Annotated in this window: 28 protein-coding genes and 3 riboswitches; of the genes, 13 read left to right on the top strand and 15 right to left on the bottom strand. The window is 71.8% G+C overall.

What is annotated here, in order from left to right; genetic code table 11:
- Positions 1–558: 558 nt before the first annotated feature.
- From VFE05_18520 to VFE05_18480, 9 genes are all read right to left on the bottom strand, one after another.
- Positions 559–1,722, bottom strand: coding sequence for a glycosyltransferase (locus VFE05_18520; GenBank protein HET6232075.1), 1,164 nt, complete (start codon positions 1,720–1,722; stop codon positions 559–561).
- On the bottom strand, positions 1,719–2,840 hold the full coding sequence (locus tag VFE05_18515) for a glycosyltransferase (GenBank protein ID HET6232074.1): 1,122 nt from the start codon (positions 2,838–2,840) through the stop codon (positions 1,719–1,721). Before VFE05_18515 ends, VFE05_18520 begins: the two co-directional genes overlap by 4 nt.
- A gap of 7 nt (positions 2,841–2,847) precedes the next feature.
- Positions 2,848–4,104 (bottom strand): hypothetical protein, encoded by a 1,257-nt coding sequence (locus tag VFE05_18510; protein ID HET6232073.1) that lies wholly within the window; start codon positions 4,102–4,104, stop codon positions 2,848–2,850.
- Positions 4,101–5,141 carry a GNAT family N-acetyltransferase gene (locus tag VFE05_18505; GenBank protein HET6232072.1) on the bottom strand — a complete coding sequence of 347 codons (1,041 nt, stop codon included), beginning with the start codon at positions 5,139–5,141 and terminating at the stop codon, positions 4,101–4,103. Before VFE05_18505 ends, VFE05_18510 begins: the two co-directional genes overlap by 4 nt.
- Complete coding sequence (locus VFE05_18500) at positions 5,138–6,874, bottom strand: glycosyltransferase family 4 protein (GenBank protein ID HET6232071.1); 1,737 nt, start codon at positions 6,872–6,874, stop codon at positions 5,138–5,140. The genes VFE05_18505 and VFE05_18500 overlap by 4 nt, the downstream gene beginning before the upstream one ends.
- Positions 6,871–8,127 carry an ABC transporter ATP-binding protein gene (locus VFE05_18495; protein ID HET6232070.1) on the bottom strand — a complete coding sequence of 419 codons (1,257 nt, stop codon included), beginning with the start codon at positions 8,125–8,127 and terminating at the stop codon, positions 6,871–6,873. The genes VFE05_18500 and VFE05_18495 overlap by 4 nt, the downstream gene beginning before the upstream one ends.
- A complete protein-coding gene (locus tag VFE05_18490) occupies positions 8,124–9,032 on the bottom strand; it encodes an ABC transporter permease (GenBank protein HET6232069.1) in 909 nt (302 codons plus the stop codon). The genes VFE05_18495 and VFE05_18490 overlap by 4 nt, the downstream gene beginning before the upstream one ends.
- Before the next feature lie 315 nt (positions 9,033–9,347).
- Positions 9,348–10,811 carry an O-antigen ligase family protein gene (locus VFE05_18485; GenBank protein ID HET6232068.1) on the bottom strand — a complete coding sequence of 488 codons (1,464 nt, stop codon included), beginning with the start codon at positions 10,809–10,811 and terminating at the stop codon, positions 9,348–9,350.
- The gene (locus tag VFE05_18480) at positions 10,808–11,617 is read right to left on the bottom strand and encodes a dolichyl-phosphate beta-glucosyltransferase (GenBank protein HET6232067.1); all 810 of its coding nucleotides are present in this window, start codon (positions 11,615–11,617) and stop codon (positions 10,808–10,810) included. Before VFE05_18480 ends, VFE05_18485 begins: the two co-directional genes overlap by 4 nt.
- A 276-nt stretch (positions 11,618–11,893) precedes the next feature.
- On the opposite strand from VFE05_18480, the gene VFE05_18475 reads away from it, so the two are divergent.
- Positions 11,894–13,162 (top strand): AAA family ATPase, encoded by a 1,269-nt coding sequence (locus tag VFE05_18475; protein ID HET6232066.1) that lies wholly within the window; start codon positions 11,894–11,896, stop codon positions 13,160–13,162.
- Between the two features lie 86 nt (positions 13,163–13,248).
- Here VFE05_18475 and VFE05_18470 read toward each other — a convergent pair whose 3' ends face one another.
- Together VFE05_18470 and VFE05_18465 are read right to left on the bottom strand one after the other, a co-directional pair.
- On the bottom strand, positions 13,249–14,805 hold the full coding sequence (locus tag VFE05_18470; protein ID HET6232065.1) for a glycosyltransferase family 39 protein: 1,557 nt from the start codon (positions 14,803–14,805) through the stop codon (positions 13,249–13,251).
- Between the two features lie 154 nt (positions 14,806–14,959).
- The gene (locus tag VFE05_18465) at positions 14,960–15,877 is read right to left on the bottom strand and encodes a hypothetical protein (GenBank protein HET6232064.1); all 918 of its coding nucleotides are present in this window, start codon (positions 15,875–15,877) and stop codon (positions 14,960–14,962) included.
- A 571-nt stretch (positions 15,878–16,448) separates the two neighbouring features.
- On the opposite strand from VFE05_18465, the gene VFE05_18460 reads away from it, so the two are divergent.
- A complete protein-coding gene (locus tag VFE05_18460) occupies positions 16,449–17,234 on the top strand; it encodes a class I SAM-dependent methyltransferase (GenBank protein ID HET6232063.1) in 786 nt (261 codons plus the stop codon).
- 336 nt (positions 17,235–17,570) lie between these two features.
- Here VFE05_18460 and VFE05_18455 read toward each other — a convergent pair whose 3' ends face one another.
- Positions 17,571–20,324, bottom strand: coding sequence for a hypothetical protein (locus VFE05_18455; GenBank protein HET6232062.1), 2,754 nt, complete (start codon positions 20,322–20,324; stop codon positions 17,571–17,573).
- A gap of 97 nt (positions 20,325–20,421) precedes the next feature.
- Positions 20,422–20,514: riboswitch (cyclic di-GMP riboswitch) on the bottom strand.
- 441 nt (positions 20,515–20,955) lie between these two features.
- A riboswitch (cyclic di-GMP riboswitch) is annotated at positions 20,956–21,049 on the bottom strand.
- 628 nt (positions 21,050–21,677) lie between these two features.
- Positions 21,678–23,153, bottom strand: coding sequence for a hypothetical protein (locus tag VFE05_18450; protein HET6232061.1), 1,476 nt, complete (start codon positions 23,151–23,153; stop codon positions 21,678–21,680).
- 86 nt (positions 23,154–23,239) lie between these two features.
- Positions 23,240–23,326, bottom strand: a riboswitch (cyclic di-GMP riboswitch).
- Between the two features lie 232 nt (positions 23,327–23,558).
- Between VFE05_18450 and VFE05_18445 the strand changes: the two genes are divergently transcribed.
- The 5 genes from VFE05_18445 to VFE05_18425 all read left to right on the top strand — a co-directional run bounded on the left by VFE05_18445 (position 23,559) and on the right by VFE05_18425 (position 31,261).
- A complete protein-coding gene (locus tag VFE05_18445; protein HET6232060.1) occupies positions 23,559–24,419 on the top strand; it encodes a polysaccharide deacetylase family protein in 861 nt (286 codons plus the stop codon).
- Between the two features lies 1 nt (position 24,420).
- The gene (locus VFE05_18440; GenBank protein ID HET6232059.1) at positions 24,421–25,608 is read left to right on the top strand and encodes an ATP-grasp domain-containing protein; all 1,188 of its coding nucleotides are present in this window, start codon (positions 24,421–24,423) and stop codon (positions 25,606–25,608) included.
- A gap of 321 nt (positions 25,609–25,929) precedes the next feature.
- The gene (locus VFE05_18435) at positions 25,930–27,102 is read left to right on the top strand and encodes a glycosyltransferase (GenBank protein ID HET6232058.1); all 1,173 of its coding nucleotides are present in this window, start codon (positions 25,930–25,932) and stop codon (positions 27,100–27,102) included.
- Positions 27,099–27,986 carry a class I SAM-dependent methyltransferase gene (locus VFE05_18430; protein ID HET6232057.1) on the top strand — a complete coding sequence of 296 codons (888 nt, stop codon included), beginning with the start codon at positions 27,099–27,101 and terminating at the stop codon, positions 27,984–27,986. Before VFE05_18435 ends, VFE05_18430 begins: the two co-directional genes overlap by 4 nt.
- A 149-nt stretch (positions 27,987–28,135) precedes the next feature.
- Positions 28,136–31,261, top strand: a complete 3,126-nt coding sequence (locus VFE05_18425) for a hypothetical protein (GenBank protein ID HET6232056.1) — start codon at positions 28,136–28,138, stop codon at positions 31,259–31,261.
- 432 nt (positions 31,262–31,693) lie between these two features.
- Here VFE05_18425 and VFE05_18420 read toward each other — a convergent pair whose 3' ends face one another.
- Complete coding sequence (locus VFE05_18420) at positions 31,694–34,570, bottom strand: PAS domain-containing protein (GenBank protein ID HET6232055.1); 2,877 nt, start codon at positions 34,568–34,570, stop codon at positions 31,694–31,696.
- A gap of 430 nt (positions 34,571–35,000) precedes the next feature.
- Between VFE05_18420 and VFE05_18415 the strand changes: the two genes are divergently transcribed.
- From VFE05_18415 to VFE05_18400, 4 genes are all read left to right on the top strand, one after another.
- Complete coding sequence (locus tag VFE05_18415) at positions 35,001–35,993, top strand: cytochrome b/b6 domain-containing protein (GenBank protein ID HET6232054.1); 993 nt, start codon at positions 35,001–35,003, stop codon at positions 35,991–35,993.
- Entirely contained in the window at positions 35,990–36,697 is a 708-nt protein-coding gene (locus VFE05_18410; protein HET6232053.1) for a molybdopterin-dependent oxidoreductase, read from the top strand. Before VFE05_18415 ends, VFE05_18410 begins: the two co-directional genes overlap by 4 nt.
- 277 nt (positions 36,698–36,974) lie before the next feature.
- On the top strand, positions 36,975–37,535 hold the full coding sequence (locus VFE05_18405; protein ID HET6232052.1) for a dihydrofolate reductase family protein: 561 nt from the start codon (positions 36,975–36,977) through the stop codon (positions 37,533–37,535).
- A gap of 92 nt (positions 37,536–37,627) precedes the next feature.
- Complete coding sequence (locus VFE05_18400; GenBank protein HET6232051.1) at positions 37,628–38,224, top strand: dihydrofolate reductase family protein; 597 nt, start codon at positions 37,628–37,630, stop codon at positions 38,222–38,224.
- 258 nt (positions 38,225–38,482) lie between these two features.
- On the opposite strand, the gene rph is transcribed toward VFE05_18400, so the two are convergent.
- Positions 38,483–41,074 (bottom strand): rifamycin-inactivating phosphotransferase, encoded by a 2,592-nt coding sequence (rph, locus tag VFE05_18395; GenBank protein HET6232050.1) that lies wholly within the window; start codon positions 41,072–41,074, stop codon positions 38,483–38,485.
- A gap of 739 nt (positions 41,075–41,813) precedes the next feature.
- On the opposite strand from rph, the gene VFE05_18390 reads away from it, so the two are divergent.
- Together VFE05_18390 and VFE05_18385 are read left to right on the top strand one after the other, a co-directional pair.
- The gene (locus VFE05_18390; protein HET6232049.1) at positions 41,814–42,482 is read left to right on the top strand and encodes a hypothetical protein; all 669 of its coding nucleotides are present in this window, start codon (positions 41,814–41,816) and stop codon (positions 42,480–42,482) included.
- Positions 42,482–42,692: hypothetical protein (locus VFE05_18385; protein ID HET6232048.1), on the top strand; the 211-nt coding region annotated here is incomplete at its 3' end. The genes VFE05_18390 and VFE05_18385, both read left to right, overlap by 1 nt.

The following is a 42,692-nucleotide window of genomic DNA, read 5'->3' as shown; positions in this document are numbered from 1 at the left end:
ACGTAACCCACTGCGGCAACGGAACTCCGGCACCTGCTCAAAGGCTTCGAGCAACGTTATGAGAACCTCCCGGTGCGAGTGTGAGCGCACTTCGCTGGACGCTCCGCACCATCGTCTCTGATTGCACTCGCAGCGTTACAGTTCTGTATCGGTATGAGAACGAAACAGCCCTGCCCCCGCAAGCGGGAGAGGGGAGAACTGCTTGCGGAGATGTGAGTTATGCAGGTGGCGATGAGTTTCCGACACCGGAAGCTGGATAAGCTACCGCGCGTCGCTCCGCAGCTCGCGGCGTGCACATGCTAACCGCGAATCTCCAAATGCCGACGCGGTAGATCGTCCGCAGCTGTCGGCCAATCCCCCTCGTCCGAGCCTTTCCAGGCAGCGCGGAAGCTGCTCGCCCCGCCCACACGCAGCGCGCAGCGCGAGTTCGCCACCGGGCCGGCCGTGAGGAGGCGTTTCGCAGAGCGCGGAGCCCCCGGCATGCTCCACCGCCGTGCCTTCCCCCGCTTGCGGGGGAGGGCAGGCGAGTTTTACGAGCCGGGTGAGGCCCTCCCCGCCTCACGCCACCGCCTCCCGCCGCGTGGGCTCCCACACGGCGTACCCGCGCCCCGCCACCGCCCGGATGCCCGCGTCGATCGCGGCGAGGTTGCCGAGGACGACGTAGGCCGGGATCGCCATCGCCCGCGGCAGACGTTCGGACGGGAGGGCGAGCGCGAGACCCGCGTTCGCGAGCAGCACGCCTCCCGCGGCGGCGATCCACATCGCCCACGGCTGGTCCGGCGCCTGGGCGACGACGGCGGAGAAGGCGAGGGCGAGGGCCCACGGCACCAGCCATCGCGCGACCTTGTGGCTGGCGAGCATCCACGCGAAGGCGCCGTGGCGGATGGGGTTCAGCAGCTCGCGCAGGTGGGCGAGCGTGCGCATGCCGCGGCTCATCGTGCGCACCTTGCGGCGGTACTCGGCGCGGAGGGAACCGGCGCGGGGGACGGTGCAGACCGCGGCCTCCACCGAGACGGCGCGGAAGCCGGCGCGGCGCGCAAGGAGCACGGCGGCGAAGTCGCGGCTCAGCCCCTCCGGCAGCGGCAAGCGGTGCAGGCGCGCGCGGATGGCGTACAGGCACCCGCTGGCGCCCACGATCCCGCCCATGCGCGACTCCAGCCGCCGCACGTCCATCTCGTATCCCACGTAGCCGGACTCGCCCGCGTTGGCGTTCGCGGCGGGGGCGGCCACGCTTACGTCGCGCCCGCTCGCCACGCCCACGGCGGGGTCCGCCAGCGCCTGCACCAGGGCCATCAGCGCGCCCGGCGCCACCCGCACCGAAGCGTCGGTGTTGACCACGATCTCGCCGGTGAGGAAGGGCGCCGCCGCGTTCTCCGCCGCCGTCTTGCCGCCGCGCTCGGGCATGCGCACCAGCACAACGCCCTGGTCCGCATAGCCGCGCACGATCGCGTCCGTCCCGTCCGTCGACGCGTCGGAGACGACGACGACCTGCCGCAGGCCGGGCGGATAGTCGGTGGCGAGGATGGCGTCGAGGGCGGCGGCGATCTGGCGCTCCTCGTTGTACGCGGGCACGCTCACGCTGATGCGCGGCCACTCGTGCAGCACGTGCGCGCGCCGCCGCGGCCGCGCGCGGGCGAGCAGCGCCAGCAGCAGCGGATAGCCGGCGTAGGCGTACACGGCGACGGCGGCTGCGGCCAGGACGGCCAGGGGGACGGCGTTCATCGCGTTACGGGAGATGGGGTGAGGTGGGGACGTCCGGCGTAGGCGGCCTCGTACGCGTCCAGCCACGCATCCACCGAAAGCTCGCGCGCCACCCGCTCGCGTGCAGAGGCGGCGCGGGCCGAAGCGGATGCGCGGTCGGCGTGGAGCGAGCGGAGGGCGGCGGCAAGCGCGGCGGGATCTGCGGGCGGGACGAGCAGGGCTTCGGAGGGGCGGAGGAGGTCGGGCACGCCGCCCACGGCCGCGGCGGCGACGGGGACTCCGGCGGCGACGGCTTCAAGCAGCGCGACGGGGCTTCCCTCGGTGCGCGAGCTGAGCGCGAACGCGTCGAACGCGGGCATCAGCGCGGCCGCATCGTCCATCGCCCCGGCGAAGCGGACGCGCGCGGAGAGGCCGAGCGCCGCCGCCTGCGCCTCCAGCGCGCCTCGCTCCGGCCCATCGCCCACGAGGACGCATCGCAGATCGAGGTCGATGCGGGCCAGCGCCTCCAGCAGCACGTCCGCGCCCTTCTCGCGGCTCAGCCGCCCCACCCAGCCGACGGTGAACGCGTCGCCGGAGATGCCCAGCCGCCGGCGCGCCTCCGCTCGCCCCAGCATGGGCGCGGACATCTCCACCGCGTTGGGGATCACGCGGATGCGCGACGGGGAGATGCCGGATGCGGCGAGGGCCCGCGCGAGAGGGCGGGAGACGGCGGCGACGGTGTCCACGCCACGCAGGGCGATGCACTGCATCCACTCGAACGTCTTCATCCGCCGCCCGCCGCCGGTGAAGCCGTGCACGGTGGAGATCGCGGTCCTGCCCAGCCCGCGCGACGCACGCCCGTGCAGCACGTCCGCCCGGTAGCCATGCGTGTGCACCACGATCGGACGGATGCGCTCGCGCAGCCGCGCGACCGCGGCGCGTTCCGCCGCGTACGCGCGCGCCCCGACCTCGATGCGATGGACGGTCACGCCCGCGTCCGCCAGCGCGGCGAGGAAGGGATGCCCGTCCGCTTCCGCCGCGTCGACGACGACGGCGGCGTGGACGTCGTGGCCGCGGCGCGCCATCCCCCCGGCGAGCGAGAGGACGACGCGCTCCAGCCCGCCGAAGCGCGCGGGGGCGAGGACGTGGAGGTGCGTCATCGCCCGGTCACGCCAGGCGGGAGACGGGGGCGCCGCCGGGACGGCCGCGCGCCGCGTGGTCGCGCATCAGCGCGTCGGCGAAGAACTTGGCGGCCCAGCTCAGCATCTCCCACCTGCCGTATTCGCCGCCGGGCGGGTCGCTGCCGGCCAGGCCGCCGCGCACCCCGCGCTCCGGCGTCTCGCGGTCCTGCGTGGTCTTCAGGAACGCGAGCGAGCGCCGCGCGGGCTCCAACCACCGGTCGCCGCCCTCCATCTCCCGAAGCCGCAGCCAGTTGTTCGCCATCTGCGCCTGGCCGGTCAAACAGCTCCAGCTCGCAGCGCCACGCCAGTCGGAGGAGAAGCGGCCGGGCATCCACCCGTCGGGACCGACGGCGGCGGCCAGGCGCTCGGCGGCGAGGCGGGCGGAGGCGACGAGCGCCGCATCTTCCAGCACGCGCCCGCCTTCCAGCAGGCCGCGGACGGTGTAGGCGAGCGTGTGCAGCAGCGGGCGCTCCGGGTCGTTCAGGCAGCAGCGCGGGAACCAGCCGTTCGCGTGCTGGCTCGCGGCGACGTCGCGGAGGACGCGCGCGGCGGCATCCACCATCTCCCCGTCGTTCAGCGCCACGCCGGCCTCGGCGAGCGCCCAGGCGGCGCGGGCGTTGTAGGCGGTCGCATCCCCACGGGCGAAGCGGGAGTTGCCTTTGACGAAGCGCCCGTCCTGCTCGCACGCGGCCAGGAAGCGCCCGGCGCGGGCCAGCGCGGCGGCGAACGCGTCGTCGCCCCGCTCCTCCCAGGAGGCGAGCCAGCCCAGCATCACCTGCCCGGTGTTGAAGATGGCGGGCGATTCGGGCTCGCCCATCACCCCGCCGCGCACGGCGCCGTCCGCCAGCTGCACGCGCACCTCCCACCGAGCCGCGAGCAACGCGCGCTCCGCCAGCTCCGGCCGGCCGAAGAACCGCGCGGCGGAGAGGAGCGTGGGGATGATGTAGCCCGTGGTCTCCGGATACGCCGGCTGCCACCCGCGCGAGCGGAAGTACGGGCTGTACGTGAGGCTGTAGCCCCGCGCGATGCCGCCTCCGCCGCACGCGTCCTGCGCCGCGCACAGCCAGTCGATCGCGCCTTCCGCGTGGGGGACATGCGAGGTCTCGGCGGGATGGCGGCCGGAGGCGAAGGTGCCGCGCACGGCCGCGGGGCTGAAGACGGGCAGCGCGCGCACCGCCAGGAAGCGCGCACGCAGCGCCCCGGCGATGCGGCCGGGCAGCGCGTCGGGAGGGGCGAGACTCATCGGAGTGCGCCGGAGAGGGACTGGATGCCGCGGAACACGCGGTGGATGCCCAGGTGCAGGCGCGCCGTCTCCCACCGCATGCCGCGACAGGGCACCACGCGCGCCCCGAACCCGAGCTTGAAGCGGTACAGGCCGTTGGAAGGATGCGCCGGGTCTGCCGCGGGCGCGGGCACGCCGCCCATGTCGTACTCCGTCATCCCTGCCGAACCCAGGCGGCGCATGACGGCGAGGTGCAGCCAGGGCGCGGCGCTGCGCGTGTAGCCCTCGGGCGTGGAGCCGCCCATGAGGTAGAAGGCGCGCCGGTTCGCCCAGCCGACCAGCGCCGCCGCCAGCGCGCCGCCCTCGCCGTACGAGGCGAAGAGCGACAGGCCCCACGGCGCGTCGGTCGGGTCGCCCACACCCACGCACGATGGCGGCTCGGGCGCCGGGAACGGCTCGCCGCGTTCGTCAGCGCGGCGTGCGGCCTCGCGCTGGACTCGGTGCAGGAGGTCCACCGCGGCGGCGCCCGCGACGCGGCGCAGCTCCCACCCCTCGCGGTCGCCCGCGGCGGCGTGGCGGCGGTGCGTCCGCCCCACGTCCTCCGGCGCGGCGCCGTCCGGGCCCAGCGGCACCACCGCCTCCAGCCGCTCGCGGCTCGGCATCCCCCCGGCGGAAGGGCCGAGCGGCGCGGCGGCGGCGAACGAGCCCATGTCCACCTCCGCCGCAGCGGCGGATGTGCGGAGCTCGCGGACGAGCATGGCGGCGGCGGCTTCCTCCGGCACCACGGCCCAGGCGGCGACGGCCGGCGGGGCGGCGAACGTCACGTGCGTGGCGCCGGTACCCAGCCTGCACCGCGCGGCGGCTCCGAGCGCGACGGCGATGGTCTGCTCGCCACGGAGGAGGCGGGCGTAGATGGGCGCGCCGGCCGGGAGGCTCACGTCTAGCGCGGGCGGCGCGTGGAAGAAGCTGCCGCCGCACGCCTCCAGCGCGTGCGCCCAGTCCGCCGGGCGGGTGCCGGACAGGTGCCAGCGCATGCGGGCGATGGGAGGCGGGCTCACGAGAGGAGCCTGTCGAACCAGGCCGCGTACGCCTCGCCCGTCCGCTCGCGCGCAAACCGCTGCCGCACGTCGCGCCGCGCTTCCGCCGCTAAACTGCCGGCGAGCGATGGATTCGCGAGCAGCGACTCCATCGCGGCGGCGAGGGCGGGTGGATCGTCGGGTGGGACGAGCAACCCGGTGCGGCCGGCGTCCACCACCTCGGGGATCCCGCCGGCGGTGGTCGCGACGACGGGGCGCCCGCACGCCATCGCCTCGGCCAGCGCGAGTCCGAACGCTTCGGCACGCGAGGCGAGGGCGAAGAGCGTGCAGCCGTGCATCAGCCGGTACACGTCCGCGGCGGGGATCTCGCCCGGCATCTCCACGCGGTTCGCGATGCCAAGCTCCCGCGCCAGCGTCTCCAGCGCCGCGCGGTCCGGCCCCTCGCCGACGACGACCAGGCGCAGCGACGGCCGCTCCCGGGCGATGCGGGCGAAGGCGTGCAGCAGCGTGTCCACGCCCTTCCACGGAGTCAGCGACGCGACGGAGAGCACGTAGGGACGGTCGATGTCCACCGTCTGCGCGGCGCGGTCCAGCGCGGCCAGGTCGATGCCGTTGTGGATCACCGCGCAGCGCCCCGCGACCGCGGGGAAATGCCGGAGCAGCCCGTCCAAGTAGCCCTGCGACGGCGCGACGACGAGGTCCGCCATGCCGAGCTGCGCGCGGACGGCAGGCTCGCGGCACCGGCGCGGCGCCCCGTTGGGCAGCACGTCGGACCCGTGCACCGACGTCACCAGCCGCACGCCGCCGATGGCGCGCAGCATCGCCAGCGCGCCGAACGCCTCCACCGGGTAGTGCACGTTCACCACCCGCACCCGGTGCCGCCGCGCGATGGTCCGCAGCGCCAGCACCGTCGCCGGAAGCGTCGCCGCGAAAGCGGCAGGCGCACGCAGCGGATGCCCGTCCACGCGCGGGCAGCGCAGGTTCAGCGCGTAGCCGGTGAAGCCCCACGCCGTCGTGCGCCGCACCACGCCGCGCACCTCGTCCGGGTGCACGAAGACGACCGGGTGGCCGCGCTCGCGCAGGAAGGTCGCGAGGTTGCCGACCACCGCCGCGACGCCGCCGTCCGGCTGGTCCCACGGCACCGCGATCATCACCCCCGCGCGGTCCGCGGGCACGCCGCGCGACACCAGCCGCCGCCTCGCGGATTCGGTAGATGCGGCAGGATCGACGCGCGTCGCATCCGCCGGTGCGGCGGAAATCGCGACCGCCGTCGCATCCGCAGTGGACGGCCGGGAATGGGGAGATGCGGGACGGGCGATGAACCGCGGCGGCACGAACGGCGTGTCCGCATCTACCGACGCCGACATGCAGCACGCCACGTCCGCCAGCAGATCGGCCCACGAGATGTGCGACGCCTCCGCATCTTCCGGCACCGCATCCACCATCTTCGCATCCGCCGGAGGCACCTCGCCCGATCCGCCGCCGTTCGATCCCGCATCGCCCGATCCGGAACCACCCCGCCCCGCATCTCCCGAAACATCATCGGACGGCGCATCTCCCGGCCGGCCATCCGCGGCTTTCACATCGTCCGCGCCCTCATCTTCCCGCCCCGCGAGCGAACCCTCCGCCACCGTGGACCAAGCACCCCTCTCCCGCTTGCGGGGGAGGGGCTGAGGGAGGGGGCACCCCGCATCGATGAGCGGGAGGGAGACGATTGAGGCGAGGCCGTCCACGGCGCGGATGAGGGTGCTCACGATGCGCTCCCGGCGAGCATGGGGTCCGTCGCGTCGAGATCGACCGCGGCGGCGGGCTGGGCGTTCGAGCGGCGGATCCAGTGCATGCGCGCGTTGAGCTGCACCGCGCCCCAGAAGGTCGGGCCCTCGCGCACCTCGACCGTGGCGAACGGGCCCTGGGCGGTCACGCGCTGGGCGCGCTGGCTGTACACGGCCGTCTCCACCGCGTACAGGCCGGGCGGCACGTTCATCTGCAGCTGCACCTCCAGCGAGAACGGCCCGGTGCGCGGCAGCTCGGCCCCGCAGCGGTCGGTGCTGGTGGCGTACACGAGCTGCCCCGTCTCCATGGCGCGCAGCCGCACCTCGATCACCTCGTGCGACGCGGGCCCGGGCGGTGTGACCCTGCCGGAGAGCGCCAGAGCCATCCGCGAGCCCGACTCCACCGGCTGGCGCGCGAGCAGGTCCACGCGTTCCAGCGACAGGGGATGCGACGCGTCTGCCGCGCCGCTCGTGCGCGCACCGCCCATCACGTATGCCGCGATGCACTCCTGCGGCGTGCCCTCGCGCACCACCGCGCCGCGGTCCATGAGCAGCGCGCGGTTGCAGAGGGATGCGATCCGGTCCAGCTGGTGCGAGACGACCACCACGGGCATGCCCTGCGTGGCGACCTCGCGGATGCGGCCGAACGCCTTCTCCTGGAACGCGAAGTCGCCCACCGCCAGCACCTCGTCGATGATCAGCACGTCGGGCTCCAGGTGCGCCGCGATGGCGAAGCCCAGGCGAGCGTTCATGCCGCTGGAGTAGCGCTTCACGGGCATGTCCACGAACTCCTCGATGCCCGAGAAGTCCACGATCTCGTCGAACTTGCGGCGGATCTCGCCCTGCCGCATGCCCATGATGGCACCCTGGAGGAACACGTTCTCGCGCCCCGTGAGGTCCGGGTGGAAGCCCGCCGCCACCTCGATCAGCGCGCCCACCCGCCCCTGCACGCGCATGGCGCCGCGGCTGGGGCGCAGGATGCGCGTGGCCAGCTTCAGGATCGTGCTCTTCCCCGCCCCGTTGGGCCCGATGATGCCCAGCGAGTCGCCCGGCCGCACCGTGAACGACAGGTCGCGCACGGCCCAGAACTCGCCGCGCGTGAGCTCCGCCTGCGCGGGTGCGCGGCCGGTGAGGCGCTTCGCGAGCGCGGGCACCAGGTCGCGCAGGCTGTCGTGCACCTGGCCGCGGTTGAACTTCTTCCAGACGCCGTCGGCCACGATCTCGGGGCTGCTCATGCGTACTCCGCGAAGAGGATCTGCATGCGATGGAACAGGATGGAGCTCACCGCCAGCCCGGCCACCGCCCACGCCGCGCCGTACGCCAGCCACCACGGCTCCCACACCGCCACGCCGCCCTGCACCAGCGGCGTGAGCAGGTTGTGGCCGTCCACCACGGAGAGGCGCAGCCCTTCCAGCAGCGACGTGAGCGGGTTCAGCGACAGCAGCCGCGCCCCCGCCGCGCCGAACATGCGCGGTTCGAAGAAGACGGGCGTGAAGAAGATGCCGAAGGTGAGCAGCACCTGGACGATGTACTTGACGTCGCGGAAGAAGAGGTTGGCGCAGCTCACCGCCAGCGACGCCGCGCACGTGAACGCCAGCAGAAGCACCAGCAGCGGCAGGGCCCACAGCGCGCTCCAGTGCGGCGCCACGCCCAGGAACGGCAGCACCAGCACCAGCGCCGCGCCCGCGATAGCCGCGTCCCACACCTGCGCCAGCGTGGCCGCCAGCGGCAGCACCTCGCGCGGGAAGTACACCTTCGTCACCAGGCTCACGTTGCCGGTGAGGCTGGACGTGGCGAATTGGAGCGTGCCCACGAAGAAGGCCCAGGGCACAGACTTCACTGCCAGCGCCGCCACCTCGGTCCCCTCCACCGCGCGGTGCGACAGGACGGCCATCGCCAGGCGGACGGCGAGGCCGGCCAGGACGATCATGCTGGGCATGAACACGGCCCACGCCACGCCCATCACCGCCTGCTTGTAGCGCACCCGCACGTCGCGAAGCGCAAGCTGTAGAAGCAGATAGCGATACTGCGACAGGTCGCGCGCGATCTCGGCCCAGTCGCTGAGCACGCTGCGTCTGGGCTCCGCGCTCGCGGTCGCGAGGCCGGGCGGGACGGGGATGGCGGAGAGGCTTTCGGACACGGCTCGGGAGAGCGGAGGGAGCGGATTCGGCACCCGGACGGGCGCCGCGCGCTGCGGTACTTCAGTCAGCAGATGAGGTCACCGGAACCTCGTCGGCGGCGAATCGATCCACCGGGTTCGGCAGGCTGTAGTCGGTAGATCGGAAGAAGGCTCTGCGGTTTTCGGTAGATGCGGGCTGCGTCGATTCGCTTCCGTAGATGCGGAGCAGATGCGTTTCGGTCGATGCGAACCATCGCCTCGATCCACCCCGATCCGCAGCTTCTCGGCTGATGCGCGGCGGCTCGGCCCCGCGGCTTCTCTGCGGATTCGGGGCGGTCAGACGGCGGGCGGCAGCGGCGGGACCATCCCCCATCCCCCGCCCCGCCTGCCGTAGACCCTCACCCGCGCCGGTGCTGCGGAGGTCTGCGCGGCAGCCGCGGCTGCGGCCGGCACGGCGGCGAAAGCCCGCAGGCCCACGATGATCCCCAGCAGCGTGTACAGCAGCGCCGCGTACGCCTGCGACAGGAAGAATCCCGTCACCGCATAGCCCAGAATCGACGCGGAGAGCGCCCGCTCCAGCGCGGCATGGTTTCCATCTACCGGCCCGTCGTGCTTCGGCCGCCGGAAGGCGACGAACAGCAGGCCCAGGAAGATGAAGAGCCCTGGGAACCCCAGCTCCGCCCCCGCCTGCACGAACGAGTTGTGCGGCGCGGACCATTTGAGCGGCTTGCCGTACTGCTGCCGCTTCGCCCGCTCGGACAGCGTCCCCTCCGCCACGTAGAAGCCGGACGCGCCCACGCCCGTCAGCGGCCGGGCGAGCATGTAGCCCACGCCGCGCTTCCACACCTCCATGCGCCCCTCGGGGCTCTTGCCGGACCAGTTGTAGTCCTGCGTTGGGTGCAGCAGGGTCTCCATCTGCTTGCGGTACGCCGCGCCGCCCAGGAACACGAGCGCGCCCACGCCGGCCATCAGCGCCCCCAGCCGCGCCTTCTTCGAGAAGACGCTGAACCGCAGCAGCATGTACACGCACACCGTGAGCAGCCCCAGCGTGCCCCCGCGCGACCCGCTGCGCACCAGGCCCAGCAGGATCACTCCAGCCCCGCCCAGCGCCATCAGCCGCACCCATCCGCGCTCGCCCGGCCGGAGGAAGTAGACCGCCAGCGGGAGCGTGCAGACGAGCAGCATTCCCAGGTCGTTGCTGTCGTAGTAGACCAGGCTCTGCAGCCGCCCGCCCACCATCGGGAACCGGGAGATGACGACCAGGCAGTAGACGACGGCGCCCGCCACGTGCACGCCCGCCATGCGCGACGCCCCGCCCGCGCCGCGCAGCGATGCGGCGATGAGCGTCATCATCAGGAAGGTCTTGAGGTGGTCTTCGAGGATGAAGCGGAAGATGGCGCCGGGGAACAGCGCGAAGGGCACGGAGAGGACCATCATCACCAGCAGCGCCACGGCCCAGCGGTACACCGGCTGCCGCCGTGCCACCTCCAGCCGCGCCATCCCGCCGCCCGCCACGAACAGCCCCGTGGCGCCCAGCGTTCCCAGCGACGCGAGCTGGAGCGGATGCAGCACGGAGAAGAGGTCCTGCACGCGCCACACGTACGTCAGGATCAGCAGCGCCAGCGCCCCGTCCATCGCCGTCCACTTCCCCGCGGACGCGGACGCGGCGGATGCGGAGACCGGCGCAGGGCCAGCGGATGCGAAGCCGCGCCGTCCGTACGCCGCGCGCGGACCCGCGGCCGGGAAGCCGGCCGCCCCGCCGCGCGCGGGAGGAGCTGCGGGATACGCCGCGTAGCTCATCCCGCCACGCCGGCCGGAGTCTTCGCGGCATCCACCGCGAGGAAGGGCGATTCCACCAGCGGCGCCAGGTGCGGCTGGTCGTAGCGCCCGCGCAGCGCGTGGCCGCGGATCGCGAACAGGTCCGCCGCCATCTTCAGCGAGTCCGCGACGAGGTTCACGCGGCTGCCGGGCACGTGCGCCCAGTTCACGGGCACCTCGGCCACGCGATAGCCGCGGCGCTGCGCCATGAGCAGCACCTCCACGTCGAAGCTGAAGCCGTCCATGCGCATGCGCGAGAACAGGTCCTGCGCCACGTCTGCCCGGAACAGCTTGAAGCCGCACTGCGTGTCGCTGAACCCGCGCACGGTGAGCGCGCTCACCAGCAGGTGGAACGTGCGCCCCATGAGCCGCCGGTGCAGCCGCGCCTTCACCTCCACGCCCGCCGCCGCCACCGCCCGGCTCCCGATGGCCACGTCCGCGCCGCGGTCCAGTGCCGCGTCCAGCCGCTCCAGCTCCTCAATGGGCGTGGCACCGTCGGCGTCCGCGAACAGGATGCGCCGGCCGCGCGCGTTCACCACGCCGGCGCGCACCGCGTAGCCCTTGCCGCGGTTGGCGGGCAGGCGGATCAGCCGCAACGCGTCGACGTGGTCCGCGAGGCGGCGCACCAGCGCGCCGGTGCCGTCGCGGCTCCCGTCGTCCACCACGATCAGCTCGGCCGCGCACCCCGTGCGCGCGAAGTACGCCGCCGCCAAAGCGACGGTGGGCTCCAGGCGGGCCTCTTCGTTGTAGGCCGGGAAGATGACGGATACCTCGGGGCGAGTCCTCATACCGCTCCCAAGCGCAATGCCGGTGCCCTGCCCCGCCTGCTCGCCGTGCGCCGTATCTCTCCCATCTGCAAAGAGATACAAATCGGTCCCCTGCCTCCCCCCTGTCGTCCCGCACCCCCGACTGTTGCACGCGTCCAACAGCGGCAGGGAGCGTTTCGCATTTCGCTACGGATCCATCATTACCGAGCGCGTTCGGTTGGTTATGATAACTTATTTGCTTATCATAACTCATTTGACTATAATAACCGACAACCTTCAAACGGTGATGATAGCCCTATGTCGATCTCTACTTTGTGGGAGCCGTTCGGGCTGAGCGGAAATCCGTTCTTCCAAAGTGAGCTGCGTACGAGTGACTCCGCTCACCCGGTAAGCCTCTTCGTTGGCCGAGATGGCGAGCTTGAGCGTGTGCGGCGGCGTCTCTCGACGGATACGGCGACACGCACGATCATCGAAGGGGCACCGGGGGTGGGGAAGACCACTTTCGTGAATCGCCTCAAGGCCGACCTGGCGAGTCTCGGGCTCGCCACGTACGACCAGCCGGTGCGGATCGAGTCGACGACCACGCGCAGCTCGTTCATTGCGGACGTGCTGCGAACGCTCCTGCGAATCCGTCTCGGTGCGGGGCTCGACAACGAGAGCGGAATCTGGTCGCGCACCGCCCGTATCCTGGAGGGCGGCGAACTGATCGGCGGATCGGTATCGCTCATGGGGTTGGGAGCAGGGATGTCGCGCGGCTACGTAGCGCCTCAAGCTCCACCCGACTCGCTGTACGAACACCTCGGCGCCGCGCTGGACCACATGGCCGCCGAGATCGGCGCGCCCGTGGTACTGCACATAAACAACCTGGAAGCCCTGACGATCGAGCATGCGCAGGCCGCGGCCACGCTGGTTCTCGACCTGCGGGACTACCTCCTGATCCCCGGTGCGCACTGGATGTTCGTGGGAGCCACGGGTATCGAGACCACGATCTTCCGAACCCACGAGCAGGTAGGCGGGATCTTCCCGGCCGCCCTGGTTCTCGAGTCGCTCTCCCCGGCATCCGTCGAACGCCTGCTTGCATTGCGGTACGAACATCTCAAGCTCGCGAAACACTCCGTCACTCCGCCCATCGAGCCCGCGGAAGCGGCAAGGCTGTACGCGTTGTACCAGGGAGACCTTCGCAACTTCCTGCGCCTGCTCACCGAAGCCGCCGAGGCGATCTTAGGGGTCCACGGGGTGCGGCCGATGACCGAGGCAGATGTACGGCGAGTGGCGGCCCCGGACTGCCAACGCAGGCTTCGAGAGCGTGTGGGTGAGGACGACTTCGCCCAGCTCAAGCGAATCCTCGACGGCCATGCCGCGGGCGAGGTGCGCGTTGCTGATGCAGCCAAGTCCACGAAGCTCAGCCAGGCAGGGGTTAGCAAGCTGTTTCAGCGCCTGGAGCAGAAGAAGGCGATCCACGCCACACGTACCGCCGGGAAAAGCCGATACTACCGTGCGAGCGGAGACGTGCTCGTCGCCTTCGGCGTGTCGGCCGATGAGCTTCTCGCCTCACCGCGCGAGTAGAAGCAGGAGATGCCTCACAGAAAACGCGACGAGGGGCACCCGCGCGATCCGCGCCGGTGCCCCTCGTCCAATCTTCCTGCGTCGCATCACGGCCGCGGCGGTGCTCCCGGCGTCCGTACGCAGTGGTGCACGACCACACGGTAGATGCGGTAGTCCCAGCGCGGGCGCTCGAAGGCGGCTTCCTCGGTGCAGCGGTGGGCGAGCCAGCGGCTCACGAGACCCTCGTCGTCGTCGACCATGCCGTAGCGCTGGACCGACGAGACGACCCAGACATCGCCCGCCGCGGCCAGCTCGCGCTCCAGGAACGCGGGATCGTGGCGCATCTCGCGGACGTTCAGGCCCGCGGCGTAGCGGTCGGCCACGACTCTCGGCCACGTGAGCACGCGCGCTCCGGCCGCATGCGCCCGCAGATAGGCGAACGCCGGCCGGTAGTCGTAGCGCGTTCCGCTGGAGATGTGCGATACGGTCGCCGGAAGCACCGCCGCGCACAGCACCGCCGTCGCGGCCCAGGCGGCGAGGGCACGTCCGGACGCCATCCGCTCCACGCCCATCTGCACCAGCCCGCCCGCGGAGACGAAGACGAGCGGCAGCATGGCCGTCGCGTAGTCCGCGTACACGTCGGTGCGGAAGGCGGCGATCATCATCCCACTCAGCGTGGCAGCCACGCCGCAGGCCGCCATCGCGCCCCAGCGCCGCCGCCCCGCATCTCCCGATGCGAGCGCGGCCGCGGCACCCAGCAGCCCCGCCACGCACATCGCCGGCGACAGCCACTCTGCGACGGCGGGGACAAGGCGCAGCGTGGAGAGCCAGCCGCGCCCGCCCCAGTTCTGAAGCGCGCCGGAGTGCCCGCCCAGCCGTAGCGCCGCCCAGCCCGCCGCGATGAGCGCCAGGTACGGCATCCACAGCCCCATCCACGCCAGCCGCGACGGCCACCGCCAGCCGAACCGCCCATCCGCCCGCACGAGCGTGACGCCCAGCGCCGCACCCGCGGCCGGGAACGCGAACGACGGGTGCGTGGCCGACCCCAGCGCCAGCGGCACCAGGGCCGCGACGAAGCCGCGCATCCTCTCCCGCCCGTACGCCTCCCACAGCGCGCGCTGGAAGAGGGCGGAGAGCAGGAAGAGCACCGACCAGTAGCGCGCGAAGCCGCTCTCGTGCAGGTGCCACGGCGCAACGGCCACCAGCACCGCCGCCACCAGCCCCGCCGCGCCACCGAACACCCGCCGCGCCAGCACCCACACCGCCCAGATGCCCGCCACGCCCGCCACGAACGGCACCAGCCGCAGCCATCCCTCCGTCGCGGGGAAGAGCGACAGCATGACGTGCTGGAGCAGGAAGTACAGCGGCCGCGCGTGGATCCCCGGCGCCAGCGCCACGTGGAAGAGGTCGCGCCCCTCCATCACCGTGTAGAGCTCGTCCTGGTCCAGCGGGAAGCTTCGCAGTCCCCACATCCGCAGCGCCGCGCCCACCAGCAGGATCGCCGCGATACCCAGCTTCTCCGCGCCGGGAACCGCATCCGCAGCTCTCACCGGCTCCGCATCTACCACGATGCCACGCCCGTTCAGCGCGGGAACGGCCACGCGCGCGCGCCGCATGCCCGCCCGAACCGCGGGGCCCTCGGCCGATGTCTGAGTTTTCGCCACGGGATTCCAGCTCGGGGAATGTCGACGGGCAGAAAATGCGAGGAACCTCAGGTCTTCCAAGCAGTTGCCGTTAGTCCGCGAAGGCGGACTTTGCGCAGTCGTTGCCGCGGTTTCAACCGCCACCACTCGCCTGCACCAGCCCGGCAGAACCGCCTCAGAACGCGTTCGGCAGCGCGAACGGATCGGGATGGCGAGAACCGTCCACCACCTCCCACGGCCCCCAGAACAGATGCAGGTCGCGCGGGTTGTTCTTGTTCTTGTTCGCCCCCAGCTCCACCTTCGCCACGCGCGGGGTGGGCGAGCCGCGCATCTCCATGCCGTGGTACGTCCACCCGCCGGGGTCGATGCGCCCGCCGCGGGTGAGCCGGCGGCGCCAGTACTGGAAGACGGCGGATCTCTCGCCCGTCTTCCGGTAATGGATCGCGTACTCCCACCACTCGCCATCCGTCCACTCCGTCGTCACGCGGCCGAAGTCCGGCGCGGAGCCCGGCAGCGGCATCTCCAGGTACGGCAGATACGCCCCGCCGCGCTCCTGCACGCCCACGCCGGTCACGTAATCCGTGCCGTTCGAGAACTGCAGCTCGCCGCGCCCGTCGAAGCCCTCCCACTGGAAAAACGCCAGCTTGTAGCTGTCCGCAGATCCCGCCGGGTCGGGGCCGGACGTGGTCCAGCCCGGCTCGAAGCGCATCTTCCAGCGCAGCCACATGTCGTCCAGCGGCGCCACCTTCTGCGCCATGCGCGGCGACGAGCCGGGCGAGCCGGCGTTCGCCGGGAAGGTGATGCGCAGCGCACGCCCGAAGGTGGCGTCCGGCACCAGGTCGACGAAGCCGTACACGTCGCGCGCATCGAACCACCAGAAGTACGCCGATCGCCGCAGCTCTTCGCGCGACGCGTAGCTCTTCCAGTCGTCGCCCGCGACGGTGCGGTACGCGCCCGTCTGGGAGATGCGCTGCGGCCCGCCCGGCAGCAACGACGCGGCCGATGCCAGCGCGGGCTCCAGCTGCCTGCGCACCCGCTCGCTCCCCGCCGCGCGCACGAGCCCTGCCACCGCGACGCACGCGAATGCCGCCATCCACGCCGCGCCGCGCCCGAACCTGCGGCGACGCGCGCCCACGCCCGGTGTTGCGCGTACGCCACGCATCGCGCGGAGATGCGCGGGAGATCGGGATGGGGGATTCCGGACGGGCAAGACTTTCCTCCGCAATGGGTTGCGCGCTGTCATCCGCGTCGCGCGCCCGGCCTATCGGCCCGTGACATACGCTTCAGGACGCGCAACTCCGGCGCCCCGCATCTACTGTCGGCGCGGCCCGGCGCGATTCACACCGGCGAGGAGACGCCGGTGACTTCTGGAGATGCGGACATCCGCATCGCATCGCCCGTCGTCTACCGAATCGCCCGTGCGCGGCGCCGATCGCTCTCCGCGGATCGACGAGACGACGGCCGATGCGTGATGGAGTGCGGCCTGCGGAGGCGGCGAGTGGCGCGACAACTGTTGCCGGGTCGCGCCACGGGCGGGATGGGGGCGCATCTGCGGTTCCAGCATCTACGCTGCTTTTCTCGGGAGATGCGCGGCGGGACGGATGGATTGCGGTGTGCGAGCCGGGAGGACGAGACGGATGCGCAAACCACCGCGGAGATGAGCCATGGACGTGTTCCTGGAGTGCGTGGACGACCCCAAGGAGCGGCGCCGGTACGCCACGCTCAAGCAGACGCTGGAGCCGCTTCGCCCCCTGTTCGAGGGCAAGCGGGTGCTGGACTTCGGCGCGTCGCACGGCCCAGCCATCTGCGCGCTGCTGGAGATGGGCGCCGCCGAGGTCGTGGGCGTGGAGCCCGAGGCCGAGTGGGTGCGCGCCGGGCACCGCATCCTCGCGCACGCCGGGTTCGGACCGCGGGCCACGCTGCTGCACGTGGCCGACACACGCGTGCTGCCTTTCGCGGACGGCGCGTTCGACATGGTGCTCGCGAACGCGGTGATCGAGCACATCCCCCAGCCGCGCGAGGCGTACATCCGCGAGCTGTGGCGCGTGCTGGCCGACGGCGGCTACCTGATGGTCAACGAGACGCCCAACAAGTACCTGCCGAAGGACGTCCACACCACCGGCCTCTGGTTCGTCCCCTGGCTCCCGGCCGAGACGGCCCGCCGCTACGCCGTGCGCCGCGGCCGCTTCCCAGCCGATGGGCACTGGCCCAGCTCCGGCTGGCGCGGTCTCGGCTTTCGGGAGATGGTGGACGCGCTCGGCTCGCCGTACACGCTGATCCCCGAGACCTCGCGCCCGCGCCACCGCGCGCTCACTCGCCTGGGCCTGCCCGCGTCGCTGCTGGATCCGTATCCCAACTGGCTCCTCCGCAAGACGCCCCGCGTCCGCGCCGCATCGCCGGCATCCTCCGCATCCATCACCCCCGAACCCGTCCACGCAGTCTCCGCGTGAGCTCGGTGGTGGAAAGCGTCGGGTGATCGAGCTTGGAGGCTGCGGAGAGGGTGCCCCCTCCCCCCGCCCCTCCCCCGCAAGCGGGAGAGGGGAGCTTATTCCACGGCGGGAGCGAGACTTACGCGATCCGGGCGTTGTCCGGCAGACACCGCGCAGACCTCGCGCCGCGCACTTCTGGTCTCCCCTCCCCCAGGCAGTTTTGGGGGAGGGGCCGGGGGAGGGGGCCTGCTTCCGCCACGAACCCATCCTTCCAAAAACCGAGGGGGAGCCGCTCACGCGACTCCCCCTCTTGTCATTGCCGATCGGCCGACGGGCGGTCCGTTCTTCAGCCGCGGGCTAGAAGCCGCTCATGCCGAAGGGGTTGGCGTAGGTGGCGCCGTTCACCACCTCCCACGGTCCCCAGTACACGTACTGGGTGGCCGCGGGCGCCTTGAGCAGGTTGGCGCCGAGCTGCACGGCCGCCGCCTGCGGCGTGGTGCTGCCGTCCTCGGTGTAGCCGTAGTAGGTGAAGGCGTTGTTCACCGTGGTGCCGCCGCTGGTGAGCCGGCGCTTCCAGAAGTGCTGGCGGCCCGTGGTGGCGCCCGTCTTCTGCCAGTACACCACGTACTCGTACCAGTCGCCGCTGGTGAGCTCCGCGCTCGCCGTGCCGAAGGCCGTGCTGCCGGGCAGCAGGTTCTCGGTGTAGCGGATGTACTGGTTGCCGGCGTCCTTGGCGCTCCAGTTGTTGGCGTAGCCCGCGCCGTTCTCGAAGTCCAGGCTGCCGCTGCCACCGTATCCGGACCACGTCCACCGCGCCAGCGTCCACCCGCTGCCTGCGTTCCAGCCCGGCGAGAGCTTCATGCGGAAGCGGAACCACATGCGGTCCAGCGCCGCGGGAAGCTTCTTGTTCAGCACCGGCGCCGTGGTGGTGCCGGCGTTCTGCGTGACGCGCGCGACCTGCCCGAACGTGGGGTCCGAGACGAGCGACACGTTGGCGTACGTGGCCGCCGAGGTGCCGAAGTAGCCCGTGGGCTGCAGCGAGCTGCCCGCCGCGTACGAGCGCCAGTCGTCACCCGCGACCTTGGCGTACGCCCCCGTGCTCGGCGGCGCCGACGTGGTGGACGCCGTGACCGTCACGGCCGACGTGTCGGCCAGCGTGGAGCCCTGGCCCACCGCGATCACGCGGAAGGTGCCGGCCGTCTGCCCCGCGGTGTACAGGCCCGCCGTGGTGATCGTGCCGCCCGTGGCGCTGTAGGTCGCCGTGACCGCCTTGGACGACCCGTCGCTGTAGGTGCCCGTGGCGGAGAACTGCACCGTCCCGCCACCCTGCACCGACGCGCTGGGCGGGTTCAGCACCACCCTCGTGAGCGTAGGCCGTGTCGCTGCCGGCGACGAGACGGTCACCGTGGACGTGTCCGCCAGCGTGGAGCCCTGCGCGACCGAGATCACGCGGAACGTGCCCCCCGTCTGGCCCGCCGTGTACAGGCCCGCGGTGGTGATGGTCCCGCCGGTGGCCGAGTACGTGGCCGCCACGGCCTTGCTGGTGCCGTCGCTGTACGTGCCCGACGTGGTGAACTGAACCGTTCCGCCCGCCTGCACGGACGCGGTGGGCGGGTTGAGCACGACCGCCGTCAGCGTCGCCGCCGGGGCCGCGGTCACGTTGACCGAGGCGGTGTCGGCCACGCCGTTGGTGGCGGTGGCGATCACGCGGAAGGTGCCCGCGGCTGCGCCGGCCGTGTACAGCCCGGCACCGCTGATGGTGCCGCCGGTGGCGTTGTAGGCCACGCTCGCCGGCTGCGACGTGCCGTCGCTCATGGTGGCCGTGGCGCTGAACTGCAGCGTCTTGCCGGACTGCACGCTGCTGCCCTTGGGCGCCAGCGTCACCTTGGTCACCGTCGCCGACTGCGCGGCCACCGTGACCGTGGCCGTGTCGGCCATGCCGTTCGCGGCGGTGCCCACGACCTTGTACGTGCCCGCGCTGGCCGGCGCGGTGTAGGCGCCCGTGCTCGCCACGGTGCCCGCGGTGGCCGTCCACGTGACCGACGCCGCCTGCGTGGTGCCGTCGCTCATCTGCGCGGTGGCGCTGAACTGCGCCGTGCCCGAGGGGGCGAGCGAGACCGTCTTGGGGCTCACCGTGACCTTGGTGGCCGTGGCGGGCGAGGGCGCCGGGGCGCTGCCGCTCACGTTGGGCATGCCGAACGGGTTGGGGTACTTGGCCCCGTCCACCACCTCCCACTGGCCCCAGTACAGGTACATGGTGGTGGGGTTGTTCTTGTTCTTGTTGATGCCCAGCTCCACGTGCGCCACCTGCGGCGTGGTGTTGCCGCTCATGGCGTAGCCGTGGAAGATCCACGGGTTGGGGTTGATGGCCCCGTTGGTGGTCAGCTTGCGCCGCCAGAAGTACTGGTTGGCCGTGGTCGCGCCCGTCTTCTCGTAGTAGACCACGAACTCGTACCACTGGCCGTCGCTCCACTCCTGGCTGGTCACGCCGAAGTTGGCGGCGCTGCCGGGCATGAGCGTCTCCTTGTACGACAGGCTGGCGCCGGTCGCGCCGTCGTTCACGCCGTTGCCGGTGATGTACTCGCTGGTGTTGGAGTACTCGATCTCGCCGCGGCCCGCGTAGCCCTGCCAGGTCCAGAAGGCGATCTTGTAGCTGTTGGCCCAGCCGCTGGGGTCGGGGCCCACCGTGGTCCAGCCGGGCTGGAACTTCATGCGCCAGCGGTACCACATCTTGTCCATGGGCGCCGGCAGGTCCTTGGCGATGCGGGGCGACGACCCCGACGAGCCGGTGTTCGCCGGGAAGGTGATGCGCACCACCTGCCCGAAGGTGGGGTCCTGTACCAGGTCCACGTAGTCGTACACGTTCCGGTTGGCCGAGTCGACCCACCAGAACAGGCCGGCGGCCTTGAGCTGGTCCTTGGTCTGGTACGCCTTCCAGTCGTCTCCCACGACCGCGCTATACCCGCTGGTCGCCACGGCGGGGGCTGCCTGCACGCCGCCGTCCAGCGGGCCCACCGGGGCCTGCGTGCGGTCGGAGCAGGCCGCCAGCGCCGCGAGCGCCGTAGCCGCCAGGATGGCCTTCCCGTTCCTGCTTGCTGCCGTGCTTCTCATCTGAACGTCTCCTCGAAACCGCGTTAGTGACTCCCGGAACCGCGGCTTTTCCCCCGTTTTTGGGCAAAGAAAAGCCGCCAGCTCGACCCTGCGAGTCGCTGGCGGCTCGGCTGGCGTGGCGGGAGTTGCCCCCCGCTGTAGCCCCGTAGCTCTGCGTCGGCACCTTTCGGCACCTTTGCTCTGATCAGCGTCCGGTCGGTCCGCCATCATCGGCGGCCGCGTTGCGGGAAAATCGCATGAGGTGTGCCATGCGTAAGCCCATATTCGACAATCAGTTACGACATTTGTTTGCATTTGAGGGTTTTTAGCGCGTCATTTCGCGCCCTGGCTAACTTACGAGAACTACTCCACATGATTCACAATCACCCGTGTATCTACAACTCCGGCCAATCCCCATTGTTACGAGCGATGCGTGGCCTTCCTGTCCGCCTGTCATGGTTCGGGTAACCTGCGCATTGTGCGAGAAACTTTGCACAACGCGGCTCGGCGTTCCCTCGTTCCGCGAAATCTGGCGGATGGAGTAACCCAGGGCTCGCTTCGCCCGTCGCCGGTTGCCTGTCCGGATCCTTCGTCGAGCAAGGTTTCCGTTTCCGGAATGCACAGAGCCGCCAGGGTCGACGGATCTCGAGTCGCTGGCGGCTCGGCCGGCATGGCGGGAGACTGTCTCCCGCGGTAGCCCCGTGGCTCTGCGCGGGCGCCTTTCGGCGCCGTTGCTCTGATCAGCGTTCCGTTCCGGCCGTCTGCGTCGGCGGCCGGGGATGCAGGTTTGCATCACCCGTGCCACTGACACCGAAGCTATATGTCTTGCATCTGCCGATACTTACGTCTTTTCGGCACGCGCTGCCGCCAGACGTTTTTTCGCCGCGGGAGCGCGGCCTTCGCCGCGGGCAGTCCATGCCCGGCGTTCTACCGCCGCCCTGCGTCCTCCGCGCTTCCACCGCCTCGTCCCGAGGCGATCCTCGCGAGCCGCCGCGCTCCCGCATCCGCTGCATTCTGCCGGACGAGGTCGATCCGTCGTCCGCTATCCATCTACCGAACGGTCCGTCTATCGAACATACGGGATGATCGGATGCTGCTCATCCCCGCTGGCAGCCGCCCATCTTCCGGTCGCTCTCGGACATCGTCCAATTCCCGGCCGTCCATCTTCCGATCACTGTCCGAACATCGTCCGATCGAGCCGTCTGCCGATCATCCGCAGTGGCCTGGCGTTCATCTACCGAGACCGAGCCCGCTTGTCGGCTGGGATCCGCTTGGATCAGCGGCCGTTCATCCAGCGAAATCTGCCGAGCCGATCTTCGATCCACCCGTCCGTCCCTTCCGCCGGGCGAGCGGCGGAGGAAAGCGGCGGTGCGGCTACTGGGCGTTCGGCATGGAGAAGGGGTTGGCGTACCTGCCGCCGTCCACCACCTCCCACGGGCCCCAGTAGATGTACATGGTCGTGGGATTGTTCTTGTTTTTGTTCGCGCCGAGCTCGATCTGCCGCACGCGGGGCGTGGTGGCGCCGCTCATGGCCATGCCGTGGTACGTCCACCCGTTGGCGACCACCTTGCCGCCCGAGGTGAGACGGCGGCGCCAGTACTGGTAGAGGGCCGAATTGGCGCCCGTCTTCTTGTAGTGGATCACGTACTCCCACCACTCGCCGTCGGTCCACTCGGTGCCCACGTTGCCGAAGTCGGCCGCGCTGCCGGGCAGGAGGGTCTCGCTGTAGTGCAGGAAGGCGCCCGATGCGTCCTGCACGCCCACGCCGGTGATGTACTGGCTGGTGTTGGACAGCTCCAGCTCGCCGCGGCTGCTGAACCCGCTCTCCCACTCGAAGAAGGCGATCTTGTAGCTGTTGGCCGAGCCGGCGGGGTCCGGGCCCACCGTGGTCCAGCCCGGGTTGTACTTCATCTTCCAGCGCAGCCACATGTCGCCCAGCGGCGCGGGCAGCGTCTGCGCCATGCGCGGCGACGAGCCGGGCGAGCCGCTGTTCTGCGGGAAGGTGATGCGCAGCACCTGGCCGAAGGTGGGGTCCTGCGCCAGGTCGGTGAACTGGTTCACGTCGCGCGAGTCGAACCACCAGAAGTACTGGCGGGCGGTGAGCGCGGCCTTGTTCGCGTACGAGTGCCAGTCGTCGCCCGCCAGCGCCGTGAACGTCCCGCCCGGCGCGGGAGTCGGAGTAGGCGTGGGGGTGGGAGTCGGCGTGGGCGTGGGGGCCGGGGTCGCCGCGGTGACGGTGACGGCGACCGAGTCCGCGATGCCGCCCGCGGCGGCGGCCTTCACGCGGTACGTGCCCGCGGTGGCGCCGGCCGTGTACAGGCCCGCGGCGCTCACGGTGCCGCCGGTGGCCGTCCACGTGACCGCCACTGCGGCGGTGCTGCCGTTGGAGTAGCGGCCCTGCGCGCTGAGCTGCAGCGTCCCCCCGGCCGCCACGCTGGCGCCCGCCGGGCCGACCACCACGGCGCTCAGGGTGATGACGGGCGTGGGGGCGGTGACGGTGACGTGCGCCGTGTCCGCCGGCCCTCCGTCTGCCGAGGCGATGACCAGCGCGGTGCCGGCCGAGCCCGTGGCGGTGAAGAGCCCCGCGGCGGTGACGGTGCCGCCCACGGCGGTGTAGTGCAGCGCCGCCGTGGCCGCGCTGCCGTCGCTCATGGTGGCCGCGGCCGAGAACTGGACGCTGCCGCCCGCGGGCAGCGTGGCCGTGTGCGGCGTGATGGCGACGGCGGCCAGCGTGGGCCCCTCTTCGCCGCCGGTGGGGCCGGTGGGCCCCGTCACCGCGTCGCTTCCCCCGCCGCACCCCGCCATCCCCGCGAACGCCAACAGCACCGGAACGATCTTGGCTGCCTTCATGGTGCGAGCTCCTGGGCCGTGTTTTCGCTCAAGGAACGCCGGAGACAGGCACAAAAAAAGCCACCTCTCCCGACGCTCGTCGGGAAGCTGGCGGCTCGGCTGGCGTGGCGGTTCCCCGCGGTAGCCCCGTGGCTCTGCGCCGGCGCCTTTCGGCGCCTTTGCTCTGAGCAGCTTCGTAAAGTTCTGGTTCGTGGAACCGCCGGAGGGCCGCGTGGCCCGCCGCGCTGCCGGTGCGCGAGTTGCGCCCGGTGGGGGATGGGGCTGGAGCCCGCCCGCGTTTCGACGCACGATAATACCATGATACGACTACAGATGCAATCCCAGCGAACCGTATGCGGGAGTCCGGAAATGTGTGGCGCGAACGCAACATTTCGCAGCCGCGCGAAACATGCCGCCGAGCGTTTCGTGGCCCATACCCCGGTGCCCGCGCTGCTCCGCCGCGGCGCCCGCGGCACGGTCGTGCTCGCCTACCACAACGTGGTGCCGCGGGGCGAGCGAGCGGCCGGCGACCGCTCGCTGCACCTGCCGCAGGACGACTTCGCGCGGCAGCTGGACGCGCTGGCGGCCACGCACGACGTGGTGCCGCTGCCCGAGATGCTGCGCCCCGCGCGCTCCCGCCGCCCCCGCGCCGTGGTCACGTTCGACGACGGCTACCGCGGCGCCCTCACGGCCGGGCTGGAGGAGCTGGCGAAGCGGGGGATGCCGGCCACGTTCTTCGTGGTCCCCGGCCTGGCCGCTGGACACGGCTACTGGTGGGACGAGATGGTGCAGCCGGGCGCGGCGGGGCTGCCGGAGGCGTTCCGGGCCGCCGCGCTGGGCGTGCTGGGCGGCCGCGAGGTGCCCATCCGCCGCAGCGTGCCGCTGCCCGGCGCGCACCCGCTGCCGTGGCACGCGACGGTGGCGGGCGAGGCGGAGATGCGGGCCGCGGGGCGGACGCCCGGCATCTCCCTCGGCTCGCACGGGTGGACGCACGCGAACCTCACGGCGCTCTCCGGCCGCGAGCTGGAGGACGAGCTGGTGCGCCCGCTGCGGGCGTTACGCCAAAAGTTCGGATGCGCGATCCCGTGGCTGTCGTATCCGTACGGCCTGTTCTCGGCAGAGGTGGAGCGGGCGGCGGCGGCGGCGGGCTACGAGGGCGCGGTGCGCGTGGGCGGCGGGCCGCTGCGGGCCACGGGGCAGAGGATGGCGGTGCCGCGGGTGAACGTGCCCGCCGGGCTGTCGCACGACGGATTCGTGCTGCGGGCCGCGGGCCTGCCACTGGGCTGAGATGCCGCGCGTACTGGTCACCGACGGCGGCGAGCGCGCCGCCCTGGCGGTCGTCCGCTCGCTGGGACGCGCCGGCCACGAGGTGCACGTGTGCGGCCCGCGCGAGCGCACGCTGGCGGGAAGCTCCCGCTGGGCACGGTCGAGGTCCGTCGTCTCCGATCCGCTCGCCGCGCCAGCCGCCTTCGCGGCAGAGGTGCGGGCGCTCGCCGTGCGGCTGAGAGTCGAGGTGCTGCTGCCCATCTCCGAGGCGTCGCTGCTGGCGGTGCTCCCGTTCGGCGAGCGGCCGCCGGGCGTGCTGCTGCCCTTCCCCACCGAGCCGGTGTTCCGCGCGGTGTGCGACAAGCGGCGGGTGCTGGCGGCGGCGGAGCGCGCGGGCATCGCCGTGCCCGCCCAGCGCGTGATCGAGCGGGCGGAGGACCGGGCTACCGTGGCGCCGGACACCTTCCGCTTCCCCGTGGTGGTGAAGCCGTCGCGCTCGGTGTGCGAGGGCGAGGGGACGCGCTGCAAGGTGCCGGTGCAGCACGCGGCGGACTGGGTGGAGCTGCGCGTGGTGCTGGAAGACCTGCCGCCCGAGGCGTACCCGGTGATGGTGCAGCAGCGCGTGGTGGGCCCCGGCACCGGCATCTTCCTGCTGATGTGGGACGGCCGGGTGCGTGCGTCCTTCGCCCACCGCCGGCTGCGGGAGAAGCCCCCCGCCGGCGGCGTGAGCGTGCTGCGCGAGAGCGTGGCGGCGGACCCGGTGCTGGCCGACCGGGCCGCGGCGCTGCTGGCGTCGTTCCGCTGGCAGGGCGTGGCGATGGTGGAGATGAAGGTCGATGAGGGGACGGGCACGCCGTACCTGATGGAGATCAACGGACGCTTCTGGGGATCGCTTCAGCTCGCGGTAGATGCGGGGGTGGATTTCCCCGCGCTGCTGCTGGAGTGCGCGGCGGGCCGCGCCCCGAAAGCGCCGCCGCCGTACCGGCCGGGCGTGCGCAGCCGGTGGGAATGGGGCGACGTGGACCACCTGCTCACGCGCATCCGCCGCTCGCCGGCGGAGCTGGCGCTGCCCGCGGGCTCGCCCGGCCGCCTGAGCACCGCCGCGCACGTGCTCACCCCCTGGTCGCGCGGCCGGCGCGGCGAGGTGCTCCGCGCATCGGACCCGGCCCCGTTCGTCCGCGAGACCATCGACTGGTTCCTCCGCCGCTGATCCTCCGTCGCCGGCCCCGCATCTCCCGCATCCGCCGAGTGCCCGGCGGACCGCGATTCGAACATCGCGACGGAATCGCCGGAGCGCATCTACCGCTGTTCATCTACCGAAGATGATCGAACAACATCCATCGAACGACATCCGTCGATTGAACTTCATCTTCCGAGGTTCATCGCCAGACCGTTCGTCCGCTGCTGAACGATCCACTGCCGTTCTCGATCCACCGCCGTGCTCATCTACGTCCGTTCCGAATCGCCGGAGCCGATCCGTCGCAAGCCTGAGATTCGATAGATGCACGATGCCGCAGGGGAGAGGAGAGCCGTGAGCGCACGCCGAACGCGGGTGCTGCACGTGGTGCAGAACCTGAACTACGGGGGGATGGAGCGCCTGATCGCGGAGATGGCGAGGCGCGTGGACCGCGAGCGCTTCGAGCCGCACGTGCTCTGCCTTCAGTACGTGGGGCGCTTCGGGCGGGAGATCGCGGGCGTGGCGGGCGTGCACCTGTGCGGGCCGCTGCCCCGATGGTCGCTCCTGCGCCCGGCGGCGCTCGCGCGCGAGATCGCCCGAATCGCCCCGGACGTGGTGCACAGCCACAGCGGCGTGTGGCTGAAGGCGGCGACGGCGGCGCGCATGGCCGGGGTGCCGCGCGTGGTGCACACGGAGCACGGCCGCCGCTTCCCCGACCCGCTCTCGGACCGGCTGATCGACCGCACCGCCTCGCGCCGGACGGACGTGGTGGTGGCCGTGTCGGACGCGCTCGCCCGGCACCTGCGCCTGCGCGTGACCGGCGGCCGCGCGCGAGTGGTCGCCGTTCCCAACGGCGTGGGCGTGGACGCCTTCCGCCCCGGCGGCGACGGCTCCGCCCTCCGTGCCGAGCTCGGCATCCCGGCCGACGCGCCGATCCTGGGCAGCATCGGCCGGCTGGAGCCGGTCAAGGGCTACGACGTGATGGTGCGGGCGATGGCATCCCTCGTCCACCGCTCGGACGATGCGCGCCCCCGCCCGGTGCTCGTCCTCGCCGGCGACGGTTCGGAGCGCGGAAGGTTGGAGGAGCTGGCACGGGCGATGGAGATCGGCGACCGCGTGCGGTTCCTGGGATGGCGCGACGACGTGCACGCGCTGCACGCGGCGTTCGGCGTCTTCACCCTCTCGTCGCACAGCGAGGGCACGTCCGTGAGCCTGCTGGAGGCGATGAGCGCCGGCATCTGCCCCGTGGTGACCGACGTGGGCGGCAACGCGGCGGTGCTCGGCACCGGCCTCCGGCACCGGCTCGTCGCACCCGCACACCCCGAAGCACTGGCGAACGCCTGGGCCGCCGCGCTGGCGGATGCGCGCGCACGGGAGGCGGACGGCCGGGCCGCGAGGGCCCGCGTGGCCGAGCGCTTCTCGCTGGAAACGATGGTCGCCGCGTACGAGTCGCTCTACGCCGGTCCTCTCCCCCGCCCCGCCGCCGTCTCGCATCTGAACGACCTCCACGCGGAGCCGGTGGCATGAGGCCGGCCGAGCGCATCCTCCTCGCCCTCTCGCGCCCCGCATCCACCGGCGACTACGCGGAGGCGCTGGACCCGTGGACGGTGGAGAACGCGCTGGGGCCGCTGCGGCGCAGCTTCCCGGACCTGGACCGCTGGATCCGCGGCAAGCGGGTGCTGGACTTCGGCTGCGGGAGCGGCTTCCAGGCGGCGGCGCTGGCGCGCGAGGGCGCGGCGTACGTGCTGGGCGTGGACACGAACGCACGCGTGCTGGACGGCGCCCGCGCGCTCGCCCGGCGCGAGGGGCTGGGGCCGCACCGCCTGGCCTTCGCGGCCGCCGTGCCGGAGGAGGGCGAGGGGACGTTCGACGCGGTGATCTCGCAGAACGCGATGGAGCACTTCGGCGACCCCGCCGCGGTGCTGGGGGCGATGCGCTCCGCCCTGGCGCCGGGCGGGCGGCTGCTGGTGACGTTCGGGCCGCCGTGGATGGCGCCGTCGGGCAGCCACATGCACTTCTTCACCCGCGTGCCGTGGGTGAACCTGCTGTTCAGCGAGCGCACGGTGATGGCGGTGCGCGCCCGCTACCGCTCCGACGGCGCGCGGCGGTACGAGGAGGTGGAGTCCGGCCTCAACCGCATGACCCTGCGGCGTTTCGAGCGAGTGGCGGCGCGCAGCGGGCTGCGCTTCGTGCGCCGCGACTACCGCTGCGTGAAGGGGCTGCACTTCCTCGCCCGGCTCCCCGCCGCGCGCGAGCTGTTCGTGAACGTGGTCGACGCCGTGCTCGAGGCCGAGCCGCCCGCGGCGGGTCGCGATGGTGCGCCCGCGCCACGGGTGGGGGCGCTCGGCCACGAGAAGCCGCACCCGCATTTCCCGCCGTCTTCCGTAACTCTCCCGACAGCAACCAGGTAGGCACGCTCCCCCGCCGGCCGCGCCGCGCCCCGCACTTGCCGGGTGCAGGCGTGCGCCCCAGGCCGGCGCTCCCGCAAGCACGCCGCCCGTTTCCCCGCCGCCGGGGACGCGGGAGGGCCCACCGTCTTCCCCCGCAGGAGGTCCCGCAGATGCGCACTCGCCTCGTCCGCCCCGCCCACCCAGCCGCGCGGGTGCACCGCCGGGGTGCGCGCGCCCTCGCGCTGGCCATCGCCGTCGCGGGCGGCCTGCTGGCGTCCTGCCGCGACGACCAGCCGCTGGGCGCGCGCGGTCCCTCCGCCGGGGGCCCGGCGGCGCGCGCGGTCACGACGGCCGCGGTGGACGTGTTCATCCACGGGCACCAGGACGACTGGCAGCTCTTCATGGGCGACCGCGTGGCCGCGGCGCTGCCGGGCGACGACCACGTGGTGCTGGTGTACGCCACCGCGGGCGACGCGGGGAACGACACGGCGTACTGGCACGCCCGCGAGCGGGCGGCCCAGGCGTCTGCGGACTCGCTGGCGGGCGCGGGGGCGTGGGCGTGCGCGGTGCAGCCCGTGAACGCGCACGCGTTGCGGCGCTGCGCCAAGGGCAAGGTGGTCGCCTACTACCTGCGCCTGCCGGACGGAAACAGCGACGGGCTGGGCTTCGGCCACGGCAGCATGGAGCTGCTGCGCGACCAGGGCACGGCGCTCGCCGCGATGGACGGCAGCACCGCCTACGCCACCTGGGGCGACCTCACCGGCACCCTGCGCGCGCTGGTGGAGCTGGAGAGCGGCGGGCTGCCCGAGCCCCGCGTGCACGCGCCGGACTGGGACCGCGCGCTCAACCCCGGCGACCACGCCGACCACTCGGCCGTGGGCGACGCGGTGAAGGCCGCGGGCACGGGCGCGGGCTGGAGCCTGTGGTGGTACGCCGACTACAACATCTCCACCCGCCCCGCCAACCTCTCCGCCGCGGACGTCGCGCTGAAGACGCGCTACTTCCGCGCGTACGACGACGTGATGAACGCCGGCGGCTTCGGCACGCTGCTGGCCCAGCAGGGCTACCAGTCGTGGCTGGCGCGCACCTACCGGCGCGCCGAGGTGGCGCCGCTGCCGCCGCCCGCGCCCACCGGCAGCACCTTCGCCACCGACTTCAGCCCGTACGCCGCCGGCCCGCAGCCGGCGGGGTGGTCGCAGCAGTGGGACCCGGCGGCGTTCTGGAAGGTCGTGACGGACCCGTCGGCCACGGGCGGGCAGCTGCTGGAGTGGAATAGCGTGGGCGCCTCGCGCAACCGCTGGGGGCTGAGCTTCGACGGCTTCGGCGACGTGGGCGACCAGTCGGTGCTCACCGACTTCCGCGTGCGCTCGCTGGGCGGCGGCACCTCGCTCTACTACCTGGGCTCGGCCGCGGTGCGCATGGGCGGCACCGCGCCGGACGAGCACGGCTACGCGCTGTACTTCGTGGACAACCAGGCGGCCGGCGTGCGCAGCGTGGTGCTGGCCACGTGGGCCGGCGGCGCGTACCAGCAGCTCGCCGACCTGCCGCTGAGCTGGGAAATGAACGCGTGGTACAAGGTCCGGCTGGTGGCCACGGGCGGCCACATCCGGGCGCGCGTGTGGCCGCGCGACGTGCTGGAGCCGGGAGCCTGGGGCATAGACGCCTTCGACACGCGATACCCGTCGGGCAGGCCCGGCGTGGCGAACCACGACAACGGCGTGATGCAGTGGGACACGTGGTCGGTGGACGTGTCGCCGGCGCCGCCGCCGCCGGTGGGGCAGACGTGGGTGACCACGTTCTCCGCCGGAGCCGGATGGACGGCGCCCGCGGGATGGACGGCCACGTCGGCTCCGGGGAACATGACCTGGCAGCTGGCGCCGGACCCCTCCGTGCCCGACGGGCGGGTGCTGCGGGCGGTGGCGGGCAACATCGCGCGCCACATCCTGCGCTTCGACAGCGTTCCCGACGCGACGACCGACGAGGAGGTGCTCACGCGCTTCCGCATGGGCGACGACGACGGCTACGGCCCCGGCCTGGCCGTGCGCCACACCATGAGCGGCGGCGCCGAGAACGCCTACGTGGCCTACCTGCGCTCGGGCACGGGCGAGATCGAGATCGACCGCTTCGTGGGCGGGGCCTGGGGATGGGTGGGCGCCGCGCCGTTCCCCAACACGCCGGGCACCTGGTACTGGATGCGCTTCGCCGCCATCGGCAGCTCGCTGCGCGCGAAGGTGTGGGCCGACGGCACGCCCGAGCCCGGCGGCTGGACCGTGCAGACGGGCGACGGCTCGCTGGGCGCCGGCTCCGTGGGCGTCTACCTGTACGAGCCCAACACGGTCGACTTCGACGCCTTCAGCGCCGCCACGCAGGGCGGCACCGCGCCCACGCCTTCCGCCGGACCGCCGCCGGCCACGCTGGCGCAGGTGGTGGCGAAGCCGGACTCGTCCTCGGCCACGTCGGGCGCGACCGTCCAGCTCGCGGGCTACGGCGTGCTGGCCAACGGCGACAGCGTGCCCGTGTCGCTGTCGTGGACGGGCACGGGCGGCACGGTGAGCGCGGCAGGCACGTACACCGCCGGATCCGCCGCGGGGACCTACCGCGCCATCGCCACGGTGCAGGGCGGCACGCTGGCGGACACGGTGAAGGTGGTGGTGACGGCCGCTCCGCCGGCGCCGCTCAGCCAGGTGTGGAGCACCACGTTCGGCGGCGACGCCGTGGGCGCGCAGCCCGCCGGATGGACGGCCTCTTCCGCGCCGTTCGGGTCCGCGTGGACGGTGGAGGCGGACGCCACCGCAAGCGACGGGAAGGTGCTGCGCGGCGCGACCACCGTCACGGCGCGCCACATCTTCCGCGCCGACAACGTGAACGTGGACGGCGGCGAGCAGGAGGCGCTGGTCAAGATCAAGCTCGACGCCGCCAACGGCTACGGCCCCGGCCTGGCCGTGCGCCACCGCATGACCAACGGCAGCGAGTCGGCCTACGTGCTCTACCTGCGCCCCGCCGCGGGCGAGATCGAGATGGACCGCTTCCTGAACGGCGGGTGGATGTTCATGACGTCCACGCACTTCGCCAGCAGCACGAACACGTGGTACTGGATGCGGTTCCGCGCATCGGGCAGCATGATGCAGGGGAAGGTGTGGGCCGACGGCACGCCCGAGCCGTCCGGCTGGATGGTGATCGGCGTCGACTCGGCGATCCCCACCGGCGCGCTGGGCGTCTATACGTACGAGCCGGCCAACGTCTCGTTCGACGGCTTCACCGGCGTCTCCGGCCCCGCCACCGCCCCCGCGCCGTAGCATCCGCCGGGTAGGTAGATGGGTAGATGGGTGCGGGGTAGGTAGATGGATGTCGGGTAGGTAGATGATGAAGCGCCGGCGGTCATCGCGACCGCCGGCGCTTCGTCGTTCCGCATCCCCATCGATGGCCGAGGTTCGCCGCTCATCGACCGAACACGAAGCGATGATCGCGCTTCCGTGCTTCTCCCGGCGACGACCGCCGGCGCGTGACGGCATCTCGGGGGAGGCACGATGCCGTCCCCGCATCTTCCATCACGTACGACGAGACGACGGCGTGCACGTCCAACGCCGATCCACCGGCACCGGCTGGAGCTGCTGAACGATGCCGATGCGCCAAAGCGGTTCTCGACCGACCCTTCAATCGGCCGAGAGCCATCGAGAGCCGTGGCTCCGTCTACGGAAAGGCCGGGGGAAACCCGAACGAGGACCGGGCTAGGTGATCGACGCCGCGGGGAGGCGGAGGGTGAAGGTGCTCCCCTCGCCGGGCCGGCTCTGGGCAGACAGCTCGCCGCCCATGCCGCGCGCCAGGTCGCGGGAGATGGCGAGGCCCAGCCCCGTGCCCTCGTGCGGGCGCGTGAGGTCGGCGCGGACCTGCACGAACGGGTCGAAGATGGCGTCCAGCTTGTCGGCCGGGATGCCGATCCCGCTGTCGGCCACGGTCACGCACACGCGGTCCCCCTCGCGGCCGGCGGACATCTCCACCCGCCCGCCGGCGTCGGTGAACTTGACGGCGTTGGAGAGGAGGTTGACCAGGACCTGGCGCAGCTTCTCCGGGTCGGCCCGCGCGGCCAGCATGGGCGCCGGGGCCTCCACCACCAGCGCCAGCCCCTTGGCGCGGGCCTGCGGCGCGACCAGCGACTCGGCGGCGGCGAGCGCCTCGCCGATGCGCACGTCCTCCACCTCGAAGTGGACGGTGCCCGTCTCCAGCTTGGCGTAGTTGAGCACCTCGTTGATGAGCCCCAGCAGGTGGCGCTGGCTCTGCTGGATGCGGCGCAGATCCTCGGCCTGCTGGGGCGTGACGGCCCCGCGGATCCCCATCTCCATCAGCTCCGCGTAGCCGCCGATGGCGTTGAGCGGGGTGCGCAGCTCGTGGCTCATCACCGCCAGGAACTCGCCCTTGGCGCGGTTGGCCGCCTCCGCCTCGGCCCGCGCGGCCTCGGCGTCGGCGCGCGCCCGCTCGCTCACCTCCAGCAGCCGCTCCACGTCGCGGCGGGCCAGCACCTGTGCCGTGATGTCGGACCCGTGCACCACCACGCCCGAGCGGGTGCCGTCTGCCTCGGCGAGCGGCTGGAAGACCATGTCCAGGTAGCGCGGCTCCAGCGGCGCGCCCGGCGTCCGCTGGAGCAGCACCGGCGTCTCGCGGCCCACCCAAGGCTCGCCGGTCTCCAGGACGCGGTCGAGGATGGCGTCGAACCCCTGGCCGCGTATCTCCGGAATGGCGTCCAGCAGGGGCTTGCCGATGATCTCGCGGTGGCCCACGAGCTGGTAGTACGCCTCGTTGACGAAGTCGTACACGTGCCCCTGGCCGCGGAAGGCCACGATGAAGCTGGGCGCGCGGCGGAACACCTCCCGGAGCCGCGCCCGCTCCACCTCCAGGGCCTCCAGCAGCCGCTCCCGCTCGGCCGCGGCCTTCCGCGCCGCGCTCACGTCCTTGAAGAGCACGGCCACCCGGTGCTCGCCCGGCTCGCCGATGCGGAAGGCGTACACGTCGAAGAAGCGGCCCAGCGCCTGGGCCGGGGCCTCGAACCGCGTGGCCTCGCCGGTGAGCACCACGCGGCCGTACGTCTCGTACCAGAACGCCTCCTGGTCCGGCACCATCTCGCGCACGCGCCGGCCCACGGCGTCCGTGAGGCCCGTCTGCGCCACGAACGCGGGGTTCGCCTCGATGAAGCGGTAGTCCACCGGCCGGCCGCCGCCGTCGAAGATGACCTCCAGGACGCAGAAGCCCTCGTCGAGCGACTCGAAGAGCGTGTGGTAGCGGCTCTCGCTCGCGCGCAGCGCCGCCTCGGAGCGCTGCCGCTCCGTGATGTCGCGCCCCTCGGGGACGATCAGCACCACCCGGCCCCGCTCGTCGCGCACGGGGTGGAGCGAGAAGTCGAAGACCAGCACCTCGCCCCCGGGGCGGCGGAGCGCGGCCTCGTGCCGGACGAACTCGCCCGCGGCCGCCTGGGCCACCCACCCGCGCAGCAGCTCGGGGGCGCCCGGCGTGTGCGTGAACCACGGCGTCTCCCATAACGGCCGGCCCACCACGTCCTCGCGCTCCATGTCCGCGAAGGCCAGCGAGGCGCGGTTGCAGTCCATCACCGTCCCGTCGGGCGAGATCAGGCCAATGTACTCGTACGTGCCGTCGTACGTGGCGCGCAGCCGGGCCGCGCTCTCCTCCAGCGCCCGCTCGGCGTGCACCCGCGCCGACACGTCACGCCAGAAGACGGCGACACCCCCTTCGCCGGTGGGGTAGGCGTCGATCTCCAGGTGGCGGTCGTAGCCCTCGCCCAGGTAGTGGTGGGTGACGTGCGCCTCGGTCCCCTCGGCCGCCACCCTGCGGTACGTCTCCTCGACCACCGTGCCCACCGAGGCGGGGAAGGCCTCCCAGTGCGTCTTGCCGCACATCTGGCCGCGGGTCACGCCCAGCGCGCGCTCGGCCGCCGCGTTCAGCGTGAGGATGCGGAACTGGGAGTCCATGGTCAGGTGCTCGTCGGCCACCCGCTCCAGGATGCGCGCGGCCAGGCGCTCGGCGCGCGCGGTCTCGGCGCGCAGGCGGTCGCGCTCGCGCTCGCCCAGCACCCGCTGCGTGGTCTCCTGGCAGACCACGAGAGTCCCCGCGACCCCGCCGTCCTCGTCGTGCACCGCGCTGTAGCTGTACGTCCACCACACGTCCTCCAGCCGCCCGTTGCGCTGGATGGGGAGATACTGGTCCTCGTGCCACGTGGCGGGGCCGCCGCTCATCACCTGCCCGATCTGGGGGCCGATCGTCTCCCAGATGTCGGTCCAGAACTCGCGCCCCGGCATGCCCAGCCCGCGCGGGTGGCGGCCGTCCTCGCCCAGCGACGGGCGGTACGCGTCGTTGTAGAGCTGGATCAGCTCCGGCCCCCACCACAGGAACATCGGGTTGCGCGATGCGAGGACGATCCCGGCGGTGGTGCGCAGCGTCTGCGGCCACGAGCGCGAGGGGCCCAGCGGGGTGGCCGCCCAGTCGAACGCGCGGCAGAGGGCGCGCATCTCTCCCGGCCCGCCGAAGAGCGGGTCGTCGCCGAGCGGGTGCTCCACGCGCTGCTCCGCGGGCACAGCCTGGTGCACTTTCTCGATCATCCCTGGGGGGTTTCCCGTGGCGAAGGTCCCGGGTCCGGCGGGTGGTTCCGGGTGACCGCGCAAGATGCGTCCCACGGCTCGTACGCGCACGTGGATGCGAGCGCCTGCCGCCGCGGCGCCGCGGCCGAGCGGTGGATCGCCATCGGCCACGACAAGATCTGTCGGACGATGGCGACGGGTCAACAGGCATCGCGACTGCCAGCGCGCACTCGTTTCCGCGGCCTCGTATCTTCGCTGACGATGCGCCGCTCATCCAGGGAAGATGGAGTGAACGGGTGCGCTCCCACACTTCTCGGGCGAGAAGACGAGCGACTGTGCGACGGCATCCCGGCGCGTTATGATGCTGTCGTCACCTCGTCCGTCCACGCATCCGACGACGACGCTCTCCTCCCGGCGCGCCCGCGCCGCCCCTCGCCCCGAGGCGGATCCCATGACCGCATCTCCCGACCATCCCCCGCCGCCGGACGAGCCCGCGCCGGACACGCCGCCCCTGGAGGCGTCTCCCGATCCGACGCGGCCGGATCTAGTCGAGCCAGCCGCCCCCTTCACGCATCCCACCGCGCCGCATCCCACGGCGTCGTATTCCTTGCCGTCCGCCTCCGCGCTCGCCGATCCGCCGCTGGGGATGCAGGCGGTCTCGGCGGTCCCCATCTACCATCCGCCGGCCGAGGGTGCCGGGGGCGACGGCGGGGCGCGGCCCCGGAAGCGGCATCACTGGGTCGTGCGGCTCACGCACTGGGTGAACGCGGTGGCGCTGGCGGTGATGGTGGGCAGCGGGCTGCGCATCTTCAACGCGTACCCGGCGTTCGCGCGCAAAGGTGAGAGCTTCTGCTGCTATCCGTGGGCGGGGAAGCCGATCCCCCGCGCGCTCACCTTCGGCGGGTGGCTGGGCGGCGCGCGCAACTGGCACTTCGCGATGATGTGGGTGCTGGCGGTGAACGGCCTGATCTACCTGGCGTTCATCTACCTGCACGGCGAGTGGCGCGACCTGGCGCCTCGCCGCAACGACCCGCGCGACGCATGGCAGATGGTGAGGTTCTACCTCTTCGCGCGCCGCGACCACCCGCGCCAGGGCAAGCACAACGCGCTGCAGAAGGGCGCGTACTTCGCCATGCCATTGGTGGGCGTCCTGGCCGTGCTCACCGGCCTCGCCATCTGGAAGCCGGTGCAGCTCGCGCCGCTCACGGCGCTGTTCGGCGGCTACGTGTGGGCGCGCTGGTGGCACTTCGTGGTGATGTCGCTGCTGGTGATCCTGGCGCTGGGCCACGTCTTCATGGTCTTCGCCGTGGACCCGTACTCGCTGCGGTCCATGCTCACCGGCCGCTACGACCCGTCGCTCTCGCCCGAGGAGCGCAACGGGCGGCCGTTCTACCACCTGCTGCCCCGGTCGCGCGGGGCGGCCGCGAAGGAGGCGGGGCGATGATGGACCGGCGGCGGTTCCTGGGCGCGGGCGCGGCGGGCCTGTCCGCCGCCTTCCTGGCGGCGTGCGACAGCAGGGGTCCCAAGGCGGCGCTGGGCGTGCTGCGCTGGGCCGAGCGGCGCAACGAGGCGGTGGAGCGCGCCCTCTTCCGCCACACGTCGATGGACGAGGCGGCGGGCGCGCGCCTGGCCGGGAACGCATTCCCCGCGTACTTCGTCTCGCCCAGCGTGCCCGTGTGGAACGAGGCCCAGCGCGGCGCGTGGGCGCTGGAGGTATCCGGCGCGGTGAAGCGCCCGCTGCGGCTCTCCGCGGCGGACCTGGCGCGGCTGCCGAGCGTGACCCAGCGCGTGGACCACTACTGCGTGGAGGGATGGACGGCGCGCACGCAGTGGACCGGCGTGCGCGTGAGCGAGCTGGCGCGCATGGCCGGACTGAATCCCGACGCTGTGTATGTGGACTTCCAATCGTTCGATGCCGGCTACCACGAGAGCTGGGACCTGGAGAGTGCCCTGCACCCGCAGACGCTGGTCGCCTACGGGCACGAGGGAAAGCCGCTCTCGGCCTACCACGGCGCCCCGGCCCGCGTGCACTCGCCGGTCAAGCTCGGCTACAAGAACACCAAATACCTCACCAAGATCGTGTTCCTCCCCCACCGCAACGGCGGCTACTGGAGCGACCAGGGCTACGAATGGTATGGGGGGACGTGACTTTCGGAGACGTGGGCGAGGCGGTCTCGAAGGCTCACGCTCGTCGTCCACAGCCACGGATTTGCCGCCCCGAAGCGGCGCGCGTGACAGGTTTCATGGCAACTCGGCTGCGGGCGCGGTTTGGGCCCGCTCACCGGTTGCCCGTGATAAGCCACGAACCATTTTCCCCGTTTCGGAGGGGTTTGTCGCGTCCCCGACCCAGGTTGGCCCAGGCTTCTCCGCGGGAGAGTGGCCGGCCTCTTGTTGATCGCTGGAATCGACTGACGGAGGTTGCACGATGGCCAAACTGATCTACTCCGCGGTCATGTCGCTCGATGGTTATGTCGCGGATGAAACCGGCAACTTCGATTGGACGGAGCCAGATGAGGAAGTGGCCGCCTTCGTTATCAGCCGCGAGAGGCAGATCGGCACCTATCTCTTTGGCCGCAAGCTGTACGAGACGATGTCCGTCTGGGAGACACCGGAGGTGTTGCCCCCTCTGACACCGGCCATTCTGGAGTACGCATCGATCTGGCAGGCGGCTGAGAAGGTCGTGTACTCGACGACGCTGCAGACGGTCTCTACGGCCAGGACGCGGCTCGAGCGCAGATTCGACGCGGAAGCTGTACGGGAGCTCAAAGCAGCAGCGACACGCGATGTCGAAGTGGGCGGCTCGGCGCTCGCGGCGCATGCCATACGAGCCGGCCTCGTCGACGAATTTCACCTGTTGATCGCGCCGATCATCATTGGCAGCGGCAATCCCTATCTGTCAGGCAAGGTGCCGGTGAAGCTCGAGCTTCTCGGTGAGCGCAGGTTCGGCAACGGCATGGTTCACGTTCGATACCGCGCGAAAAGCTGACGATGGGCGGTGAGATCGCCGAACACCGAAGCTCTTTTCGTACTCCGTACGATCCCCCGGACGCGGTCTCCATCTCCCGAAAGGAGCATGCGATGTCGAAGGTTGTCGCAATCATGTCCATGTCGCTCGACGGCTACGTCGCCGACCCCGACGATGGCGTGGCCGAAGTGTTCGACTGGTACATGAGCTCGGGCGACGTCGAATTCCACACCGGAGGGTCGGACCCCATGACGTTCAAGGTGTCCGAGCCGAGCGCCGACCACCTTCGCGGTCTCTGGTCCGAACTCGGTTCCGTGCTCACCGGCCGGCGCACCTTCGACAAGGCCCACGGCCGGGGTGGAAATCACGCTTGGGGACCGGCATTCGTACTTACCCACCACGTCCCCGCCGGATGGCCGCGACCCGACTCGACCGTACACTTCGTGACCGACGGCATCGAAAGCGCCATGAGCCAAGCCAAAGCCGCCGCCGGCGGGAAGTCCGTCGCCGTCCACGGCGCCGACACCATCCAGCAGTTGCTGAATGCCGGGCTCCTCGACGAGATCAGCGTCGACATCGCTGCGGTCTTTCTCGGCTCAGGCATTCGACTCTTCGACCGCCTCTCCGGCACGCCATCCGTCCTCGGCAACCCGACGGTGATCCAGGGCGTCGGCGTCACCCACCTGCGCTACCCGGTACGCAAGGCGTAGTCGAACCCCAGCCATCCTCGCCCGGCGGTGAGCTTCAGCGCGGTGAGACGTTCACACGGGAGGGCGCCACGACGTCTTGACAAGTAGGGCGCCGGCCAACTTGGATATTGCGGCTGATGAAGCCCTCGCTGCGCTCGGGACCTCGCAGCTGAATACTGATCGTTAGGCCGCTGGGCAAACATCGCGGCAGCCGCAGGTGAGCCCTCCCCCTGTGGATGCCGTGTGTGGGACCACCCGTCGCCTTTCGGGTTGGCCCGGCTAGGGCAGGATCTCGACGTACCCGTCCGTTCCGTGGACGCGGATGCGCTGGCCGTCCTGGATCAGGCGGGTGGCGTGCTCCACGCCAACGACGGCCGGCAGACCGTACTCCCGCGCGATCACCGCGCCGTGGGTCATAAGGCCGCCGACTTCCGTCACCAATCCCGCAATCGCAACGAACAGGGGCGTCCAGCTGGGGTCCGTGTAGGCGGTCACCAGGATGTCACCCGGTTCGAGATCCGCCTTCGCCATGTCCAGGATCACGCGGGCCCGTCCCTCGACCGTCCCAGCGGAAACCGCCAGGCCGACCAGCGCACCGGCCGGCAGATCGTCGCGCCGGTACGTCCCGGCGACGGCCTCGCCATCCGACGTGAGCACCCGGGGCGGCGTGAGCGCCTGATACGAACGGAACGCGTCCTTGCGCTGGCGGATGAGCCGGTCATCCACCTGGTTCGTGCGCACCGCGTCGTGCAACTCCTGGAACGTGAGCCAGAAGATGTCTTCCTTCTCACGAAGCACGTGGGCCTGCACGAGGCGCCCGGCTTCCTCCAGCAAGGCCTGCTTGTAGACGAAGTAGCGGCTGACGATGCCGTACTTCGGATATTCCCGGTACCCGGCGAAGGTCCGGACCCGGTCGATCATCCGCTTGGTCTCTTCGGCTTTCGCGTCTCCGGCGGGCAGGGCCCGCAGGCGCGCCAGCAGCTCCTGCTCCTTCTTCCACGCCTCCCGCCGCCCCTGCTCGAAGCGCCGCGCGCCGGCGCCCGGCTCGAAGTTCCTGACGTTGCCGAGGATCATGGGCAGGAGCGTGGTGGGGCGTTCGCTCCAGCGCGGCCGGGTGATGTCGATCTCGCCAACGCCGCGCATGCCGTACTTGTCGAGCCAGCCCTGAATCGCGTCTCGCGCTTCCCGCCCGCCCGCGAGCGCGGGCAGCTCGTCGAGGTAGCCCTCGTTGTCGCCGGCGCGTTGCAGGAAAGCCACCACGTCCGGATGCGGCCGGATGACGTCGGCAACGTCCAGCAGCGCCAGTCCCATCTCCGAAGTGACGTTGTGGGGGACGGACTGCGTGAGCGTGTCGGCCGCGTTCTTCTCGCCCAGCCACGCCTGCAGCCGCTCGTTGAGCCACCACGTGGCCTCCATCCCCGCCATGATCGCCTGCATGCTGCGCGGCTCGCTCAGAACCCGCTTGTGCTCCTGAAAGGCCTCCACGAGGAAGTCGAACAGCGCCGGTCCGGATTTCGTCCGGATGTCGCGCTTCAGGGATGCGAGAGAAGCCTGGCTGCGCTCGATCAGCTCGGCGACGATGGCCGGATCGGTCTCGATCGGTGCGGGTGCGCCGCCCGCCGGCGGCCCGCCGGGACCCGCGTCCGGGAGCGACGGGATGAAGCCGCGGTCGATGATGGTCTGCAGCGCGTCCCCGATGAGCGGATCGGACTTGCCCGCCATCCCCAGCAGCCCCGCGCGGCCCGCCGGTGACGCCAGGGCACGCGTGACGTCCACGAACAGCCTCCCGCCGGCCTCGTGCATCGGCGCCATGGCCGTCAGCTGCCAGACGGAGATCCCCAGCGGCTTCATGGGGTCGGTCATCATCTGCTGATGGCCGACGGAGAGGTAGACGTGGTTCTCGCCGTCGCCGGCCGCGGGGATGGGGAACAGCGTTGTGATCGGCCGGCTCTGGACGATCTGAAAGTCGTCGTCCGCCAGGCACCATTCGATGTCCTGGGGGCGGCCGAAGTGCGCTTCGATCCGCCGGCCCATCTGCGCGAGCCGCACGACCTGCGCGTCCGTCAGCGCCGCCTGCTCCTGCCGCCCCGGCTCGATCGCCTGTTCGTGCGTCCCGCCCGCCGGGGAGGCGAGGATGGCGAGCCGCTTGGTGCCGACCGCCCCGGCGACGACCTCGCCGTCGCGCACCTTGTAGACGTCCGCGTTCACCAGGCCGGAGACCAGAGCCTCGCCGAGGCCGAAGCTCGCCTCGACGGAGGCGACCTTCCGGTTGCCCGAAACGGGGTCCGCCGTGAACAGGATGCCCGCCGCCTGCGGGAAGACCATCCGCTGCACGACCACGGCCATGTGGACCTTCCGGTGGTCCACGCCGTTCCGCAGGCGGTAGGTAACGGCCCGGTCGGTGAAGAGCGAGGCCCAGCACCGGCTGACGTGCCGGAGGATCGCCGCCCGCCCTACGACGTTCAGATACGTGTCCTGCTGGCCGGCGAACGAGGCCGTCGGCAGGTCCTCCGCCGTCGCGCTGGATCGGACGGCGTAGGCTTGCTCGCCGAGTCGCGCGAGCGGGCGGATGATCGCCGCCGCCAGATCGTCGGGGATGGCGATCCCTTCGATGATCCGACGGACTTCCAAGCCGAGCGTGCGGATCGCCTCCCGGTCGTCCGGCTTCAGCCGGGAAAGCCGCTCGATCAGGTCGCTGATCGACGGCGCTTCCGCGATGATCCGCTGGAAGGCTTCCGTCGTCACGCAGAAGCCAGCCGGCACGCGGATGCCTTCGATCCGCGAAAGCTCCCCCAGGTTCGCGGCCTTGCCGCCAACGACCGCGACCTGCGTCTGGTCGATCTCCTGAAAATCCAGCACGTAGCAGTCCATTTCGTACCTCCCGTTTCCACGGATTCGAGCCCCGTCCGAGGACTTTCGCCCGACAACTCTGCACCCGGACCCGGGCCTTCCCGCAAGCCGGGGGGTGAGCTATAATTTGAACGTGGCGAGGAGGGATACTCCCTTTTTGCTTCCGGCACCGATGTAAAACCGACAGGGCGCAGGGGAGACCATCCCCGCGCCCTTTGTGCGTTCGCCAGCGCCGCCAGCCGTCACGGTCAAGCGCTTCACCGCCCCCAATGCCGTGAGCGACCGTGGTGATCGGACATCCGACGCCGTAACCGTGCGGTTCGGGCTCACCGACGCCTTCTCCGCCGACGACGTCCCGCCACGCATCGCGCTGACGGGTCGGGCTGGCGGAGATCGCCGCCGCAGCGGCGTTCGCGATGGCGCGGCTGATCTCGTGAGCAGGGGCCGTGCGGGTGCCGTCCGCCCCGCGAGCCTCCCACGGATGGCGTGGAAGGCTCTTCGGCGTGTACGGGCCGGCACCGTGCTCCCGTGTGACGGACGCGGGGCCGGACTCGTCGGAGACGGAGCGGACCGGCAGGCAAAGGCGCCATCCGGCACCTCGCATCTCATCGTCAGACGCGTTGCCGTACAACGGTTTACGATGGCCCGCGAGCCGGCCGCAAGCGGGGAACGACCGAAGCCGCGCCCGTGTACCTCACCCCGTCCGCGGCATGGGCGGCTGGCTGCCGGGACCACACCATCCTCCACACGCGGGAGCCACATGCTTCACATCGCCTGCGCAGTGCTGGCCCTTGCCGCAGCGGACACGGGCCATGCCGCCCCTCCGCCCGAGCCGCAGGCCGCCGCGACGACAGCCGCTGCCACGGCCGGGGCAGCCGCCCGCGGGACCCCCGTCTCCCCCGTCCGCCTGCTCGCCGCGGGCCAGCCGGCACTCGCGCCGTTCCGGCCGGCGGCGGCGAACGCGCCAGGAGACACGGTGCCGAGGCCGAAGCTGGTGGACTATTCGGAAGCCTACGGCAAGCGGCTGCGCATCCACCGCCTCGCCAGCTACGCCACGCTGCCGCTCTTCGCGGCGCAGGCCATCACGGGCGAGCAGTTGGCGCGCAAGGGCACGGACGCGCCGGGATGGGCACACAGCGCGCACGGGCCGCTGGCCGTCGCGCTGGGCGGGCTGTTCGCGGTGAACACGTATACGGGCGGGCTGAACCTGTGGGAGGGCCGGCACGATCCGGACGACCGCACGCGCCGCTTCGCCCACGGCTTCCTGATGCTGGCGGCCGACGGCGGGTTCGCGGCGACGGCGCTCCTGGCCAACGGCGCTCGCGACAACCGCTCGCGCCGCAACGCCCACCGCGCCGCGGCGTACACGTCCATCGGCGCGACGCTGGTCGGCTACGCGATCATGCTCCCGCCCTTGCGGAGGAACTGATGGTCGGACTCGTGGAAGCGCTGGCGTCCTTCGCCAAGCCATGGTCGGAGCTGTACGAGAAGCAGCCCGTGGTGCAGGGCGCGGTGACCTTCCTTCACCTGGCCGGCATCCTTGCGGCGGGAGGGCTGGCGGTCGCCGCCGACCGCGCCACGCTCCGCGCATCCCGCGGCGCGCCGGAGGAACGGGGGATGGCGCTGCGCGAGCTGGGCT

The sequence above is a fragment of the Longimicrobiaceae bacterium genome (genome assembly GCA_035696245.1).
Lineage (GTDB): Bacteria > Gemmatimonadota > Gemmatimonadetes > Longimicrobiales > Longimicrobiaceae > DASRQW01.
Note: the sequence above shows the minus strand (reverse complement) of the source record. Positions and strands in the feature narration are given on the sequence as shown.

Excerpts from the sequence above, each read along its gene's own strand:
- VFE05_18520 (HET6232075.1), bottom strand. The coding sequence starts at position 1,722 with ATGAACGCCGTCCCCCTGGCCGTCCTGGCCGCAGCCGCCGTCGCCGTG.
- VFE05_18515 (HET6232074.1), bottom strand. The coding sequence starts at position 2,840 with ATGACGCACCTCCACGTCCTCGCCCCCGCGCGCTTCGGCGGGCTGGAG.
- VFE05_18510 (HET6232073.1), bottom strand. The coding sequence starts at position 4,104 with ATGAGTCTCGCCCCTCCCGACGCGCTGCCCGGCCGCATCGCCGGGGCG.
- VFE05_18495 (HET6232070.1), bottom strand. The coding sequence starts at position 8,127 with ATGAGCAGCCCCGAGATCGTGGCCGACGGCGTCTGGAAGAAGTTCAAC.
- VFE05_18485 (HET6232068.1), bottom strand. The coding sequence starts at position 10,811 with ATGAGCTACGCGGCGTATCCCGCAGCTCCTCCCGCGCGCGGCGGGGCG.
- VFE05_18480 (HET6232067.1), bottom strand. The coding sequence starts at position 11,617 with ATGAGGACTCGCCCCGAGGTATCCGTCATCTTCCCGGCCTACAACGAA.
- VFE05_18475 (HET6232066.1), top strand. The coding sequence starts at position 11,894 with ATGTCGATCTCTACTTTGTGGGAGCCGTTCGGGCTGAGCGGAAATCCG.
- VFE05_18465 (HET6232064.1), bottom strand. The coding sequence starts at position 15,877 with ATGGCGGCATTCGCGTGCGTCGCGGTGGCAGGGCTCGTGCGCGCGGCG.
- VFE05_18460 (HET6232063.1), top strand. The coding sequence starts at position 16,449 with ATGGACGTGTTCCTGGAGTGCGTGGACGACCCCAAGGAGCGGCGCCGG.
- VFE05_18455 (HET6232062.1), bottom strand. The coding sequence starts at position 20,324 with ATGAGAAGCACGGCAGCAAGCAGGAACGGGAAGGCCATCCTGGCGGCT.
- VFE05_18450 (HET6232061.1), bottom strand. The coding sequence starts at position 23,153 with ATGAAGGCAGCCAAGATCGTTCCGGTGCTGTTGGCGTTCGCGGGGATG.
- VFE05_18440 (HET6232059.1), top strand. The coding sequence starts at position 24,421 with ATGCCGCGCGTACTGGTCACCGACGGCGGCGAGCGCGCCGCCCTGGCG.
- VFE05_18430 (HET6232057.1), top strand. The coding sequence starts at position 27,099 with ATGAGGCCGGCCGAGCGCATCCTCCTCGCCCTCTCGCGCCCCGCATCC.
- VFE05_18425 (HET6232056.1), top strand. The coding sequence starts at position 28,136 with ATGCGCACTCGCCTCGTCCGCCCCGCCCACCCAGCCGCGCGGGTGCAC.
- VFE05_18420 (HET6232055.1), bottom strand. The coding sequence starts at position 34,570 with ATGATCGAGAAAGTGCACCAGGCTGTGCCCGCGGAGCAGCGCGTGGAG.
- VFE05_18415 (HET6232054.1), top strand. The coding sequence starts at position 35,001 with ATGACCGCATCTCCCGACCATCCCCCGCCGCCGGACGAGCCCGCGCCG.
- VFE05_18410 (HET6232053.1), top strand. The coding sequence starts at position 35,990 with ATGATGGACCGGCGGCGGTTCCTGGGCGCGGGCGCGGCGGGCCTGTCC.
- VFE05_18405 (HET6232052.1), top strand. The coding sequence starts at position 36,975 with ATGGCCAAACTGATCTACTCCGCGGTCATGTCGCTCGATGGTTATGTC.
- VFE05_18400 (HET6232051.1), top strand. The coding sequence starts at position 37,628 with ATGTCGAAGGTTGTCGCAATCATGTCCATGTCGCTCGACGGCTACGTC.
- rph (HET6232050.1), bottom strand. The coding sequence starts at position 41,074 with ATGGACTGCTACGTGCTGGATTTTCAGGAGATCGACCAGACGCAGGTC.
- VFE05_18390 (HET6232049.1), top strand. The coding sequence starts at position 41,814 with ATGCTTCACATCGCCTGCGCAGTGCTGGCCCTTGCCGCAGCGGACACG.